Annotated in this window: 58 protein-coding genes and 2 tRNA genes (2 of these 60 only partly in view); 48 read left to right on the forward strand and 12 right to left on the reverse strand. The window is 58.3% G+C overall.

Annotated features, from left to right (window positions below; translation table 11 throughout):
- From A6M21_RS05155 to A6M21_RS19075, 14 genes are all read left to right on the forward strand, one after another.
- Nucleotides 1-923, forward strand: the 3' portion of a protein-coding gene (locus A6M21_RS05155) for a PhnD/SsuA/transferrin family substrate-binding protein (protein ID WP_066666810.1). 133 nt of this gene lie to the left of the window's left edge; the window shows 923 of its 1,056 coding nt (coding positions 134-1,056); its start codon lies off the left edge, out of view; the stop codon is at nt 921-923.
- Nucleotides 924-1,118: 195 nt separating this feature from the next.
- Nucleotides 1,119-1,904, forward strand: coding sequence for a phosphonate ABC transporter ATP-binding protein (gene phnC / locus A6M21_RS05160; RefSeq protein ID WP_242868770.1), 786 nt, complete (start codon nt 1,119-1,121; stop codon nt 1,902-1,904).
- Complete coding sequence (locus A6M21_RS05165) at nt 1,894-2,679, forward strand: PhnE/PtxC family ABC transporter permease (RefSeq protein WP_066666812.1); 786 nt, start codon at nt 1,894-1,896, stop codon at nt 2,677-2,679. The genes phnC and A6M21_RS05165 overlap by 11 nt, the downstream gene beginning before the upstream one ends.
- The gene (locus A6M21_RS05170) at nt 2,676-3,560 is read left to right on the forward strand and encodes a PhnE/PtxC family ABC transporter permease (RefSeq protein WP_066666813.1); all 885 of its coding nucleotides are present in this window, start codon (nt 2,676-2,678) and stop codon (nt 3,558-3,560) included. Before A6M21_RS05165 ends, A6M21_RS05170 begins: the two co-directional genes overlap by 4 nt.
- Nucleotides 3,561-3,645: 85 nt before the next feature.
- Complete coding sequence (gene phnG / locus A6M21_RS05175) at nt 3,646-4,065, forward strand: phosphonate C-P lyase system protein PhnG (protein WP_066666814.1); 420 nt, start codon at nt 3,646-3,648, stop codon at nt 4,063-4,065.
- 2 nt (nt 4,066-4,067) lie between these two features.
- The gene (gene phnH, locus A6M21_RS05180) at nt 4,068-4,685 is read left to right on the forward strand and encodes a phosphonate C-P lyase system protein PhnH (RefSeq protein WP_066666815.1); all 618 of its coding nucleotides are present in this window, start codon (nt 4,068-4,070) and stop codon (nt 4,683-4,685) included.
- Nucleotides 4,675-5,787, forward strand: coding sequence for a carbon-phosphorus lyase complex subunit PhnI (locus tag A6M21_RS05185; RefSeq protein WP_066666816.1), 1,113 nt, complete (start codon nt 4,675-4,677; stop codon nt 5,785-5,787). Before phnH ends, A6M21_RS05185 begins: the two co-directional genes overlap by 11 nt.
- On the forward strand, nt 5,765-6,640 hold the full coding sequence (locus A6M21_RS05190) for an alpha-D-ribose 1-methylphosphonate 5-phosphate C-P-lyase PhnJ (protein ID WP_066666817.1): 876 nt from the start codon (nt 5,765-5,767) through the stop codon (nt 6,638-6,640). Before A6M21_RS05185 ends, A6M21_RS05190 begins: the two co-directional genes overlap by 23 nt.
- Complete coding sequence (locus tag A6M21_RS05195) at nt 6,640-7,485, forward strand: ATP-binding cassette domain-containing protein (RefSeq protein ID WP_066666818.1); 846 nt, start codon at nt 6,640-6,642, stop codon at nt 7,483-7,485. Before A6M21_RS05190 ends, A6M21_RS05195 begins: the two co-directional genes overlap by 1 nt.
- A 13-nt stretch (nt 7,486-7,498) precedes the next feature.
- On the forward strand, nt 7,499-8,230 hold the full coding sequence (phnL, locus tag A6M21_RS05200; RefSeq protein WP_066666819.1) for a phosphonate C-P lyase system protein PhnL: 732 nt from the start codon (nt 7,499-7,501) through the stop codon (nt 8,228-8,230).
- A complete protein-coding gene (locus tag A6M21_RS05205) occupies nt 8,227-9,453 on the forward strand; it encodes an alpha-D-ribose 1-methylphosphonate 5-triphosphate diphosphatase (protein ID WP_066666820.1) in 1,227 nt (408 codons plus the stop codon). Before phnL ends, A6M21_RS05205 begins: the two co-directional genes overlap by 4 nt.
- A 112-nt stretch (nt 9,454-9,565) precedes the next feature.
- Complete coding sequence (locus A6M21_RS05210) at nt 9,566-10,489, forward strand: sugar phosphate isomerase/epimerase family protein (RefSeq protein WP_161486007.1); 924 nt, start codon at nt 9,566-9,568, stop codon at nt 10,487-10,489.
- Between the two features lie 173 nt (nt 10,490-10,662).
- Entirely contained in the window at nt 10,663-11,136 is a 474-nt protein-coding gene (locus A6M21_RS05215) for a GNAT family N-acetyltransferase (protein ID WP_078060406.1), read from the forward strand.
- 7 nt (nt 11,137-11,143) lie between these two features.
- Nucleotides 11,144-11,410, forward strand: coding sequence for a type II toxin-antitoxin system RelE/ParE family toxin (locus tag A6M21_RS19075; protein ID WP_066666822.1), 267 nt, complete (start codon nt 11,144-11,146; stop codon nt 11,408-11,410).
- Between the two features lie 13 nt (nt 11,411-11,423).
- Here A6M21_RS19075 and A6M21_RS05225 read toward each other — a convergent pair whose 3' ends face one another.
- Entirely contained in the window at nt 11,424-11,732 is a 309-nt protein-coding gene (locus tag A6M21_RS05225) for a DUF3795 domain-containing protein (protein ID WP_066666823.1), read from the reverse strand.
- Nucleotides 11,733-11,865: 133 nt separating this feature from the next.
- Here A6M21_RS05225 and A6M21_RS05230 point away from each other — a divergent pair.
- A tRNA-Pro gene (locus A6M21_RS05230) sits at nt 11,866-11,943 on the forward strand.
- A gap of 193 nt (nt 11,944-12,136) precedes the next feature.
- Nucleotides 12,137-13,261 (forward strand): LysM peptidoglycan-binding domain-containing protein, encoded by a 1,125-nt coding sequence (locus A6M21_RS05235; RefSeq protein WP_066666824.1) that lies wholly within the window; start codon nt 12,137-12,139, stop codon nt 13,259-13,261.
- A 206-nt stretch (nt 13,262-13,467) separates the two neighbouring features.
- Here the strand turns inward: A6M21_RS05235 and A6M21_RS05240 are convergent, their stop codons facing one another.
- Together A6M21_RS05240 and A6M21_RS05245 are read right to left on the reverse strand one after the other, a co-directional pair.
- Entirely contained in the window at nt 13,468-14,394 is a 927-nt protein-coding gene (locus tag A6M21_RS05240; protein WP_066666825.1) for a beta-keto acid cleavage family enzyme, read from the reverse strand.
- 269 nt (nt 14,395-14,663) lie between these two features.
- Entirely contained in the window at nt 14,664-15,281 is a 618-nt protein-coding gene (locus A6M21_RS05245; RefSeq protein ID WP_242868771.1) for a cyclase family protein, read from the reverse strand.
- 195 nt (nt 15,282-15,476) lie between these two features.
- On the opposite strand from A6M21_RS05245, the gene A6M21_RS05250 reads away from it, so the two are divergent.
- The gene (locus A6M21_RS05250; protein ID WP_066666826.1) at nt 15,477-15,830 is read left to right on the forward strand and encodes a cupin domain-containing protein; all 354 of its coding nucleotides are present in this window, start codon (nt 15,477-15,479) and stop codon (nt 15,828-15,830) included.
- 46 nt (nt 15,831-15,876) lie between these two features.
- Here A6M21_RS05250 and A6M21_RS05255 read toward each other — a convergent pair whose 3' ends face one another.
- Nucleotides 15,877-16,422 carry a hypothetical protein gene (locus A6M21_RS05255; protein ID WP_066666827.1) on the reverse strand — a complete coding sequence of 182 codons (546 nt, stop codon included), beginning with the start codon at nt 16,420-16,422 and terminating at the stop codon, nt 15,877-15,879.
- Between the two features lie 212 nt (nt 16,423-16,634).
- Between A6M21_RS05255 and A6M21_RS05260 the strand changes: the two genes are divergently transcribed.
- The 15 genes from A6M21_RS05260 (at nt 16,635) to selB (ending at nt 35,137) form a co-directional block, all read left to right on the forward strand.
- Nucleotides 16,635-16,823 (forward strand): ferredoxin, encoded by a 189-nt coding sequence (locus A6M21_RS05260; RefSeq protein ID WP_066666828.1) that lies wholly within the window; start codon nt 16,635-16,637, stop codon nt 16,821-16,823.
- Between the two features lie 293 nt (nt 16,824-17,116).
- Nucleotides 17,117-18,322, forward strand: coding sequence for a glycosyltransferase family 4 protein (locus A6M21_RS05265; RefSeq protein WP_242868772.1), 1,206 nt, complete (start codon nt 17,117-17,119; stop codon nt 18,320-18,322).
- A gap of 27 nt (nt 18,323-18,349) precedes the next feature.
- Complete coding sequence (locus A6M21_RS05270) at nt 18,350-20,650, forward strand: hypothetical protein (protein ID WP_066666830.1); 2,301 nt, start codon at nt 18,350-18,352, stop codon at nt 20,648-20,650.
- Nucleotides 20,651-20,882: 232 nt separating this feature from the next.
- Nucleotides 20,883-21,626 (forward strand): fumarylacetoacetate hydrolase family protein, encoded by a 744-nt coding sequence (locus A6M21_RS05280; RefSeq protein WP_066666832.1) that lies wholly within the window; start codon nt 20,883-20,885, stop codon nt 21,624-21,626.
- A gap of 153 nt (nt 21,627-21,779) precedes the next feature.
- Nucleotides 21,780-22,157 (forward strand): adenosylmethionine decarboxylase, encoded by a 378-nt coding sequence (gene speD / locus A6M21_RS05285; RefSeq protein ID WP_066666833.1) that lies wholly within the window; start codon nt 21,780-21,782, stop codon nt 22,155-22,157.
- A 161-nt stretch (nt 22,158-22,318) separates the two neighbouring features.
- Complete coding sequence (locus A6M21_RS05290; protein WP_066666834.1) at nt 22,319-23,092, forward strand: polyprenyl synthetase family protein; 774 nt, start codon at nt 22,319-22,321, stop codon at nt 23,090-23,092.
- 19 nt (nt 23,093-23,111) lie between these two features.
- Nucleotides 23,112-23,837 (forward strand): demethylmenaquinone methyltransferase, encoded by a 726-nt coding sequence (locus tag A6M21_RS05295; RefSeq protein WP_066666835.1) that lies wholly within the window; start codon nt 23,112-23,114, stop codon nt 23,835-23,837.
- A gap of 16 nt (nt 23,838-23,853) precedes the next feature.
- The gene (locus tag A6M21_RS05300; protein WP_066666890.1) at nt 23,854-25,290 is read left to right on the forward strand and encodes a menaquinone biosynthesis decarboxylase; all 1,437 of its coding nucleotides are present in this window, start codon (nt 23,854-23,856) and stop codon (nt 25,288-25,290) included.
- Complete coding sequence (locus A6M21_RS05305) at nt 25,280-26,149, forward strand: UbiA-like polyprenyltransferase (protein ID WP_066666836.1); 870 nt, start codon at nt 25,280-25,282, stop codon at nt 26,147-26,149. Before A6M21_RS05300 ends, A6M21_RS05305 begins: the two co-directional genes overlap by 11 nt.
- 30 nt (nt 26,150-26,179) lie before the next feature.
- The gene (gene mqnE / locus A6M21_RS05310; protein ID WP_066666837.1) at nt 26,180-27,283 is read left to right on the forward strand and encodes an aminofutalosine synthase MqnE; all 1,104 of its coding nucleotides are present in this window, start codon (nt 26,180-26,182) and stop codon (nt 27,281-27,283) included.
- Entirely contained in the window at nt 27,283-28,125 is an 843-nt protein-coding gene (locus A6M21_RS05315) for a menaquinone biosynthetic enzyme MqnA/MqnD family protein (protein WP_066666838.1), read from the forward strand. The genes mqnE and A6M21_RS05315 overlap by 1 nt, the downstream gene beginning before the upstream one ends.
- A 107-nt stretch (nt 28,126-28,232) precedes the next feature.
- The gene (gene mqnC / locus A6M21_RS05320) at nt 28,233-29,327 is read left to right on the forward strand and encodes a cyclic dehypoxanthinyl futalosine synthase (protein WP_066666839.1); all 1,095 of its coding nucleotides are present in this window, start codon (nt 28,233-28,235) and stop codon (nt 29,325-29,327) included.
- 196 nt (nt 29,328-29,523) lie between these two features.
- Nucleotides 29,524-31,650 (forward strand): acetate--CoA ligase family protein, encoded by a 2,127-nt coding sequence (locus tag A6M21_RS05325; protein ID WP_066666840.1) that lies wholly within the window; start codon nt 29,524-29,526, stop codon nt 31,648-31,650.
- Nucleotides 31,651-31,802: 152 nt separating this feature from the next.
- A complete protein-coding gene (gene selA / locus A6M21_RS05330) occupies nt 31,803-33,227 on the forward strand; it encodes an L-seryl-tRNA(Sec) selenium transferase (RefSeq protein ID WP_066666891.1) in 1,425 nt (474 codons plus the stop codon).
- Entirely contained in the window at nt 33,224-35,137 is a 1,914-nt protein-coding gene (gene selB, locus A6M21_RS05335; protein WP_066666841.1) for a selenocysteine-specific translation elongation factor, read from the forward strand. Before selA ends, selB begins: the two co-directional genes overlap by 4 nt.
- Nucleotides 35,138-35,349: 212 nt before the next feature.
- Here selB and A6M21_RS05340 read toward each other — a convergent pair whose 3' ends face one another.
- Together A6M21_RS05340 and A6M21_RS05345 are read right to left on the reverse strand one after the other, a co-directional pair.
- Nucleotides 35,350-35,799 (reverse strand): PPC domain-containing DNA-binding protein, encoded by a 450-nt coding sequence (locus A6M21_RS05340; RefSeq protein WP_066666842.1) that lies wholly within the window; start codon nt 35,797-35,799, stop codon nt 35,350-35,352.
- Nucleotides 35,800-35,879: 80 nt separating this feature from the next.
- A complete protein-coding gene (locus A6M21_RS05345; protein ID WP_066666843.1) occupies nt 35,880-36,104 on the reverse strand; it encodes a DUF1657 domain-containing protein in 225 nt (74 codons plus the stop codon).
- Nucleotides 36,105-36,219: 115 nt separating this feature from the next.
- On the opposite strand from A6M21_RS05345, the gene A6M21_RS05350 reads away from it, so the two are divergent.
- From A6M21_RS05350 to A6M21_RS05370, 6 genes are all read left to right on the forward strand, one after another.
- Nucleotides 36,220-37,383: a class I SAM-dependent methyltransferase gene (locus tag A6M21_RS05350; RefSeq protein WP_066666892.1), complete on the forward strand. Its 1,164-nt coding sequence runs from the start codon at nt 36,220-36,222 to the stop codon at nt 37,381-37,383.
- Nucleotides 37,384-37,403: 20 nt separating this feature from the next.
- Nucleotides 37,404-37,790 (forward strand): prenylated flavin chaperone LpdD, encoded by a 387-nt coding sequence (gene lpdD / locus A6M21_RS05355; RefSeq protein WP_066666844.1) that lies wholly within the window; start codon nt 37,404-37,406, stop codon nt 37,788-37,790.
- A gap of 101 nt (nt 37,791-37,891) precedes the next feature.
- Entirely contained in the window at nt 37,892-38,047 is a 156-nt protein-coding gene (locus A6M21_RS18645) for a hypothetical protein (RefSeq protein ID WP_161486008.1), read from the forward strand.
- Between the two features lie 168 nt (nt 38,048-38,215).
- The gene (locus A6M21_RS05360; protein WP_066666845.1) at nt 38,216-38,644 is read left to right on the forward strand and encodes a FeoA family protein; all 429 of its coding nucleotides are present in this window, start codon (nt 38,216-38,218) and stop codon (nt 38,642-38,644) included.
- Between the two features lie 13 nt (nt 38,645-38,657).
- Nucleotides 38,658-40,634: a ferrous iron transport protein B gene (gene feoB / locus A6M21_RS05365; protein ID WP_066666846.1), complete on the forward strand. Its 1,977-nt coding sequence runs from the start codon at nt 38,658-38,660 to the stop codon at nt 40,632-40,634.
- 153 nt (nt 40,635-40,787) lie between these two features.
- Nucleotides 40,788-41,264, forward strand: coding sequence for a DUF456 domain-containing protein (locus A6M21_RS05370; RefSeq protein ID WP_066666847.1), 477 nt, complete (start codon nt 40,788-40,790; stop codon nt 41,262-41,264).
- Here A6M21_RS05370 and A6M21_RS05375 read toward each other — a convergent pair.
- Nucleotides 41,261-41,446: a hypothetical protein gene (locus tag A6M21_RS05375; protein ID WP_066666848.1), complete on the reverse strand. Its 186-nt coding sequence runs from the start codon at nt 41,444-41,446 to the stop codon at nt 41,261-41,263. The genes A6M21_RS05370 and A6M21_RS05375 overlap by 4 nt on opposite strands.
- A gap of 140 nt (nt 41,447-41,586) precedes the next feature.
- Nucleotides 41,587-42,072, reverse strand: coding sequence for a ribonuclease HI (gene rnhA / locus A6M21_RS05380; RefSeq protein WP_066666849.1), 486 nt, complete (start codon nt 42,070-42,072; stop codon nt 41,587-41,589).
- 161 nt (nt 42,073-42,233) lie between these two features.
- Here rnhA and A6M21_RS05385 point away from each other — a divergent pair, with 161 nt between their 5' ends.
- From A6M21_RS05385 to A6M21_RS05420, 6 genes are all read left to right on the forward strand, one after another.
- Nucleotides 42,234-42,662, forward strand: a complete 429-nt coding sequence (locus A6M21_RS05385) for a universal stress protein (protein WP_066666850.1) — start codon at nt 42,234-42,236, stop codon at nt 42,660-42,662.
- A gap of 52 nt (nt 42,663-42,714) precedes the next feature.
- Nucleotides 42,715-43,152, forward strand: a complete 438-nt coding sequence (locus A6M21_RS05390; RefSeq protein WP_066666851.1) for a universal stress protein — start codon at nt 42,715-42,717, stop codon at nt 43,150-43,152.
- 342 nt (nt 43,153-43,494) lie between these two features.
- A complete protein-coding gene (purL, locus tag A6M21_RS05395; RefSeq protein ID WP_066666852.1) occupies nt 43,495-46,356 on the forward strand; it encodes a phosphoribosylformylglycinamidine synthase subunit PurL in 2,862 nt (953 codons plus the stop codon).
- Nucleotides 46,356-47,135: a phosphoribosylformylglycinamidine synthase I gene (gene purQ, locus A6M21_RS05400; protein WP_066666853.1), complete on the forward strand. Its 780-nt coding sequence runs from the start codon at nt 46,356-46,358 to the stop codon at nt 47,133-47,135. The genes purL and purQ overlap by 1 nt, the downstream gene beginning before the upstream one ends.
- 353 nt (nt 47,136-47,488) lie before the next feature.
- Nucleotides 47,489-47,824 carry a DsrE family protein gene (locus tag A6M21_RS05410; protein ID WP_066666855.1) on the forward strand — a complete coding sequence of 112 codons (336 nt, stop codon included), beginning with the start codon at nt 47,489-47,491 and terminating at the stop codon, nt 47,822-47,824.
- A gap of 231 nt (nt 47,825-48,055) precedes the next feature.
- The gene (locus A6M21_RS05420; protein ID WP_066666857.1) at nt 48,056-48,940 is read left to right on the forward strand and encodes a nitrilase-related carbon-nitrogen hydrolase; all 885 of its coding nucleotides are present in this window, start codon (nt 48,056-48,058) and stop codon (nt 48,938-48,940) included.
- 171 nt (nt 48,941-49,111) lie between these two features.
- On the opposite strand, the gene A6M21_RS05425 is transcribed toward A6M21_RS05420, so the two are convergent.
- The 3 genes from A6M21_RS05425 to A6M21_RS05435 form a co-directional block, all read right to left on the reverse strand.
- Nucleotides 49,112-49,879 (reverse strand): YkgJ family cysteine cluster protein, encoded by a 768-nt coding sequence (locus A6M21_RS05425; RefSeq protein ID WP_066666858.1) that lies wholly within the window; start codon nt 49,877-49,879, stop codon nt 49,112-49,114.
- 225 nt (nt 49,880-50,104) lie between these two features.
- On the reverse strand, nt 50,105-51,979 hold the full coding sequence (gene nuoF / locus A6M21_RS05430; RefSeq protein WP_078060409.1) for an NADH-quinone oxidoreductase subunit NuoF: 1,875 nt from the start codon (nt 51,977-51,979) through the stop codon (nt 50,105-50,107).
- Complete coding sequence (locus A6M21_RS05435; protein WP_066666859.1) at nt 51,921-52,478, reverse strand: NADH-quinone oxidoreductase subunit NuoE family protein; 558 nt, start codon at nt 52,476-52,478, stop codon at nt 51,921-51,923. The genes nuoF and A6M21_RS05435 overlap by 59 nt, the downstream gene beginning before the upstream one ends.
- A 154-nt stretch (nt 52,479-52,632) precedes the next feature.
- Here A6M21_RS05435 and A6M21_RS05440 point away from each other — a divergent pair, with 154 nt between their 5' ends.
- Both A6M21_RS05440 and A6M21_RS05445 read left to right on the forward strand, forming a co-directional pair.
- A complete protein-coding gene (locus tag A6M21_RS05440) occupies nt 52,633-53,634 on the forward strand; it encodes a restriction endonuclease (protein WP_066666860.1) in 1,002 nt (333 codons plus the stop codon).
- 499 nt (nt 53,635-54,133) lie between these two features.
- The gene (locus A6M21_RS05445) at nt 54,134-55,201 is read left to right on the forward strand and encodes a GerAB/ArcD/ProY family transporter (RefSeq protein ID WP_161486009.1); all 1,068 of its coding nucleotides are present in this window, start codon (nt 54,134-54,136) and stop codon (nt 55,199-55,201) included.
- 39 nt (nt 55,202-55,240) lie between these two features.
- On the opposite strand, the gene A6M21_RS18280 is transcribed toward A6M21_RS05445, so the two are convergent.
- Nucleotides 55,241-55,338 (reverse strand) — tRNA-Sec (locus A6M21_RS18280).
- A gap of 292 nt (nt 55,339-55,630) precedes the next feature.
- Here A6M21_RS18280 and A6M21_RS05450 point away from each other — a divergent pair.
- Both A6M21_RS05450 and A6M21_RS05455 read left to right on the forward strand, forming a co-directional pair.
- Nucleotides 55,631-56,596, forward strand: a complete 966-nt coding sequence (locus A6M21_RS05450; protein ID WP_066666894.1) for a polyprenyl synthetase family protein — start codon at nt 55,631-55,633, stop codon at nt 56,594-56,596.
- A 14-nt stretch (nt 56,597-56,610) separates the two neighbouring features.
- Nucleotides 56,611-56,635, forward strand: partial view of a precorrin-2 dehydrogenase/sirohydrochlorin ferrochelatase family protein gene (locus A6M21_RS05455; protein ID WP_066666895.1) — the beginning only. It continues 608 nt past the right edge of the window; the window shows 25 of its 633 coding nt (coding positions 1-25); it begins with the start codon at nt 56,611-56,613; the stop codon falls past the right edge of the window.

The raw sequence follows: 56,635 nt of genomic DNA on the forward strand, positions 1-56,635 counted from the left end.
TGCCGAACAACTCGGGGGAAAATGAAAAGGAGTTGCGCGCGGAAATTGACAATGTGATTGCGAAAGCCACAGGTAAAAAAGTGGAAGATAAATTAACCACGGACTACGCCATTGCCATTGCCGCCCTGGAAAACGGCGATGCCCAACTGGGCTGGTTCGGGCCGAACGAATACCTGGTCTCTCACGCCAAAAACCCCAAGATCATTCCCCTGGTGGTGGAGAGCGGTGACTCGGGAACCTTGAAGGACGCCCTTTATCACAGCCGTTTCCTGGTCAAGAAGGGGAACGAAGCGCAGTACAAGTCCGGTGACAGTTATGGCATTGACAACATCACAGGCAAAAGAATATCCTTCGTTTCAACCAGTTCGACATCCGGATTCAACATGCCGGCGGCGGCAATCATGAGCTATTTCTCCAAGCAGGACAAATGGAAGCACCTGACCAAGGACGATCTGGCCCAGGGCGGCAGCGGCAAGTTTTTCAGTCAGGTCATTTTTGCCGGTTCCCATCAGTTGTCCCTGGTCAGCCTGCTGACGGACAAGGTTGACGTCGCGGCGGTGGACGATATAGATGTATCCCAGTATGTGGAACTTGCGCAGGGAAGCGACAACGCGCCGGGAGCCGTCTATACCGTAAAGAAGGATGCCGCCGCACCGTTTAACAACCTGGCGGGCAAGCAATTCGTGGTCATTAAATCAATACCGGTACTTAACACGCCGATCGAAGCCAACAGCGCGGTGCTTAGCCAGAAAACCCTTGATGCCATTACACAAGCGCTTACTTCCGATCAGGTAACCAATGATCCCAAAATATTCGCCCCCAAGGGTGCCAAGGGTGCCGTATTCGTACAGCCGCACCGTTTTGTCAAGGTGGACGATGCCTGGTATGATCCGATGAGAAAGGTTCTCGGTATTGGAGCTTGAATTGTTAATCACTATCTGTTTTTAATACCAAAAATTTTAAGTGGCATGCATAATTTATCCTAAATAGCTGCCCTGACATTACCTGGTGCAGAAGTTGAGTATGACGGGCGTTGGAAATCAATCATATCATGATGCAAACAAAAAATGGTTGCTTCCACGCCCCTTACTCACTTGTACCGGCGGGAGGTGGAATTATTGGCCTTGTTGGAATTGAAAAATGTCACCAAATATTATGCCGGTCCCACACCGGCTCTTGCCGGCGTCAGTTTTACCGTCAAGGAAGGCGAGTTTGTTTCCGTAATCGGTCCTTCCGGAGCGGGAAAATCGACACTTTTGCGCTGCATTAACCGGATGATTGAGGTGACCGGCGGTGAAATTTTATTCGGTGATCTTGCCGTATCAAAGTTAAAGCGCAGGGATTTACGAAAACTAAGAACAGGAATCGGGATGATCTTTCAGCATTACAATCTGGTCGACCGCCTGACTGTTATTGAGAATGTCCTTCACGGCAGGCTCGGCTACAAGTCGACACTGGCCGGTGTGCTGGGGCTGTACAGCCGGGAAGAAAAAATGCAGGCTTTCAATATAATCAAGATCCTGGGTTTGGGAGAGCAGGTTTATCAACGTTGCGATCAATTAAGCGGAGGACAAAAACAGCGTGTCGGGATCGCCAGGGCGCTGGTGCAGAATCCTAAAATGATTTTATGTGACGAACCGATTGCTTCGTTGGACCCCAACGCTTCCAAAATTATCATGGATTACCTGAAAAAAATCGCCAACGGTATGGGCATAACCTTGATTTGTAATTTGCATCAGGTAAACGTTGCCTTAGCTTACTCGGATAGAATTATCGGCATCAATAAAGGGAAAGTGGTTTATGACGGCCCGCCGGGCAAACTTACTGCTGATCTGACCTCGGAAATCTACGGTACGGAGTCCGGGGAGCTGATTGTTGATTGGGGAGAGCGGTATGCAAGCTGATATCTTTACCAGACGCAGAAATGGCGGCCTGTTGTTCTTCACGCTGTTAACTGTTTTAACAACGGGCTCGATCGTCATTACCCGGTATGATGTGCTGAAGGGATTCACCAGTATTTTCAGGGCTTTTGCCTGGGGAGCGGCCAATTTTTATCCGGATGCCGGGGCGATGACAAAACTGCCTGATATCTTGCTCAAATTAAAAGAAACTGTGCTGATGTCCGTTGCTTCAACCACTGTGGCTGCCATTTTTGCCATGTTTCTGGCCCTGGCCGGTTCCAGCACGACCGGGCTGTGCAGTTTGTCCGGCATAATCACCCGGGGGGTGGCCTCAATCTTCCGGAACATTCCGCTGGTGGCCTGGGCCATGGTTTTGATGCTGGCCTTCAGTCAAAGTGAGCTGACCGGTTACCTGGCCCTGTTTTTTGGTTCGCTCGGGTTTCTTACCCGGGCATTCATAGAAACAATAGACGAGGTGAGCAACAAGCCGGTTGAGGCACTGCAGGCTACTGGTGCCAGTTATTTCCAGGTTGTATTCCAGGCGGTTTTGCCCGCCGGTATGCCTCAACTGAGCAGTTGGCTGCTGTTTATGGTTGACACCAATATCCGCGACGCCACCCTGGTTGGCCTGCTGACCGGTACGGGGATCGGATTTTCCTTTGATTTGTACTATAAAAGTATGAATTTCCATGCCGCCAGCCTGGTGGTAATCCTGATCGTAATCACGGTTATTGTGGTTGAAATGATTTCAAATTACGTCAGGCGGGTGATTATGTGATCAAGTTCGAGGAACCAATCGATATATGGGGTCAAATCAGTCCGGAGCACGGGTACACTGTACACGGAGCAGCAGGTGCGCTCCCGTTCAAGCCCCTGAACAGGCAGGCCCTGGCCATGCGCATATTTTTACTGGTTATCTCGTTACTGACCATCTATGCCCTGCTCACAATCGACTACCGGAGCGTCGATGTGGCCAAAGCGGCGGCCGACACCTTGAACAATTTAAAGATCATCTTTTTGCAGCCGGATACGCACCGTCTCAGCTTGCGGGACGCTTTCTACGAAGTTGTCATCACAATGGGTCTGGCCTTTTTGACCACCCTGTTCGGTGGCGTGATAGCCTTCTTTTTGGGTTTGCTGGGCGCCCGGAATCTGGCCCCCAAACAAGTGACCAACATTGTCAAGGGCTTTGTTGCTTTTATCCGGGCTGTTCCGACCATTTTATGGGTCTTGATTTTTGCCGTGGCCGCCGGTTTGGGCAGTGCGGCGGCAGTGATTGGAATGACTTTTCATTCGGTCAGCTATTTGACCAAAGCCTATGCGGAGTCTTTTGAAGAGCTGGACCGGAGCGTTATTGAAGCTTTGTCGGCCAGCGGCGCCAACTGGTGGCAGATAGTTTTCCAGGCGGTTATACCATCGGCAGCGACCAGTATATTGTCCTGGACCTTTTTGAGATACGAAATCAATTTCGCCAATGCGGTCGCCATGGGCGCCGCCGCCGGCGCGGCGGGGATCGGTTTTGATCTGTTCATGGCCGGCGGATATTATTTCGACCTGCGTGAAGTCGGATTGATCACCTATATTATTTTGGCCTTCGCCATGGCCCTTGAGGCGGTTGCCACCGGCCTGAAGGGCCGGATCCGGCAAAACCCCCGGTGAGCCGGCCGGCATAAAGCAGGCCGGCCGCCACCTTGAAAAAACGGCTGTATTTTTGAATTAAATCACAAAGGTGGGACAGGCAAAAATGCAACTGGATGTGCAGGCCATTCTGGCCGAAGGCGATCTGGAGCGCTGGCGGGAAACGGCGGAGCGGGTTGCCGCCGGGCATGACATAGCTGTGCTTCAGGCGCCCGAAACCGGTCTGGTGATGGTGCGGGCCACCGACAGCGTGGAGCAGGTTCCGTTTTGCCTCGGCGAGGTGTTGATTACCGAAGCGGCGGTATCCCTGGCAGGCGTAACCGGCTACGGTTTCGCCCTGGGTGACGAACCGGTGCGGGCGCTGTGTCTGGCCATAATCAACGCCGCTCTGGACGCCCATGTGCCGGAGGAGGAAGGGATCAGGCGGGTCATCGCCGCCGAAGGCAGGCGGCTGCAGGCTTTAAAACAAAGGGAAGACAATCTGGTGGCCGGCACCCGGGTGCGCTTCGCCACCATGGAGGGATGAAAATGCACCAGGCACTGGAACCGTCCTTTGACCGGGTATTCGATACGCAGCGGATTTTCCGCCTGCTGCTGGATGTCATGGCCCGGCCGGGAAAAATCTGCCGCCTGCCGGCGCTGAAACTGCAGCCGCCCGCGGAGTTGAATCTATTCGCCGCCGGTATAGCCCTTACCCTGCTGGACAGTGAAACTTCTTTCGCCGTATTGCCGGAAAACGCTTCCGTGCAAACCTACCTCCACATGAATACCGGCGCGCGGCTGGAAGACGCCTCCCGGGCTGCGTTCGTTCTTTTCAACGGACGGGAGGACCGGCCGGAACTGGCCGGGGTCGAGCGCGGCCACCTGCTGGCGCCGGAAAAGGGAGCCACACTGGTGGCGGCGGTGACCGCCCTGTCCGGAAGCGGCGGCGGGGAAATGGAAATCGCCCTGCGCGGTCCCGGAGTCGGGGGCACAAGCACTATTGCGGTATCCGGCCTGCATCAGGACAATTTGAAACGGATTATCCATCTGAACCGCGAGTTTCCGCTCGGGGTGGACCTCATCCTGGCCGATTGCGGCGGGTCGCTGGCGGCCGTGCCCCGTTCCAGCACCATCAGGCGGGAGGTGAACGGCTGTGGGCTATGAAGCGGTGGCCGGCGGGGAGGAGGCTATCAAGAACGCCGCGGACTTGCTCCGTTACTTCCGCACCCGCGGCGGTTCCCCGCCCCTCACAGTCCGGCAGTTGATGGACCAGCAGCGCCTGGCGGTGGACAGGGTGATGGGCGAAGGTTCCCTGTACGCCCCGGTCATTGCCGCCCTGGCCCTGAAGGAGGCCGAGGGCGACGCCGTGGAAGCCGCATTCATTGTGCGCGCCTACCGGGCCACCCAACCGCGGCGTTACTACTCGCTGCCGGTGGACAGCACGCGCATGCAGATCATCAGACGCATTTCCGGCACCTTTCAGGACATACCGGGCGGGCAGATTCTGGGACCGGCCCGGGACTATACGCAGCGCCTGGTGGATTTCAGTTTGCTGGAGGAGAACGAAAACACGGTCAGAAACTTTTTAGCCGGCCTGGGTGTACAGACGTCCGGACAGGAGGAACTGCCCGCTTCTTTTCCCAAAGTCGTGGACCGGCTGCGCGCGGATGGCCTGCTGGCGGAAGCGGGCGAAACAGACCGCCGACTGTTTGATATCACCCGGAAAAGCATTACCTTTCCCTGTCCCCGCTCGGCCCGGCTGCAAAGCCTGGCCCGGGGCGAAACGGGGGCGATGATGGCTCTGGCCTACAGCTCCATACGTGGTTATGGCGATATACACCCCTTTCTGGCCGAACTGCGGGTGGGCTACATCCCGCTGTATATCAGACACCATGGGCGGACCGGACCGGTCTACATGGGTAAAATCCCGGTTACCGAGGCCGAAATCATCGCCCAATACGCTGAAGGGGAAAAAGGCACCAGGCCGAAACTCACCCTCGGGTACGGGTTGTGTTTCGGTCACAATGAAGTCAAGGCCATCGCCATGGGCATTCTGGACCGGGCCATGCGCAGCAGATCTTCCCGCAAGGCGCCGGCCGAAGATGAGGAATTCGTGCTTTACCACATTGACGGCATCGAATCTTCCGGGTTTGTCGCCCACTGGAAGCTGCCCCATTATGTGACCTTTCAATCCACCCTGGACCGTCTGCGCAAATCGCAGCTGATTCAAGAGGAGGCCGGCCATGCTGGACATAAATACGGTTAAACCGTCCCGGGGGTATAATTTTGCCTTTTTGGACGAGAACACCAAACGGGAAGTGCGCCGTAAAATTTTAAAAGCCGTGGCCATACCGGGTTACCAGGTGCCCTTCGCCTCGCCGGAACTGCCTATTGCCCGCGGCTGGGGCACCGGCGGACTGCAGGTGACCATGTCCATCATCGGTCCGGATGACGTGCTCAAGGTAATCGACCAGGGCTGCGACGGCGGGGTGAACGCCGTCAATATACGCAACCTGCTGGTCAAAACCACCGGAGTGCGGACCACCTTCGACACCCGGGCGGCCAGTATCATCCAGACCCGCCACCGTATTCCGGAGGAAAAAATGCGGGCGGACCAAATTCTCGTCCTGCAGGTACCGATACCGGACCCGCTGCGTTTTGTGGAACCGAGCATGGCCAGAACGGCTGAAATGCACGCCGAAATGGATTACAGCCGGATGCTGGTGTTTTTATACGAGGATATCGTCAAATGGGGGGAAATCACCATCGGCGCGCGCTACCCTTCCCTGGTCAACGACCGTTACCTGATCGACCCGTCGCCCATCCCGCGCTGGGATGTGCCCAAATTGAACCGGGCGGAAACATTGTATCTCTTCGGGGCCGGGCGGGAAAAACGCATTTACGCCGTCCCGCCCCATACACCGGTGCAGCCCCTGGAATTCGAGGACTTCAAATTCCGGGTGGAAGATTTCAGCGGCCGTTCCTGCATCCGCTGCGGGGCGAAGGACACCTATCTGAATGAGCTGTTTGACGCCGTCAGCGGGGCAAAAGTCTACGTTTGCTCGGACAGCGGCTATTGCGACAAGCGCCGGGCGGCGGGGAAAAGGGGGCCGGTTTGATGGATGCGGATGAAAACGTTATTCTCACGGTGCGCAATCTGACCAAACGTTACGGTCCCGGCTGTCCGGATTGCCTCACTCTTACCGGCCTGGCGCCGGGCGGCAACATCTGCCCGAAATGCCAAAGCGTGGTCGCCTGCGGGGAAATCAATCTCACCCTGGAGCAGGGTGAGATCCTGGGCCTGGTCGGGGAAAGCGGTTCCGGCAAAAGCACACTGGTGCGCTGTCTTTACTTTGACGAGACGGTCACGGCGGGGGAGGGCTATCTGGCCGCCTTTGACGGCGGCGGGAGCAACATATTTGCCGCCACCGCCCAGCGCAAGCGCTACATCCGCAACCACCTGATGGGCATGGTATACCAGAACCCGCTGCTGGGTATCAAGCCCCATTTTACCGCCGGCGGTAACGTGGCTGAAAAACTGCTTACCGCCGGGGTATACAACGTGGCCGTGATCCGGAAACGGGCCGCCGCCCTGCTGTCCCGGACGGAGGTGCCGCTTGACCGGATGGACGACTTTCCGGCCCGTTTCAGCGGCGGCATGCAGCAGCGGGTGCAAATCGCCAAGGCGTTGGCCAACAATCCGCCGCTTTTGTTCCTGGACGAGGTGACCACCGGCCTGGATGTTTCCGTACAGGCGCGGGTGCTGGATTTGATCAAGGAAATCCAGCGGGAACTGGGTATCGCCATGCTGGTGGTTTCACACGACCTGGGGGTGGTCCGGATCCTGGCCGACCGGACCATGGTGATGAAAAACGGACGCATCGTGGAATCCGGGCTCACCGATCAGATCCTCGAAGATCCCCGGCATCCCTATACTCAACTGCTGGTTCATTCCATGTTGTAAAAAGGAGAATGTCATGCGCAATATCATCCTGGCGGTCAATGAGTTATCCAAACACTTTGTCCTGCACATCCTGGACGGAAAGGTGATTACCGGCTGCGCAGGGGTCAGCTTCTCCCTGCAGCAGGGGGAATTCCTGGGCATTGCCGGTCCCAGCGGTGCGGGCAAATCCACGGTGATCAAGTGCATTTACCGCACGTACCTGCCTTCGGGGGGAAATGTACTCTACCGCACCGCCGGCGGCCGGGAGGTGGATCTCGCCCGGGCGCCGGAAAGAGAGGTGATCCGGCTGCGGCGTCTGGAAATCGGTTATGCCAGCCAGTTTCTCAAAGTCATGCCGCGGGTGCCGGCCGTGGATGTGCTGGCCGGAGAACTGAGGCGCAAAGGGTGGGATATGGAGCGCGCCCGGGCGAGGGCCAGGGAATACCTGGCGATCATGAACATCGACCGTCCCCTTTGGGACGCCTATCCTTCAACCTTCAGCGGCGGCGAGCAGCAGCGGATCAATCTGGCCCGCGCGCTGATCACCGCGCCGCGGCTGCTCCTGCTGGATGAGCCTACCGCCTCCCTGGATCCGGAAACAAAAAAAATCGTGATCCGCATACTCAGGGATGTCAAAGAGCAGGGGACGGGCATAATCGGAATTTTTCACGATTATGACGTCATGCGGCGCCTGGTGGACCGGGTCTTCACCATGCAGTCGGGCCGGTGCAGCCAGGCCGGCGACAGACGGGAGGGGTTGATGTGAACCGGACGCTGCTGATCACCAACGGCCGGCTGGTTTTGCCGGACCGGGTTTTATCCGGGGGTGAAATCCGGATTGAAAACGGCATCATCAGCCGGGTGGGCAAACAAGGCCAGCACCGGGGAAAGCCGCCGGAAAGCCTTCTGGATGCCGAAGGGGGCTATGTGCTGCCCGGATTGATCGACCTGCATTGCGATGCCATTGAAAAAGAACTGGAACCGCGGCCGGAAGCTTTTTTCGACCCCGTGCTGGCTTTCAGCGAACTGGAAAAAAAGCTGGCCGGACAGGGCATTACCACCATGTATCACTCCTTTTCCTTTGCCGGCGCGGAATGGGGTGTACGCAACGACGCCCGGGCGGCCGCCGCCATCCGCCAATTGGCGGACCTGACCGGATACCGGTCCCTGATCCGCAACCGCGTGCACCTGCGTTTTGAAATCACCAACCGCACCGGCGTGGATACCGCCGTATCCCTGCTGCAGGAGAATTTGGTCCACCTGCTCTCTTTTATGGATCATACCCCGGGGCAGGGTCAATACCCCACGCTGGAAGATTACCGCCGGTATATGGAAAAAACATATCACCTGCCTTTTGATGCAGTTGAAACCATCATTGCCGGCAAAGAAAGGGGACGGCTCAAGGCGGATGAAAGCATCGGCATGCTGAGTGCGGCCGCCCGGACCGCCGGCATTCCCCTGGCTTCGCATGATGACGACAGCATGGAACGGGTGACCTTATACCGCCGGTACGGGGCGACGATCAGCGAGTTCCCGGTCAACCCGGCCGCCGCCCGGGCCGCCAGCCGGTACGGCAACCACGTATGCGTGGGCGCACCCAATATCGTCCGGGGCGGTTCCACGGGCAAGGGCATGCCGGCGGTCGACGCCGTTGCCGCCGGCGATGCGCGGATCATCTGTTCCGACTATTACCCGCCGGCCATGCTCCAGGCCGTTTTCAAGCTGGCGGAAGCGGTGATGTCCCTGCCCGAAGCGGTCCGCCTGGCCACCCTGGAACCCGCCCGGGCGGCGGGCTTGCAACATCTGGGCAGCCTGGCGGAAGGCCGGCGGGGGGATGTCATAGTCGTCAACACCCGGGGACGGGTGCCGGTGGTCACGCATACGGTGGTGGGCGGTGTCCTGGTTTACAGTATCAACTACCGCCACAGTAAAATAGACAATCTGACGCCGGAAGAACAAACCACCGGACTGGCCGGAAACGGAATCTGAACAAAACCGGCTGACCAATGAAAAACACGCAGTAAACCGGCTGCCGGACGGGTGTGTGCTTTCCGTATACGGGCCGGGAATGAGCTTGAAAAATAAAACGGGGGAGTGGAAAATGCACATTGACGGTTTCGCCATCAACGCCGACGCCGCCGGGTTGGACGGCAACCTGACGGTATTGCGGGAGGAACTGGATTATTATGCCGGGCTGGGCTTCACGCACGTGGAAATCGCCCCTCACGGCGCCGGCGTCATGTATCACGGCAGCCTGCACCGGGAGAAACTGGCGGAACTCCTGAAGCTGCTCGCCGGTTATCCCTTTCAATATACCGTGCACGGTCCCAATCCCATGAACCTGATGAACCGGGACGAGTTGGCCGCGGAAGAAGGCATGTTCAAGGCCAGTCTAGAGTTCACCGCCGCTGTGGGGGCGGGTGTGATGGTCTACCACGCCGGCCGTTACCGGCCGGAGGAAAAATTCCTGCTGCCCGGGCAGGAAATACCCGGCCCGGAAGATAAAAAAGAAATGTGGGCGCTGGAAGTTTCCCTGCTGCGGAAAATGGGGGACGCTGCCGCCCGGTACGGGGTGACCGTCGCCGTGGAAAACGCCCGCCCCTACCTGGACGGCAGCCCCTATTGCTACGGGGAGTTTCTCGACCAGCTGGCGGACATGATCCGGACGGTGGATCATCCGTATATCGGTATCACCCTGGATCTGGGACACGCCTATCTGGCCGCCCGCCATCACAACTACGATCTCCTGGCCGGCGTGGAAGCCGTCGCCCCCTATGTCAGGCATATTCACCTGCACGACAACTTCGGACGCAGTTGCGCCTCCTACGAAAAAAAGCAGTGTGAACTGGCCGCCAGCGGACGCGGCGATCTGCACCTGCCCATCGGCTGGGGAGGCGTCCCGGCACGGGATATTCTCGCCCGTCTCGGCAGTTACCGGGGGGTAATCACGCTGGAGATGCGCCCGCGCTACCGCGCCTACTTCGGCCGGGCGCTGGGCAACGCCAGGGCGTTGTTGAATGCTTGAAAAATCCCCTTGTATGTGCCAGTAAAAGACAATTTGACGTGCTCTAAAAGCCCTGTGCTATGTTGCCTGAACATATGTGATGTATGATATTATAAGAACGAATTTGGGCCTGCGCTCCGGGGAAAATGGGTTGTTAACCTGCCGGCTGCAATCAATCGAAAAGGGGATTAACGGTGGATAATGGCATAGTCAGCAACCTGGTAATCAGACCGGCGGTCAAGACGGACATCCCGGCAATCCTGGCGCTTTACCGCGAGCTGGAGGACGCCTATCCGGTTGAAACCGGAACGGCGGACGAAGAAGTAAACCATGATGTCCTCTGGCGGAACGTGGCCGCCGACAGCCGGCAGCAGATCCTGGTGGGCGAACAAAACGGCCGGATTGTGGGCACAGTGACGGTTATCATCGTCCCCAATCTGGGGCACCGGGGCAGTCCCTGGGCGGCAGTGGAAAACGTGGTGGTCGCCCGGGACTGCCGCGGCCGGGGCGCCGGCACGGCACTGATGACCGCAGCCGGGGAAATCGCCCGCCGGCACGGTTGTTACAAAATCGTGCTCTCAAGCAATCTCAGCCGCCGGGAGGCGCACGACTTTTATCACCGCCTGGGCTGGCGGCAGACACACGCCGGTTTTTCACTCATGCTATGAAAGGCTTATGCTGGCGGGCCATGTTCGCTTTCTGGCGCAAAAATGTCCTTCCGCCGCCCGTAAGGTTAAAAATGATTTGATGGACTCTATCCGCTCTCTTTGCCAAATGCCGGAACGTTTTCCGTTTCTGGAGGCCGCATTTATCCCGTCGAATAAATATCATAAAATGTTCGTAGAAAAATGGTATCTTATTCTGTATCAGATCAGGGATCAGACAGTGTATGTTGATTATATCGTGGATTGCCGGCAGGATTATAGCTGGCTGTTGCGCTAACGCGTGTCCCGGTTTAATGATTTAAAGAGGTCTTTTGCCGCGTGCCCCGGCGCCGCCTGTGCATCTGAAGATAGGCCGCGCTCAGCGGGTATGGCCCCCGCTCATAAAGCGGACAGGGAAATTCCGGACAGTCCCGGGAACAGTATTCAATTTCCCTGCCCACGGCACAGGCCAGCACCGGACAGCGGAAACCCAACCGTTCCTGGGCGGCCAGTTTGGCCCGCGCTTCAATACTGGTGCCCGAACCACATGAACTGCATTTACCCCGGTGAAAAAGCCCGCAGGCATGGCAGGAGAGTCCACAAACGCCGGTTCCGGTCATTTTTCGCGCCTCCTTGCAATCTTCGCCTGAAGATACGGTGAGTATTGCTTCTTGCTATTATATTAACTTTAGACAATACCTTGACTTCTCCTGCCCGATGCGGTAAAATTAAGTTTGCCGAAAAGAAAAACGCCGGGGCGTAGCTCAGTTTGGCTAGAGCGCTACCTTGGGGTGGTAGAGGCCGCTGGTTCAAGTCCAGTCGCTCCGACCAGTAAAATCAAGAGGGTTGCTGTTCAGCAACCCTCTTGATTTTCTATTTTCAGGGCGTTTGTACCACAATTGGAGTTCTGTCTAATGCAGCATTACCCGGCTCCGGACGTTCCCGGAGCTTTTTCATGTCACGGTGGTACAGGAGAAATAATTCCCCTCCGGCATAATTTAAAACAAAAACCGGGGGAATGAAAATGTCGAAAAGGAATGCCGCCTGGGAAGGCCGGGTCGATCGTGGTCCGGTGCTAGTGGGCAGCGGCCGGGTAACCGGACCGGAAGATGTGGCGGCAGCAACCGGACGGACGGTTAAAGTTTATGTCCCGCAAGATGCCGCTTACAATCTGTTAACCACCATCAACGCCCCCACAGAAATTCTCAGCCTGACGGTTGGTTTGCATTATGCCACCAACGATCTGATCATTGCCGGAACCGGGGATCAGATTTTAACCTGGTCCGGCCGGCAGGGAGCCATTGTTCCTTTCGGGCAGACACCGCCCGAACCGCAGGCCCGCTTTGTCAGTCTGGCCACCGGCGACCTGGAAATCAGCGGCGGACGGAATATTATCACCGCGGCCGCAGGCAAGCAAGCGCTCTATGTTTATCAAGCGGCAAAAGCGGGCCTCGATCTGGTCGATATCCGCCTGATACCCGGCACTCCGGAAAAGGTGGCCGTGGTGGAAAGACCCCCGGGCACACGTCCGCTGGTGGCCGTGGCCGTGCAGGCCTGGAGCCGCTGGAGCATCCTTACGCTCACCCTGACCGAACGCGGTTTTGAACCCGGCCCCGCGCTGGCAACGCTGCCGGCCGCCCTTACCACCCTGGTGGCGGGCGACTTTACAGCCGCTGCCGGAAAGGAACTTGCCTGGGGCGGAAATGACGGTCATGTGAGCATAGTGGAGGCGGGGGAAACGTTGAAAACGGTGCTTGCCACCGTCAACCTGGGCAGCTCTGTTTCCGCCCTGGCGGCGGGTAAGTGGTCCGGCGGGTCCGCACTGGCGGCCGGCACACCCGAGGGGTACATTTTTATTTATTCCACTCCGGTCACATCGGCCCGGCCGCAACAAGTCCGTTATGCCGGAGCAGGCGTGCACAGCCTGGCCTTTACACCCGGCGGCAGGCTCATAGCCGGTACGGTTGACGGGCTGGTGCAGGCATTCACCGGCACTTCCTTTGTCAGCCACCGGGTCCGTCCCGGAGACACGCTCTGGCTTTTGGCCCGGGAATACAACACCACTGTAACCGCCATCGCCGGAGCCAACGGATTGAATGTATCCGGAGCCATTTACCCCGGCCAGATATTGAAAATACTTAAAGAGTGACCCGTTTCACAAAACCCTTTTTCACCACTGACAACGCTCCGAAGTCCCGTCCGTAAAGCGTAAAAACGTCCTTGGAATGAGGTGTGCCGTTTCCAACACGGTTCCTTGGGCTTTGTCAAACGGCATTGGTAATCCCTCTTCCGGGTTTACCGCGCAAGTTAGGGTGTCCAGCGACTCAACTATCTCCCTGTTGAATGCCCCCTATTTTAAAAGTTTACCTTGTCGATTCCCTTCAACCCCAGGATTTGCCTGGCTTCATCGGGAGTTGCCGGCTCCCGGCCCAGTTCCCTGGCGATGCGCACGATCTTGGCCACCTGTTCGGCGTTGCTCCCGGCCATGACTCCCTTTTCCAGGTAAAGGTTATCTTCCAGTCCCACCCGGACGTTGCCGCCCAGCAGCAAGGAAGCGGTGCACATATTGATCTGGTGGCGGCCGGCTGCGCAGACCGACCAGGTGAAATCACCGAGGGTGTCCCGGGCGGTCCGGTAGAAGAACAGGAGGTTTTCCAGGGTGGCCGGCGCGGCCCCCAGGATTCCCATCACGAACTGGAGGTAGACCGGTTTTTTCAAAAAACCTCTTTTCAGCATGAAAGCCACGTTATTGATCATGCCCAGGTCGTAAATCTCCAGTTCGGGTTTGGTGTCATTTTCATTGAAGTACTGGCAGTATTCCCGCATGGTCTTGAAGGTATTGGGAAAAATGTAATCCTCGGTCATGCCCAGATACTGTTTTTCCCACTCGAATTTAAATTGCAGGTTCTTATTGGCCAGCACATGAAACAGGGCGAAGTTGATGGACCCGAAATTAAACGAAGCCAGTTCCGGTTTAAAAGCGGGTACCACGGCCACCCGTTGGGCAGTGGTGGCGCCCAGGCTGCCCCCGGTGGTCAGGCAGAGAATGATGTTGCAGCGGCTTTTCACCCCGGTGACCACCTCTTTGAACAGTTCCAGGTCAGACACGGGCAGACCGTCTTCCGGGTTGCGGACGTGGATGTGGGCCACTGCCGCACCCTCTTCCCAGGCCCGGACCGCTTCGTCGGCAATCTGTTTGGGCGTGATGGGCAGGTGGGGGCTCATGGACGGCGTGTGGATGGCGCCGGTGATGGCGGCGGTGACAATAACCTTGTCGGACATTATTTCCGAACTCCTTTCGGATTAATTTTTTACTGAACGGTATAACATTAGGCATAGGCAGGCGAGCGATCCGGCTATTTTATGGAAAAGTGGAGCAGGCAATTTTCAGCCCCCTAATCCAGGATCGCTACCGGGCGGACCCAGCCGGCGCTGGCAGACTTGATTTTGACCGGGAAACAGACCACCTTGAACCCGCTGGGGGGCAGTTTTTCTAAGCTGCAAAGTTTCTCCAGGTGGCAGTATCCCTTTTCAATGCTGGCAAAGTGCCCTTACCAGATAATGGAGGAATCACCTGTTTGCTCAAATTCTTTAGCGATCAGGCTAAGCGGCCGGTCCCAACTCCAGGCGTCGGTGCCGGTGATTTTTACTCCCCGGTCTAAAAGCCATAAGGTAGCCTCCCGGCCCATACCGCACCCCTTTAACAGGTATTCCGGCCTGCCCCATGCCTTTGACGCGCCTGTGTAGATTAGAACAATATCCAGGGGCTTTATGTTGTAATTAATTTTTTTAACGGCTTCTTCCATGTCAGCCGCCCGGACCAGGTAACCATCGGGCTTATCGCTCAAATCCAGCATCACCCCGTCACTGTAGCACCATTCCAAAGGAATCTGGTCGATGGTCAGCGCCGGGGTATCGTTTCCGTCCATGGTGGGATGGTAGTGCCACGGCGCATCCAGATGAGTCCCGCTGTGGGTGGAAAGACGCAGGAACTCTACTGCCCACCCCAGTCCCTTGGGCAGGTTTTGCTCCGTTGCCGTGGGGAAAAAGGTGATCATGCTTTCAGCGCCTTTTTTGTGGCCCCAATATTCAATCCGGGGAATCATAAACTCTGGGTCGCTGGGCAAACCATCCTCAATGGTAACCGAAAGATCAATCATTTTAGTCATACTTTTTGCCTCCTGTCTTTAATTTTTTCTTTCATACCTTTGAAAATATGCTAAATCCGAACTGCAGGGGGGCTGACAGCTTGACCATATTTTAACATAACATCCCTCCGGTTGCATATTCAATGTAGACAAGCAGTCGAAGATGGGACATAATAGAATATAATCAAACTATGTAAAAACGAGGGGGATATTGGCATGGAACAAAACAAGGGACATAGCGGCACAAATGTTCCCGCCGCCAAGGTATTGGCACTGCCCGGCCTGCTCAATTACCAGGAAGGCGCCGTGGTCAGCCGGACGGTAATCGATCAGAAAACAGGAACAGTAACCCTGTTCGCTTTTGACGAGGGGCAGGGTTTGAGCGAACATACGGCCCCGTACGACGCCATGGTTTACCTGCTGGACGGGGAGGCGGAAGTGACCATTGCCGGTCAACCCCTGCATTTGAAAACGGGTGAAATGGTAATCATGCCGGCCAACCAGCCCCATGCTTTAAGGGCCATAAGAAAGTTTAAAATGCTCTTGATCATGATCCGTTATGCCATGTGAAACAGGTGACACCCGGGAACGCCGGAATGCTTTCCGGTGCCGGCCGCTAGCCGGTGCGCCAGGTCACCGGCCCCCCGGGGCCGGTGTATTGAATGTAAAAGTATTTTGTTTTTGCATTCACCCTGAACACAAGGTATTTTTCCCCGGAAACCGGTGCCGGGGGTTGCTCCAGCAAGGGGTTGCGGTCAACCGCTTTAAGCGGCCGGAAGACCGTACCCTGCCCGTCAATGAGCCGCCAACCGGCCTGATTGACAGCCGCCCCGGTTGCGCGCACCGCCACCACGGCAAATAATTCGTCAGGACCGGCCATGACTGTATTCACGCCAAAATACAATGTCCGGGCCAGGTATCCGGCGCCGGCCGGACCGGCCTGCAGAGTGGCGTTTCCGGCTTTTACCACCGTGCCGGCGGAATAAAAGTGCCGTGGCGGCGGCACCTGCGGAATCTTGCCCGGGCCGCCGGTCCGGCCGGCAAACCAGTAAAAAATAAAAATTACAGCCGGCGCCAGAAGCATAATCAATGTCCAGCGCCTGATGGCGCCGGCCGGGTTGTCCGCCGGCGCACGCGCCGGCCGGTGTTTTTTTGCGGTCATGGCCCCAATCACTCCTTATCATGTGCACTGAAACGGTTTTTCCCAAATGCCGCCGGCGCTCCCCGGCAAATTTTACCGTATGCTTGCAAAGTATCCAATAATATATTTTAAATCCCTTTCGAGCCTTGTCGAGCATAATTTTGCCGTAGCCGGGCAAAAAATATTATTGCCCGGCCGGCTTTCAAGCCAAATAATTTACGGAGGCGGTTAACATGCGTGTGACGGTGGATCAGGATTTATGCATCAGCTGTGGTTCCTGCGTAGACACCTGTCCCGAAGTATTCGACTGGAACGGGGATGACAAGGCGCAGGCCATTGTGGACGAAGTTCCGGGAGAGTTGGAGGACCAGGCGCATGAAGCGGTTGAAAACTGCCCGGTCAATGCCATTGCGGAAAAATAACCATGAATAAGAAGAAAAAAATAAGTATTAATGCCAACCCGGCCGGGGCGCTGGAGGTAGGCGAGTATTTCAACCGGCTGGCGCAAAATACGAATAAAACGGTTGCGGGAAACAGGGAAAGAACAGGGGAAAAGCGAGGTAAAAAATAACGCACGGTAGCTTGACCGTGCTTGTTATTTTTAGCCGGCAAGCAGGTAAATGACACGGCATCGCGAATAGTATAGGTGCCTGGCATATCTGGTAACAATAAGATCGGCTGCCAGTTAAACCGCCCGTTAAAGGGGATGAGCGGGATGAAATACAATGTACTGCATGTGATCCGTCCGGCGGCGGGAGGCATGAAAAACCACCTCTTATCGCTGCTGGATCACACCAACCGGGAATTGTTCGAGCCTGCCGTGGCCTGCCCGCCGGGCAGTATGGCAGCCGAAATCTGCCGGCGGGGCGTGCCGGTTTTTCCAATTCCCCTGCGGGGTGAGCTTTCCCCCCGGGCAGACCTGGCAGCCGTTTCCCTTTTGACAAAAATCCTGCGCGAGGGCAATTTTACTTTCATGCACGCCCACAGCTCCAAAGCCGGGCTGATCGGGCGCCTGGCCGCCTGCCGGGCCGGCACGCCGGTGATTTTTTTCACCGCTCATAATTCCATTTTTTATGAACAGTGGCCGGCCTGGAAGAAATGGCTCTTTGCTACCGCAGAAAGTATTTTGGGCCGCTATACCCACCGTATTTTCACTGTTTCCGAAGCACTGCGCAAGGAATTGCTGGCCCGGGAGCACCTGGAACCGAAACGGGTGATGACGGTTTACAACGGCATCGACGCAGCGCGCTTCCAGCAGCCGGGCGACCGCCGGGCGATTCTGCGCGCCCTCGGTCTGCCGCAACTGGGGCAGGTGGTGGGCACCGTGGCCCGCCTGGCCCCGCAAAAAGGGGTCTCTTATTTCCTGCAGGCCGCATCCATGCTGATCAAGGACTACCAGGTCAATTTCGTGGTGGTGGGCGACGGACCGTTGCGCCGGGAACTGGAAGCGCAGGCGGCTGAGCTGGGCTTAAAGCAGCGTGTCTTTTTTACCGGTGAACGCCGGGATATTCCAGATGTTCTGGCCGCGCTGGATCTCTTCGTCCTGCCTTCCGTCACCGAAGGCCTCCCCCTGACCATCCTGGAGGCCATGGCGGCCGGCAAGCCGGTGGTGGCCACCACGGCCGGCGGTATTCCGGAAATAGTGATTGACCAGCGCACCGGCCTGCTGGTCCCGCCCCGGGACGCGCAGGCGCTGGCCTGGGCCATCGCCACCCTGCTGGTGGAACGCGGTCAGGCCGCCCAATTCGGCCGGGCTGGACAGCAACGGGTGGCGGAACGCTTTACAATTGAGACGATGGTACGCAAAATTGAAGATGAATACCGTACCCTGCTGGTGGAGCGGGGTATGCTGCCCGGCGAGCCGGCGGCATTTTCCACCGGCAAACCCGACGGAGCCAACCACCGGAAAGCCGGCCAATAGCATTTTCCATGAGGAGATTCAAAAACCATGCACCTGAAATCTGTCAAGGTCCTGATCGTCTTGTTTGTTGCGGCGATACAGGTATTTTCTTTTTTCATTTCCGTTCCGCCCGCCCGGGCCGGCACGGGCCTTCAACCGGCGTTGCAGGCGGCCATGCCGCCGGTGACCGGCAACCGTCCGGCGGACATTCAACCGGCGGCTGAACGCGGCCGGGTGGTCATGGTTATTATCGACCGGCTCAGCATAGGCGATCTCGCCGCCGCGTCCATGCCCCATTACAAGGCGCTGTTGCAACGGGGAGCGCTGGGCTTGATGAACGGCAACACCGCCGGCGGCCAGACGCCGGAAAACACCTGCGCCACCATTGGCGCCGGCGCCCATATTGCTGCTCCGGGCGCGGCCGCCCTGGGGTTTGACGCCGGCGAAACAATGCCGGACGGCCGGACGGCCGCCAAAGCATACCGGGGCTATACGGGCCGTCCGGCTCCGGCCGGTTCCCTGGTTGAGCTGGGCATCGGCCGGATGCTGCATTTCAATCAGAAACTGCCTTACCCCAATCAGCCCGGAGCAACCGGTGCGGCTCTACATGCAGCCGGTCTGAAGACGGCCGCCCTGGGTAATGCGGACACCCCGGCCGGACTGCAGCGCCAGGTGGTGCTGACAGCAATGGATGATAAGGGACTGGTTGACTACGGCGATGTAAGCGCTGATCTGCTTGTCCGGGATCCCGCCTTTCCCGGCGGCATGCGTACGGATTACGACAAGTTGCTGTCCCGCTTCGCGGCACTGCCCCCGGACACGGCTTTAACCGTTATTGAAACAGGTGATTTATCCCGCCTGGAGGATATGCGCCAGGATATCACGGATGCCGTGCTCTCAGCCCGGCGGCAGCAGTCCCTGCAGCGGGTGGACAATTTTTTGGGCCGCCTGTCCGGTCAGCTGGATTTTCACCGCGACCTGCTGCTGGTCTTGGCGCCAACGCCGGGCGGCAATACAATCACCGGAGTCAACTATTTGACCCCGGTGCTGGCCGTGGGGGCGGGGGTGGAACCCGGGCTGCTCACTTCCTCCACCACCAAACGACCGGGGATCATCATGAGTACCGACCTGGCCCCCACAATATTCCGTTTTTTCGGACTGCCGGTAAATATCAACCTGACCGGCCAGCCCCTGCAGGTCTTTCCGTCCGCCCACCGGATACAGGCGCTGCAGGCCATGCAGAATCAACTGGCCATAACCTATACCGCGCGACCGGTGCTGCAGAAGGGGTATATATTTTACCAGTTCATCCTGCTGCTTTTCTCGCTCTACTGCATCTTCTGGCGGCGCGCACACGCCGGCCAGGTGCTGGCGCCCTTTCTGCTGTCGGTTATGGTGGTGCCGCTGGTTTACCTGCTGCTGCCCTTGCTGCCGCAACCCGGTGCTGTTGCCACCGGTCTGGAATTGCTGCTGTTGACTGTAATGATCACGGTGCTGACTGTTTATGCACAGCGGTTCTGGCGCCTGGATCCATTCATCCTGCTCTGCTTTGCCAACGCGTTCTTGATCCTTGGTGACGCCCTGTGCGGTTCACCTTTACAAAAAAACGCCATCCTGGGTTACGATCCAATCGTGGGCGCCCGATTTTACGGCATTGGCAATGAGTATATGGGCATTTTGATCGGTTCGATTTTGATTGGCACCACGGCGCTGCTCACCCGCCTGCCCCACCGGCGCCGGGTGCTGCTGCCCCTTACCGGCCTGTTTTATCTGATCAGCATCTACATCCTGTCCGCTCCTTTTCTGGGCACCAAGGTCGGCGGCGCCATCGTCATGACCGGCGCTTTTCTGACCACCTTTCTACTCCTGCTGGGCGTACGTTTCAACTGGCGTACCGTTTTGCTGATCGCCGGCGGCGTTATCGTAGTACTGGGCGGCTTTATGCTCTATGATTTGCACCGCCCGCTGCAATTGCAGTCGCATATCGGACGCAATACGGCACTGGTATTGCAGGGCGGCTGGCCGGTAATCCTGGATATCATCCGGCGCAAGTCGGAAATGAACATCCGGCTGGTGCGTTACACTATTTGGAGCCGCATCTTGCTGGCCAGCATAGGCAGCCTGGCCATATTATTCTACCGCCCGGTGGGGGTGATGGCCGCCATCCGGAACAAGTATCCGGATTTGTACAAGGGTTTTATCGGTGTCACCCTGGGCAGTATCCTGGCCTTTATTTTCAATGACTCCGGCGTGGTGGCGGCCGCCACGACCATGGTTTTCGGCGCCCCGCCGATGGTTTACCTGGTGCTGCAGGAACAGCGGGCGGCAAACGGGAAAGCACGCTCCTGACGGCGGATGCATTTTTTCAGTCCAAACCGGGCAAGGCTGTTCATTATTGTCACCCGGGTGCCGCCGGACGGAATATTATGGATGTGGAAAGCATTGACCGCCGGAAGAAATGGCGCCTCCCGCGGAGCCGCCCGGCCGGTGTTGAAGCGGAAAAACGGGCCGCTTTTGCGGGTTGCTTCAAAATAAATGCCGTTTAAAGCAGCAAACCACCTTGAGCACGGGAGGGAAGAACATGAAAATCTGCCGTTTTACGCCGGGAGGGGTGATCCCCCGTTGGGGGGTGGTGGAGGGGGAGACGGTTTACGAAGTTTCCTACAACCACGGGGGTCCTCTGATCGCCCACGACCTGTCCGAAATCAACCTGCTGCCCCCGGTTATGCCGGGCAAGGTGATCTGCGTGGGTTTGAACTACCGGGATCACGCGGAGGAAATGCGGCAGGACCTGCCGGAGGAGCCGGTTCTGTTCCTGAAACCGCCCAGTGCGGTGATTGGTCCCGGCAAGCCGGTAATTTGCCCGCAAACAAGCCGCCGGGTGGATTACGAAGCCGAACTGGCCGTGGTTATGAGCAAAACAGCCCGCTGTATTCCGGCTGCCGACGCCTGCCGGTACATTCTGGGTTACACCTGCGCCAACGATATCACCGCGCGCGATTTGCAGGCCAAAGACGGCCAGTGGACACGCGCCAAGTCCTTCGACACCTTTTTGCCCCTCGGGCCTTATCTGGTCAGCGGACTGGATCCGGATAATCTGGACATTTCTCTTTATTTGAACGGGGAACGGAAACAACATTCGAATACGTCCCGGCTCATTTTCACCGTTCCCCGACTGATCAACTTTATATCCAGCGTAATGACCCTGGAACCGGGGGACGTTATTCTCACCGGTACTCCCGCCGGGGTGGGGCGGCTCAATCGCGGGGACACCGTGGAGGTGGTCATCGAGGGGGTGGGCCGCCTGATCAATCCGGTAAAATAGCGCCACGACGGGAACAATTAAAATTTTATTTGACAACCGGCTAACTTATGCTAAAATGTAATTTGATTGGAATTGGCCAATCCTGACAAATGTCGCGTTTGTGGGGTTGATTGATTCCAATACTTCTTTGTTATAAGGGGGAAGATAGCTAAGATGAAACATCTGGGCCGCCATGTTCTGGCTGAAATTTATGGTTGCGGGTTTGACATTCTCAATGACATCCGGAAGGTAGAAGAAATCATGGTCAACGCTGCATTGGAAGCGGGGGCCGAGGTAAGAGAATGTGTCTTCCATAAATTCAGCCCACAGGGGGTCAGCGGCGTCGTGGTTATCTCCGAGTCCCACCTGGCCATTCATACCTGGCCGGAACTGGGTTATGCAGCGGTGGATGTTTTTACCTGCGGTGAACGAGTGGATCCATGGGATGCCTGCAACTACCTGACCAGCCATTTCTGTGCACAGCACATGACCGCCAGGGAAACCAAACGGGGCATAATACCCTTTGCCGGCCAGGTAGCCGTAAATCAATAGGGGGGATTTTTATTAGTACCCGCTTGAATAAAGGTTAGTGAGCCTTGCGATTCGAACGAATGGCAGGGCTCACTGCTTTTTAGCGGCAAATTTCAATGCCGGGAAGGAAAAATCAGCGCGGCCGCGAATAAACAATAAGTTAGGGCAAAAGGAGGTCAGTCATGCTAAGCAGGATTTTATCCCCGATTCAAAACGAGTTGTTCCAGGTAGAGGGCATCCTGGAAAAATCCTTTCAGATTAAAACCGGCCATTTAAGTTCATTTGCCCATCTGCAGGCCGGAACGGTCAATGCAGTGATCAGACCGGCGCTGGTACTGCTTTCCGCCGGCATGTACGGCCCGCTCACCTCCCCGGTGATTGCCCTGGCGGCGGTGGTGCAGTTCATTTACCTGGCTGCCATGATACACGGCCGGATCAACGAGGAAGATCCCCGGCACGCAACGGCGGACCGGCGGGACGGTTACCAGTTTCCCGTCCTGGTGGGGGACTATCTTTACGGCCGCTTTTTCACCTCCCTTTGTGACGCCGGCATCGTCCGCTATCTTGAACCGCTTTCCGAAACCATCTGCCGGATGAACGAAGGCAGTATTTTACGGCTCAAAAACAGCGTTTCCGGCAAAAATAATCCCGGCCTGTGGTTGAAAATAATCCGGCTTGAAACGGCCTCCCTGACTGCCGCAGCCTGCTCCCTGGGCTGCCGCCTGACCGGGGCGCCACCAGAAGAAGCGGAAATCTGGAACCGTTTCGGACGGCATTTCGGGACGGCGCTCGCCCTGCTGGAGGACCAGGCGCCGGGCCTGAACGGCGGGGATTATCTCGCCCTGGCGGCGGAAGAATTGTCCCTGTTACCGCCGGGGGAAACGCAGAACATATGCAAGCTTTTACTGAACTATTTTCAGGATGAGGCGGCTGCTTTGTCGCGCCAGGTGGTTTGATCCGGAAAGGGGCAAACAGATGGTCCAAATTCCCGCACGCTACCGGAATAAAGAAGAATACGTACACGATATATTCTCCACCATCGCCCGCCGTTACGATCTGTTGAATACCACCTTGAGCTTCAACCAGGACAAGTACTGGCGCCGTTTCGCCGTTACCTGCACCGGCTTGCAGCCGGGCGGGCGCGGTCTGGACGTCTGCTGCGGCACGGCCATGCTCACCATTGAACAGGCCAGGGCGGCCGGCCCGGCCGGACGGATCACCGGACTGGATTTCTGCGCCAATATGCTGGCGAAAGCGCGGGAAAATATCGCCCGGACTCCTTACCAGGGAAATATCGAGCTGGTGCAGGGCAATGCCATGGCGCTGCCCTTTGCCGACAATAGTTTTGACTGTGCCACCATCGGTTTCGCCCTGCGCAACGTGCCGGACATCCGACGGGTAATCCGCGAAATGGCCCGGGTAGTGCGTCCGGGCGGTAAAGTGGTTTCCCTGGAATTATCCAAACCGGGCGCACCGTTTTTCAAGCAGGCTTATTACCTTTACTTCAACCATTTGGTGCCCGTTTTGGGCCGCCTGGGCATCGGCATGAACGGTCCGTACAGTTATCTGCCCAATTCGCTGAAGGATTTTCCCCACCAAAGTAAGATCCGGGATCTTTTCACCGAACAGGGTCTGACCGGCGCCTGTTATCATGAATTGACCGGCGGCATTGTTTCGGTGCATGTGGGCACCGTGGTTTGACAGCGAGGTGTTGATCATGGCATATCAAGATTTACGCGCCTTCATCACGGCGCTGGAACAGCGGGGCTGGCTGAAGCGGATTACCACCGGAGTGGATGCCCGGTTGGAAATTGCCGAAATCACCGACCGGGTATGCAAGGCCGGCGGGCCGGCGCTGCTTTTTGAAAATGTGCGTGGATACAATATACCGGTGCTTACCAACGCCTTCGGCTCTCCCGAACGCATGCAGCTGGCACTGGAAACGGCGGATTTGGACCATATCGGTGAAGAATTAATCAATATTTTACAACCGCCGGAATTGCCGGTCACTTTGTTTGAAAAGCTGAAAACACTGCCCAAGCTGGCCCGGTTGTCCTCATTTATTCCCCGGAACGTAAAAAGCGGGCCATGCCAGGAGGTGGTGGTCAAGGACAATCCTTCCCTGGACGTTTTCCCCGTGCTAACGTGCTGGCCGGGGGACGGCGGACCGTTTATCACCCTGCCCCTGGTGTTCACCCGGGATCCGCAAACCGGACGGCGCAACGTGGGCATGTACCGGATGCAGGTGTACGACAGCCGGACCACGGGCATGCACTGGCACATCCACAAGGATGCCGCGGCGCATTACCGCCGGGTGCGCGAACCCCTGCCGGTGGCCGTGGCCATCGGCGCCGATCCGGCGGTGATCTACGCCGCCACCGCCCCGCTGCCCGCCGGCATCGACGAAATGTTGTTCGCCGGTTTTTTGCGCAAGGAGCCGGTGGAACTGGTGCGCTGCGTGACAGTGGATCTGGAAGTGCCGGCCCGGGCGGAAATTGTGCTCGAAGGATATGTAGATCCGGAGGAGACGCGGCTGGAAGGTCCCTTCGGGGATCATACCGGCTATTATTCGCTGGCCGATCAGTATCCGGTTTTCCACCTGACCTGCGTCACACACCGGAAAGATCCCGTTTACCCGGCCACCATCGTCGGCCGGCCACCGATGGAGGACGCCTACCTGGGCAAAGCCACCGAACGCATCTTTTTACCGCTGATGCGCCTGCAACTGCCGGAAATTGTAGACATGAACATGCCTTTTGAAGGAGTCTTCCACAACTGCGTCATCGTGTCGATCAAAAAAAGCTATCCCGGCCAGGCCAAAAAGGTCATGTGCGCCCTGTGGGGAATGGGGCTGATGATGCTGGCCAAACTGATCATTGTGGTCGATGCGGAAGTTGACGTGCAGAATGTGTCTGAAGTGATGTGGCGGGTTTTCAATAACATCGATGCACGCCGGGATGCATTGATCGTGGACGGCCCCCTGGACGCCCTCGATCATTCCTCTCCGCTGCCCCACTACGGCGGCAAACTGGGTCTGGACGCCACCCGCAAATGGCCGGAGGAGGGGCATAACCGGGAATGGCCGGCCGACATAAAAATGAGCACGGACATCAAGGAGCTTGTTGACAGGAAGTGGCAGAGCTATGGTTTTTAAGAAGTTTAAAGTCTTTCTGGAAATGATCAAATTTGAACACACCCTGTTCGCCCTGCCCTTTGCTTATGTCGGCGCATTGCTGGTACAGAAAGACATTCCCCCCGTTCATACCCTGCTCTGGATCACCCTGGCCATGGTGGGCGCCCGCACGGCGGCAATGTCATTAAACCGTATCATCGACCGGCATATTGATGCCAGAAACCCGCGCACGGCCGGCCGGGCGCTGCCCCGCGGACTGTTGTCCGTGGGCGAGGTCTGGGTTTACGTGTTTCTTTCCTTTGCCCTGCTGCTGGTTTCCGCCGCCCAACTCAGCCCCCTGGCCTTCAAACTGTCCCCGGTGGCGGTGTTTGTGCTTTCATTTTATTCATTCATCAAACGTTTTTCCTGGACCTGCCACTTTTTTCTCGGGCTGGCGCTGGGCCTGGCCCCTTTGGGCGCCTGGATCGCCATCGCCGGCCGGTTTGCCCTTGCCCCCGTCCTGCTCGCCCTGGGGGTGCTTTTCTGGGTGGCCGGCTTTGACATTATTTACGCCTGTGACGACTATCACTTTGATGTGGGAGAAGGCATCTATTCCATCCCGGCCTGTTTCGGCCTGCCGCGCGCGCTCACCATTTCCGCGCTGCTGCACATAATCGCTCCGGCGCTGTTCATTGCCGCCGGCATAATCCTGCACCTGGGCGTTTTTTACCTGGCCGGGGTGATTATCGCCGTGGTCTTGCTTTTCAAGCAGCACCGCCTGGTGTCGCCCGGGGATCTTTCCCGGGCCGGGGTGGCCTTTTTCAACCTGAACGGCACATTAAGCGTGCTGATGCTGGTTTTCACCCTGCTGGACATTGTTTTCCCCCTGCATGTCTTTTAACAGACTGAGCAAAGAGAGAGGTAATTTAAAATGGACAAGCTTTTTGCCGGCAGTGAACTGGCGGACATTGCCGCCCGGGTGGAAGCGGGCGAAAGACTGAGTTTCGAGGACGGACTGCGCCTGTATCAATCAACGGACCTGCTGACCGTCGGCCACCTGGCCGATCTGGTGCGCCGGCGCAAGAACGGAGACCGGGTTTACTTTATTGTCAACCGCCACATCAACCACACCAATATCTGTATAAACCGCTGCAAGTTATGCGCTTTCGGCCGGGAGAAAGATGATCCGGGCGCCTACCGGCTTTCTCTGGACGAGGTGGAGGCCAAGGCGCGGCAGTGCCGGGGCAATACCATTTCGGAAATCCACATTGTGGGCGGACTCAACCCCGAATTGAAACTGGACTATTACCTGGAAATGCTGCAGCGGGTGCGTAAGGCGGCTCCGGGAGTGATCATCCAGTCCTTTACGGCGGTGGAAGTGGATTACCTGGCCCGCATTCACGATCTGCCGGTTCAGGAAGTGCTGCGGCGCCTGCAGGAAGCGGGCCTGGATTCTTTACCCGGCGGCGGAGCGGAAATCTTCGCCCGGCGGGTACGGGACCGTATTTGCGAGCAAAAAATCAGCGGCGAACGCTGGCTGGAAGTGCACGAGGCCGCCCACCGCATCGGCATGCGCACCAATGCCACCATGCTTTACGGGCATATTGAGACCATAGAGGAACGGCTGGAACACCTGATCCAGTTGCGCGAACTGCAAGATCGCACCGGCGGTTTCCTCACTTTCATCACTTTCCCGTTCCTGCCCAAGAACACGGGGATGGAGGACTGGCCGCTTTCCCGCACCACCGGTTACGACGATTTGAAGACGCTGGCCATTTCCCGGCTGATGCTGGATAATTTCGATCATATCAAGGCCTTCTGGATTATGCTCACCCCCAAGATTGCCCAAATTTCCCTCTCCTTCGGCGTGGACGATCTGGACGGCACGGTGGTGGAGGAGCAGATCATGCACGACGCCGGGGCTGAAACGGACCAGTACATGCCGGTGGCGCAAATGGTCCGTCTGATCAAGGATGCCGGACGGATTCCCGTCCAGCGGGACACACTGTATAACGTGGTCAGGGAGGGATTCTGATGACCAGGTTGCGCCTGGGCCAGGTGGAATATTTAAACTGTCTGCCGGTCTACCATGCGCTGGAAGAGGGGTTGCTGCCCCTGGACGCCGAACTGATCAAAGGCCCGCCGACCCGCTTGAACCGCATGTTTCTGGAAGGCGGGCTGGACATCACGCCGATCTCGTCCATTGAGTACGCCCGGCACACTGGACAGTGCCTGATTCTGCCCGGGCTGTCCATCGCCGCCGACGGCCGGGTGGCCAGCATACTTTTTTTCAGCCGCCGGCCGGTAACCGAACTGGAAGGCAAAAAGGTGCTGGTCACCACCTCGTCGGCTACTTCCGTGGTTTTATTGCGGGTGCTGATGGAACACTATTTTCACGTGGATGTGGAATTCTGCCCCTGCGCCCCCGACCTGAACGGCATGATGTCCCGGGGCGACGGCGCATTATTGATCGGCGACGATGCCATGCTGGCCCACCGGCAGGTGATCGAGCAGGAGCTGCCGTTGATTGTCACCGATCTGGGCCAGGCCTGGAAGGACTTTACCGGGGAAAAGATGGTTTACGCCCTGTGGGTGATCCGGCGGGAATTCGCCGCCGCCCATCCCGGGGAAACCGCCGCCATCGCCGCCTTGTTTCAGCGTTCCCGGGAAATGGGCATGGCCGACGTACCCGCGCTGATTAAAAAGGCCTTCCGGCGCACCGGCCTGCCCCGGCCGGTACTGGATGACTATTTCACCATCATCCGCCATGATTTTGATCAAGATTACCGCCATGCCCTGCTTACCTATTATGATTACGCCTATAAAAGCGGGCTGCTGGAAGAAAGAGTGAAGCTGCAGGTCTGGGGAGAGGAGTAGCGGAAGCAACGGAGCCGGCTGCATCCCGTCTCTCAATACCCCGCTCCGGTGAAACTCCGGCGGGGAGTTACTGGGCATGTTGTATCCTAAAAATCACGGTTTCCGGAGTGAAAAAATTGGAACATACCAAAGCCATACTCGAAAAATCAGTGGCCGGGGAAAGGCTGTCCCTGGAGGAAGGGGTAAAACTGCTTGCCGGCGCCGACTTGCTGCACCTGGGACGGGCCGCCGGATTAATTTGCCGGCGTTTGCATCCGGAAGGCCGGGTTACTTTCATCATTGACCGGAATATCAATTACACCAACGTTTGTCAGTGCGGCTGCCGTTTCTGCGCCTTTTACCGCCGTCCCGGCGACCCGGACGCCTATGTGCTGGAACAGGAGGAACTTTTCCGCAAAATTGAGGAAACGGTGGCCGCCGGCGGCACCGAACTGCTCATCCAGGGCGGCCTGCACCCCGGCCTGGGGCTGGACTACTGCCTGGACATGCTCCGCTCCATCAAGGAGCGTTTTAATTTGCACATTCATTCCTTTTCACCGCCGGAGATCGTGCATTTCACCCGCCTTTCCGGCCTGACGGTGCGTGCGGTGCTGACCCGTCTACGCGACGCCGGGCTGGATTCGCTGCCCGGCGGCGGGGCGGAGATTCTGGTCAACCGGGTGCGCCGCCTGATCAGTCCGCACAAGATCACCTGGCAGGAGTGGATGGAAGTAATGCGCCAGGCGCACCAACTGGGCATGAAAACCACCGCCACCATGATGTTCGGCCACCTGGAAACGCAGGCGGAACGGGTGCTGCACATGGTCCGGGTGCGGGAACTGCAGGACGAAACGGGCGGATTCACCGCCTTCATCCCCTGGAGCTTTCAGCCGAAAAACACCGCCCTGGGCGGCCGGACCGCCGGCGCGCTGGACTACCTGCGCACACTGGCGGTGTCCCGGCTGATGCTGGACAACGTGCCCAATATCCAGGCTTCCTGGGTCACCCAGGGGGCGAAGGTGGCCCAGATCACCCTTTCCTTCGGCGCCAACGATTTCGGCAGCACCATGCTGGAGGAAAACGTGGTCCGGGCGGCCGGTGTGACCTACCGGGTCCCCCTGGCGGAAATCATCCGCTGCATCAAAAACGCCGGCTTCATACCGGCGCAGCGCACCACCGGTTATGAAATCATCCGGGAATTTACCGGCGGGGACGCCGCTTGAACAAGTGCAGCCGCATACCGTCACCGTGCCTGATGCAACGTCACCGGCATGCTTTCCGGAAGCATGCCTTTTTTCTGCCGGCGGAAAATTGAAGAATCGTAGCGGACGGGAAAAAACAACATATACATAGCAGGAGCAGGGCAGGCGCACGTCGAAAATAAATGAATGCTCATTCATGATAACGGGAGGCTCAAATATGACCAACATATCATTTACGGCCGATCTGGAACCGCTCTTCAATCCCCGTTCGATTGCCATCATCGGCGCCTCGTCGGACGCCGCCAAGCCCGGCGGTCAGCCTTTGATGTCGCTGCTCAAGAACAAGTATCAGGGACTGGTATTTCCAGTCAACCCCAAGTACGGGCAGCTGTTCGGGGTAAAATGCTACCCGGATCTGGCCGCTGTGCCCGGCGACGTGGACATGGCCATCATCGCCGTGCCGGCGGCGCATGTACTGGATGCATTGAAACAGTGTACGGACAAGGGCGTCCGGGTGGCCGTCATTTTCACTTCCGGTTTTGCCGAAGTGGGCGGCCGGGGGGCTGAAATGCAGGCCGCCATGACCGGCCTGGCCCGGCAAAGCGGCATGCGTATCTGCGGCCCCAATTGCATGGGCGTTTTCAGCGCCCGTAATGCGCTTTTCGCCAACTTTTTCATCACCGACCTGCCCGAAAACGTCCTGCTGCCCGATTTTTTGGGTTTCATCAGCCAAAGCGGCGGTTTGGGCTCATCCATTTTCGAGATGATCAAGGATCAGGGTATCGGTTTCACTTACTTTGTAAGCACAGGCAACGAGGCCGATCTGGATTTCGCCGACTACATGGCTTACATGGCCGCGGACGAGCGTACCAAAGTGATCGGCGGTTATATGGAAGGAGTGAGAGACGGCGCCAGGCTGGCCCGGGCGGCCGGACTGGCGCGTGAAAAGGGCAAGCCGGTGCTTCTGCTCAAAACCGGCCGTCATGCCGCCGCGGCCAAAGCGGCCGCTTCCCATACCGGCGCACTGGCCGGTTCGGACCGGGTGTTCGACGCCTTCTTCCGGCAGCACAATATTATCCGGGCGGACAGTGTGGAGCACATGATGGCCGTATTGACCATTCTGGCTGGCGGCAAGCTGCCGCCGGGCAATCGTCTGTGCATTCTGGCCGGCTCCGGCGGCACCGGCGTGCTGATGGCCGATATTTGCGCCTCGCACGGTTTGGAGATGGTGCCCCTGGCCGGCGAAACCAGTACTGCGCTGAGCCGGCTGCTGCCTTCTTTTGCTTCCGCCGCCAATCCGGTGGATCTGACCTCCCAGGTGATCACCCATCCGGCGCTCCTGCTGGAAAGCGGCCGGCTGGTCCTGGCCGATTCCAATGTGGATATGCTGCTGATCTGCTACTGGTCCGAGCAAAAATACGATCCGCTGCTGGATCAACTGGTGGCAATCGCCCGCAGTACTGAAAAAACGGTGCTTGTGCTGGTATTGGGGGCGGAAGAGGATGCCCGCCGGGCGGCCCACTACCTGTACCGTCACCGGGTGCCGGCCGTGCTGAACAGTGAACTGGCCGCCCGGGCGCTGGCCGCTGTGGCCCGTTACACCGCCCGTCAGCACCGGCCGGCGCCGGCAACACCGCCTGTGTTGCCGGCGGGAGCGCAGGAAGAAGTAAAGAAACTCCTGGCCGGTTGCAAACCGGGAGCCGCCCTGGACGAGCACCGCTCCAAACTGGTGCTGCGGGCGTACGGCATCCCGGTGACAGCGGAAGAAGCCGCCGCCACCCCGGAACAGGCCGTGGCGGCAGCGGCGCGTCTGGGCTATCCGGTGGCGCTGAAAATTCTCTCACCGGATATAACCCACAAAACCGAGGCCGGCGGGGTTAGGCTGAACTTGAAAGAGCCCGGCCAGGTAAGAAGGGCTTTCGAGGAAATAGTCGGCGCCGCCGGCCGTTATAAACCGGATGCCCGGATCGATGGTGTGCTGGTGCAGGAAATGCTGCCGGAGGGGGTGGAGATGATCGCCGGCACCGGCCGGGACGCTGTTTTCGGCCCGACGGTGCTTTTCGGCCTGGGCGGCATTTTTGTGGAGGCATTGCAGGATATTGCCCTGCGGGTGGCACCTCTTTCCCCCGCCGATGCCCGGGAAATGCTGGATGAGATCCAGGGCCGGCGGGTGCTGGACGGATTGCGGGGGAAACCGCCGGTGGACAAGGGGGCGGTTGCGGACGTATTGCTGCGCCTTTCCCGGCTGGCTCTGGATTTTCCCCAAATTGCCGAACTGGACATCAACCCGCTGCTCTGCCATCCGGGGGGAATAAAGGCCGCCGACGCATTGATCGTGCTCTAAAGTCCGCTGATCAGCAAACAACCCGCCCGGCGTAAAAAATGCCGTCCGTAAGGGCTGTGCAAGGGCGCCTGCACTCCGCCGTGCAATTTCCTTGCTTTCAGCAGGCTTGATCACCTATAATGTTTTTGACAGAACATAAAGGATGGATCAAGATGGAGGAAAAATCAGTCCTGCTCAGGCAACTGCCCTCTGTGGACGAAGTTTTGCATTCCCCCGGGCTGGCCGGCCACCTGGCCGGCCAGCCGCGCAGCCTGGTGGTGGATGCTGTGCGGGGGGTGCTTGAGCGCCGGCGGCAATCAATACTGACCGGGGCGAATACGGCGTTGCCCTCCCGGGAAGACTTGCTGGCGTCGGTGGTGGCCGAAACCGGCAAAACACTTGACCGTCAGTCCAGGCCGAACCTGCGCCGGGTGATCAACGCCACCGGCGTGGTGCTGCATACCAACCTGGGCCGGGCGCTACTCGGACCGGAGGCGCAGCAGGCCATCCAGATGGCCGCCGCCGGCTACACCAACCTGGAACTGGATTTGGACAGCGGCCGGCGCGGTTCCCGTTACGCCCCGCTGGAAGGGCTGCTCACCCGCCTGACCGGGGCGGAAGCGGCTCTGGTGGTGAACAACAATGCGGCGGCGGTACTGCTCGCACTGAGCACACTGGCCCGGGACCGGGAAGTAATCGTCTCCCGCGGCCAGTTGGTGGAAATCGGCGGCTCCTTCCGCATTCCCGAGGTAATGGCCCAGAGCGGAGCTCTATTGAGGGAAGTGGGGGCCACCAACAAAACCCACCCGGAAGACTACCGGCGGGCTGTCAATGAAAAAACGGCCCTGCTGTTGCATGTACATACCAGCAATTACCGCATCATCGGCTTCACCCGGGAAACCAGCGTGGCCGAACTGGCCGCTCTGGGCCGGGAATACCACCTGCCGGTGATGAGCGACCTGGGCAGCGGCTTCCTGGTGGATCTGCGCCCCTACGGCCTGCCCGCAGAACCGACGGTACAGCAGGTGGTGGCGGCCGGCGCGGATGTGGTCACCTTTTCCGGGGACAAGCTTCTGGGCGGTCCTCAGGCGGGAATTATTGCCGGACGGCGGGAGTTACTGGACAAAATGAAGAAAAACCCCCTCACCCGGGCGGTGCGCATCGATAAGCTGACTGTATCCGCCCTGGAGGCCACGCTGCGATGCTATCTGGATCCGGAGGAAGCGACCGGACGCATTCCCACCCTGAAAATGCTCACCCTGAACCGTGACCGGCTGGAGGGGAAAGCCGGCGCCCTGGCGGAGGACCTGCGCCGCCGGGCCGGCGCGCTGGCGGAAATAGCCGTTGAATCCGTCTTTTCCCGGGTCGGGGGGGGAGCCATGCCCGACGCGGACATGCCTTCCCTGGCCGTGTGTGTAAAACCGCGGCCCTTCACGGCCGAACGGCTGGCGGCCGCTTTGCGGGCCGGCGATCCGGCGGTGATCGGCCGGGTACAGGAAGACCGGCTGCTTCTGGACGTACGCACGGTCCAGGACGGCGAGCGGGAAATACTGGCCGGCGCCGTGACGGCCGCCCTGCAGGAAGGGGTGACGTCATGAACCACTTGATCATCGGTACCGCCGGGCACGTGGATCACGGCAAGACCATGCTGGTCAAGGCACTGACCGGGGTGGACACGGATCGCCTGAAAGAGGAAAAGGACCGGGGCATTTCCATCGAGCTTGGTTTTGCCTCCTTGAAGCTGCCCGGCGGCAGGCTGGCCGGGATCGTGGATGTACCCGGCCACGAGCGTTTCATCAAAAATATGCTGGCCGGCGCCGGCGGCATGGATCTGGTCTTGCTGGTCATCGCCGCTGATGAAGGTGTGATGCCGCAAACCAGGGAACATATGGATATCATCCAGCTGCTCCAGATCAACCGGGGCGTGGTGGTGCTGACCAAAGTGGATCTGGTGGATGAGGAATGGCTGGCCATGGTACGCGACGACGTAAAGAGCTTCCTGCAGGGGACCGTTTTGGAAAACGCCCCGCTGGTGGAAGTATCGGCCGCCACCGGGCAGGGAATTGGCGAACTGCTGCGGGTAATTGACGAGCAGGCCGGCCGGGTGATGGAAAGGCCGGCCGCCGGCCGGGTACGCCTGCCGGTGGACCGGGCGTTCTCCGTCACCGGTTTCGGCACGGTGGTCACCGGCACCCTGTGGAGCGGCGAGCTTCACCTGGGGGATACCATGGAACTCATGCCGCGGGGGTTGACCACCCGGGTACGCTCGCTGCAGGTGCACGGCAAAAAAGTGGACACCGCCCGGGCCGGTCAGCGGGTAGCAGCCAACCTGACCGGCCTGGAAGTGGAACAGGTGTCCCGGGGCAGCGTGCTGGCCGCTCCGGGCAGCCTGACCCCCTCCTACCGGCTGGACGTGCGCCTGCTGCTGCTTAAGAGCGCAGCCAAAGCGCTGAAAAACCGGGCGCGCATCCGCCTGTACCTGGGTACGGCGGAAACGCTGGGCCGGGTGATCCTGCTGGACCGGGAGGAAATGGCACCGGGGGAAACGGCCCTGGCCCAGCTGGAATTGGAAGAAGTGGCGGTGGCGCAGCGGGGCGACCGTTTTGTGATCCGCTCCTATTCGCCCATGCGTACCATCGGCGGCGGAGCGGTAATCGACCCCGTCCCGCACAAACATAAACGCCTGCGGGAGGAGGTTTTAAATGGCCTGGCCACCCGGGAACGGGGCACCCCGGCGGAACTGGTGGAACAACAGCTCCCGGACCGCCCGGCCCTGCCGACCGGCGACGAAATAGCCGCTGCGGCCGGACTGACGGCGGAGGAAGCCGGTACGGCCCTGAACCGGTTGATTGAAGAGGGCCGGGCGGTCCGGATTCCGGCCGAGACATCGGATTACTATGCCGCCCGGGACGCTTATGCCCGCTGGGCAAAGGAATTACAGGCCACCCTGTCCGCCTACCACCGCGGGCACCCCCTGCGGGACGGCTACCCGCGGGAAGAACTGCGCTCCCGCCAATTTCCCGGCTTGAACAGCAAACAACTGCAGTTCCTGCTTCAGTGCATGGAAAAAGACGGCCTGGTGCAGCTGAACGCGCAAAGTGTCGCCCGATCCGGTTTCACTCCGCATCTGGAACCGGCGCTGCAGAAAACAAGCGACCAGCTGGAAAAAACCTTCCGGGACGCCGGTTTCCAACCGCCCGCCTGGACCGGGGAGGCCCGCCGGGCCGGGCTTGACGCTGATCAGGCGCGGGAACTGCTGGCCTACCTGTTGCGCCGGGGAATATTGATCAAGGTGGCTGATGATCTTTACTTCCACCGGGCGGACCTGGAACGGGCCAAAGAGCTGCTGCTGGCCCACCTGGCTGCCAAAGGCAATATCACCGTCGGTGAGGCCAGGGATTTGTGGCAGACTACCCGTAAATACGCCCTGCCCCTGCTGGAATACTTTGACCGGGAACGGATTACGCGGCGGGTGGGGGACAACCGGGTGGCCGGCAGGGCGCAGTAAGCCGGCAAAGTGACAGCCGGGCGGTCCGGGAAGCGAACCGCCGCCGGGATATGCCCGGCGGCTTCCTGGTACAGGTTTTTCATGTCATCGGAATGCGTCACGTTGAAGGGCGGGTCTTGCGCTTTCCGCGTGAGGCGGATTTTCCACAGGCGGCCCGGTAAAAAACCGGCCGGGTGGCCGGCGCGGCGCATAGGAAGCATGGGAGCACAAGCTTACTTTTTATTGTGATCCGGCCAGAGGTAAAGTCCGGTCGGTTGATCCAAAACACGTTCAAAGATGCCACCGTGCCCCTGGATATATTCGGTAATCACATATTCGCAGGCAAAAACAATGGTTTTTTCCGCCAGATGGCCGCCCACCAGACGGCCATCCGCACCCATCAGGGCCACGTGGGCGTGCACGAAGGGCCGGCCGTCTTTGAGGGAGACATTGCCCTGCAAGGCGATAATTTCATGAGGGGCGGGAAAATCAAGGTAGGTGTAGGTCATCTCCGCCTGCCGGTAGTAGCCCACCCGGGCGCTGCTCACGGCGCCGATGGCCTGGATGGCCGCGAGTTCAATATTTTCATGCCGGCAAATCTGCTCCAGCGCCGGCAAAAGATCGACCCCTTTTTCCAGGCGCCCAGTGAGTACCCGTCCCCGGTTGACCGTTTGAGAAACCATTATGTAGCTCACTCCTTTTTTGTTTTTAAACGCAAAACAAGGAGGACGCGGGAAACCCGTGTCCTCCAGCGGCGGTGCGGTTACTTCAGTTGCTGCTGCTGAAAAACCTTGTACTGGGGTTCCTGCTGCTCAATGTAGTTGACCCGCCCCTTCAACCCCTGGCTGATGCTTTCCAGCTGGTTGGCATAATTGGAAAACATCTGCTTGGCCGTTTTGTCCTGGGTATCAAGGGCAAAGCTTTTCAGGTTTGCCGACGCGCTTTCCAGAGTGGTCAGTGTCTGATGCATTTTTTCGCCGATGGTCATGGCAAAACCTCCTTTTTGCTATCGCTTTTTGCGACAATTTTATTTTGGACTTTTGGCGGCAGGTTTACACAAGATCTTTATGGCAGATGGCAATACTTTTTCCGGGGTGAACAGAATGTCTGAAAAAGTGAATAAACTTGCCGAAATTATTATGAATGAAATTAAAATAAACGGGCCGTTGACATTTGCCCGCTTTATGGAAATGGCCCTGTATTATCCCGGACTTGGCTATTACACCGCACCCGGCGAAAAAATAGGCACCGCCGGCGATTATTACACCAGTTCCGACGTACACCCCGTTTTCGGCGCCATGCTGGCCCGGCAGTTCACCCAAATGTGGCCGTTTCTGCCCGTACACCCGGCGGACCGCTTGCTGGTGGAATATGGCGCCGGTAAGGGCCTGCTGGCCAGGGACATCCTGACCGCGCTGCGGGAACAAAGCCCGGAAATTTGCCCGTCGCTCACCTACTGGATCATTGAGCGCAGCCCGGTGCTGGCCGCCCGTCAGCGGGAAACATTGTCCGGCACGGATCTTGCCGGTGCCAGGGTGCGCTGGGCCGAAAACCTGTCCGCAACCGGCGGCCGGATAACGGGGTGCATTTTTTCCAACGAGGTGGTGGATGCCTTCCCGGTGCACCGGATACGGCAAACCGCGGCCGGCTTGAAAGAAATTTACGTCACCTGCCGGGACGGACGGCTGCAGGAAATAGAAAGCGATCCGTCCACCCCCCTGCTGGCCGCCTGCCTGCAGGCCCAGGGCACGTCCCTGGAAACCGGCCAAACCGCCGAGATCAACCTGGCCGCGCGGCACTGGCTGGCTGAAATCGCCTCCCGGCTGGCCTGCGGTTTCCTGCTGACCATCGATTATGGACAGGAGGCGCGGGAATTATATCATCCTTCCCGTTTTGACGGCACAATGCGCTGTTATCACCGGCACAAACTGATTGCCAACCCGTATGAGCATGTGGGCGAGCAGGATATTACCGCCAATGTCAACTTTACCCAGCTGCGTCAGTGGGGTGAAGAGATGGGCCTGCGCACAGCCGGGTTCACCACGCAAATGAATTTCCTGCTCAACCTGGGAATCCTGGAAACAGTGAAACCAGCCGTCAGCTATGTTTTTGACCCGGAAATCTTGCGCGCCACCATGGCTATAAAAAAACTGATCATGCCCGAAGGGATGGGCCGGGACTTCAAGATACTGTGCCAGTACAAGGGACTGACACAGTTTCCGGAACTGGCCGGTTTTAACGGAAAATTCGGCCGATCCGGCCGGTGAAGGCATTAAGGAGGGCGGTTATGCCGGATATGCTGTCTTTTCAAGCCGGGGAGGGAAAATACCGGGTACAGCTGACCGTGACACTGACCGGTGACGGCATTATATTGCAGTTACTAGGCGGCGAGAAGCCCCACCTGGGCGCGGTGGTCCTCAGCGTCCCCCGGCCGAGTCTGGCCGTTCATGCGGGGATCAGCTGCAACTCCACGGTGGTCCCCCGGCTGGGCCACAAGGACGATGAAGTAGCCAAACCGGTGGCGGAAATGGTGGCCGTGGCCACCGGACAACCGGTGTCCGTAAGCGCCGGGCTGCATATCGAAAAGGCCACGGAGCGGGAAATCAACCTTTTGCGGGAAAATTGCCGGCGTGTTGCGGCACAGTTGCTTGAATTTTTACGCCGGACGGAATAATGTAAATCCAGAATACAGCACTGCGACCATTGATTTTTATCCGGCGCCGGTTTTTTTTCCGTCCTGCGGCGGACACAATAAAACCAGGAGGTGATCAGCGAGTGGCCAAGGATAAGACAAAACGTCCGGCCAAGGACCAAACCACCCGCACCGCCGATACCAGCCTGGTATCCGGCGCCTGCGACGGCACAGCGGCCGGTGACGCTTGCAGCAGCGACAGCAGCTGCGCCACCTGTCCGGCGAATGATGAATGTTAGGTAACCGGGTGAGCGAAACCGGGACGGGGAAGTTCCCCGTCCCTTTTAAAATCATGTTGACAATCTTTATCATTCCATTGTAAAATACTTCTGGAATGATAATCGTTCTCATAGTTGTGACCAGATGTTGATAATGAATTTCATAATCATTTGGGGGGGATGAGGCTTATGCCCGCCAGTCCGCGTAAATGCATAGACAATCCGCAGAAATCCTGGCCACGCCGGATACTCGGTCTTTTATTCCAGACGGACAGCTGCCGTTGCGGCGAAGGGAACGCCGGACCAGGCAAGGAATGTTCCTGCACCTGCAACAAAAATCATCTGTGCGCCACCCGGGAATGGATGGTGGAACAAAGCAGTGCCGGAGTGCCGGACGGCCTCACCTTGAACACCCTGCCGGCGGGGGGTAAGGCACGTATCGAACAGTTATACCTGCCGCCGGCGCTGAAAAAACGCCTGCTTTCCATGGGCCTGACCGGCGGCACGGAAATCGCGGTGATCAACAAAGAGGGCGGACGCATGATCATCGCCGTGCGGGACAGCCGGTTGGGCTTGAGCCCGGAAATGGCGGCCAGGATTACATGCAAACCGGCGTAAGGAGGTGTTTGTCATGGCGGTGATTGCTTTAACCGGACAGCCTAATGTGGGAAAGTCTTCCGTGTTCAACGCATTGACCAAATTGCGTCAGCACGTGGGCAACTGGCCTGGTAAAACAGTGGAAAAAAAGGAGGGCGTTTTCACACTGCCCGACGGTCGGCAAGTCAGCCTGATTGATCTGCCGGGCACCTACAGCCTTACTTCCCATACTATTGAAGAGATTGTAACCCGTGACTTTGTATTGGAAAACAAACCCGATGCCATTATCAACGTGGTGGACGCCTCCAACCTGGAGCGCAATCTGTACCTGACCACGGAAATTCTGGAACTGGGCCGGCCGGTGGTGGTGGTTCTGAACATGATGGACCTGGCCGGGCAAAAAGGCTACCGGATCGATTTGCAGGCACTGGCCGGGGCGCTGGGACTGCCGGTGGTGCCGGTGGTGGCCACCCGGAAAACGGGTTTGGAAGAACTTTATAAATTAATTGAGCAATCAATCGACGGTAAAAACCAAAACCGGGGGAATTTTCATTTTTCACCGCCGGTGGAAGAGTTAATCCGGAAAATCACCGCCCGGCTGCAGGGCTATTATTTTCACAACTATCCGTACCGCTGGCTGGCCATCAAATTGCTCGAAGATGATCCGCAGGCACGAGAACTGGTTGCCGCTACTGTCAGCGCCGCCGACCTGACTGCATTGCAGGAGGAAGCCGGTCAGTTGCCGGACCGGGCCACCCGCCTGGCCGAAGAGCGCTACCGCTGGATCAACGGCGTGCTGGACAGCGCCGTGCGCCGGGAAAGGCTGGGCGAACTGTCCCCCAGCGACCGGGTGGATCTGGTGCTGACCAGCCGTTGGCTGGGCGTGCCCATTCTGCTGGCTATACTGGCCGGCGCCTTTTCTTTGATTTTCAAACTGTCGCCGCCACTGGAAAACCTTATCGGCAACGGCTTTGCCTGGTTGAGCAGGTTGCTGGAAAGCAGCCTGGGGCCGGTGCTGCCGGGTTGGCCGGTCCACCTGCTCACCGACGGCGTACTGGCCGGGGTGGGTACGGCGATGAGTTTTGTCCCCCTGATCTTTATTACTTTTACTGTCTTCGGCCTGCTGGAAGACGTGGGCTACTTCGCCCGGGCCGCTTTTGTCATGGACCGCCTGCTCGGGCCGCTGGGCCTGCCCGGCAAGTCTTTCATCAGCCTGCTAATGGGTTACGGGTGCAACGTACCGGCGATCATGGCCGCGCGCACCGCCGATAACAGCCGGGACCGCCTGTTGACGATCATGGTCACCCCCTTGACCATCTGTTCGGCCCGGCAGGTGGTGGCGGTAGCCTTGATCGGCGCCTTCTTCCAGCCGCGGGTGGCTCCCTGGGTCATGCTGGGGCTCTACCTGCTCGGTTTTGTGTTAATCAGCCTGGTCAGCATTATATTAAAAACTACGGTGTTGAAAACAGAGAAGAACCCTTTCTTCATCGAGCTGCCTATGTACCGGTGGCCCAACTGGTCCAACATCGTCACCTACGCCTGGCACAAGACCAAGAGCTATTTCCGGCGGGCGGCCACCTACATTGCGGTGGTCAGCGCCCTGCTCTGGATATTGGCCAACTTTCCGGGCGGTTCGATCAATCACAGCATTCTGGGTGTCCTGGGACAGTGGATGCAGCCCCTGGGGCATCCCTTCGGTTTTGACTGGCGTCTGATTGTCGCCCTGATGGCCGGCTTTGCCGCCAAGGAGACAACCCTGGCCACCCTGGGCGTGCTTTACCACGCCAACGAAGCCAACATCGGCGCGGTATTGACGGCCAGCATCCCCTTCGCTTCCGGGCTATCGTTCTTTGTCTTTTCCATGTTTTATATCCCCTGCCTGGTCACCACCCTGACCATCCGCAATGAAAGCGGTTCATGGAAATGGACGCTTTTTTCCGTGGTCTACACCTTGCTGCTGGCGGCACTGCTTTCCCTGGCCGCCTACCACCTGGCGCTTGCCCTGGCTTAAAAATGCGCCGGGAAACAGGCCGCGGGGAAAACCCGGGCCGGGCCTGGTATATATTACCTGGCCCGGCCCGGGTTTTTTCGTGACCGGTCCGGTAAATTAGCAGGCGGCAAAAGCATAGATTTCGTTAAGAGGGCCGGGGGGAGGGCGGACGGAATGGCCTGCTTGTTGATTTCCTGTTTCTTCTTCGCCGCCGGACTGGCCGCCACCATGACACCGGTACTACCCGGCGTGCCCTTGATCTGGTTGGGAATGGCGGTTTATGGCCTGTCCAACGGCTTCACCGTACCGGGACGCTTTTTTTATCTGACGGTGACCGTGGCGGCATTCTGTTTTACGCTGCCGGCCATTGGCGGCCGCCGGAGGGCATTCCGGCGCGACCTGTCCGGGGAGGCGGTTTGGGGCGGTATGCTGGGCGTACTGGCCGGCGTGCTGTCCCTCGGAGCGGCGGGCATGTTCTGGGGACCGCCGGTCGGGGCGGTCTTCGCCGAACTGCTTGCCGGCAAACCATTGAACCGTGCCGTGCCCCTGGCTTTCGGCACACTGGCCGGCCTGGCCGGAAACAAACCGCTGAAAATGTTGTTGCAACTGACGTTGATCGGCTGGTTTTTTTACCGTACCGGTATGCGTTAATCTTCCGGAACGCTTTTTTCCAGAAACTCCTCGTCCAGCGGACCGCCGGCGGAGTTCAGCTGAAATTGCGCCACCCGTGCCGCCGGTCCTGGCACGGCGGCCGCGGTTTCTTCGCCGGTGTTTTCTCCACTAACCTGCATATTGACCTGACTGATGTTCTTTTTCTTTTTCACCCGGTGCAAAGTAGGACCCCCTTTTTACACTTGTTCTCCACCGTCTTGTTAAGGACCATGTCTTTTGAACATAAAAGCCGGCGGCCGCACCTCGCCGCTGCAATGCACCAGTCCTTCCCCAAAATCAAGCATGTTTATGCTTCAAGATCTTAACCGCCGCTACGCACATACGCTTCATCTTCAGCCAGCGACCGCCCCCGGCCTGCTTCCACCGCCAACCGGTCGCAGCGGTTGTTGTACTCATTGGCGGCATGTCCTTTTACCCAGATCCAGTTGATCCGGTGGACGGCCGCCAGCTCAAGAATGCGCCGCCACAAATCGGGGTTTTTGGCCGGTTCCCCGCTGGAGCGCCGCCAGCCGTTGGTCTGCCAGTTCCGCGCCCAGCCTTTGGTCATGGCGTCGACGATATACCGGCTGTCAGTATAAAGGTTAACCCGGCAGGGCCTTTTTAATGCTTCCAAAGCTTTGATCACCGCCATCAATTCCATACGGTTGTTGGTGGTGCAGCGGTAACCGCCGGACAATTCCTTCACGTGATCACCATACCGGAGCATCGCCCCGAAGCCGCCCGGACCGGGATTGCCGCTGCAGGCGCCGTCGGTATACACGTCCACCACATTCATTTTTTCGCTCATCGCATATCCTCCGTCCAGGGCAGGTTACCAATAATTTTACCATAATTTCAGGCTGCTAAAATTTTAAATTAAGTCTGAAAAAGGTATTGACTTCCTTTGTGAAAAGTGTATCATTTAATTAAAGAATTGTGAATGTAAGCACATAAAAAGGAGGGTTGCTTATGTATCATAAGATTCTTGTCCCGGTGGACGGCTCATACCGGGCGGTTGAAGCGGCGGAATACGGCATTGAGCTGGCGACGCAGGTGAAGGGACAGGTCACCCTTTGCCATGTCATTCCGGCCACCACTCCCTTTGTAAGCAAAAAGAACGGGGGGCGGATCACGGAAAATTTCAAACAAATTCAGTCGGAACTGCATAAGAACGGCCGCAGTCTGCTGGAAAGAATGCATGACGTATTGCTCAGGGACGGTATCAATCTGGACACCGTACTCCTGCAGGGCAACGAGGCCTATGAAATCTGCCGGCAGGCCAGGGAGGGAAAGTACGATCTGGTGATCATGGTCGGACAGGCGAGCGGATATCTTGCCGGCGCACTGACCAACCGGGTCACCCAGAACGCCCCCTGCCCGGTACTGGTAGTGCGTTAAATTTAAATAACAATATGTGAAAGCGAATACTATTACCTTGGGAGGTCGCGTCATGGCTTATAAAAAAATTCTTGTCCCGGTGGACGGCTCCAGCCGGGCAGACACAGCCGCCCGGCACGCCGCCGAACTGGCGAGCAAAATGGATGCCGCGCTGGTTTTGTTTCACGTTGTTCCGATCATGCCTGTTTATACCGGCCGGTACGGACAAGTCAGCGATGCCTACAGCCTGATCAATGATCAGCTGGAAGAAAGCGGCAAGGAAATTCTGGAGCGCACGGAAAAAGGAATCGCACCTTATCAGATCAAAGTGGAAACCAAAATGGTACGCGGCATTCCGGCTCAGGAAATCTGCCAGGAAGCCGGCGACGGCGGTTATGATTTGCTGGTCATGGGCAGCCGGGGGCTGAGCGATATCAAGGGCTACCTGATGGGCAGCGTAAGCAACCGGGTCAGCCGGCACGCCCCTTGTCCGGTGCTGATTGTACGTTAGAAGGCCGGTTCCCCGTATACCAAACCGTCATTATTTTTATACCAGGATTCCGGCCGGGCAGCCCGAAATAAGAATTCGCCGTGATTTCCTTTTCTCCTGCCGCCCGGCCGGACCGTCACCGGTCCGGAAAACACCGGCGGCGATGTGCCGCTGTTTTGTCCGCGTATTTTTACGGGTATTTGCCGGCATGCCCGGACTCTATTGAATTCATTCAGGACAGTTGTATTTTTCGCCCGGATATACTACAATCTGTTTTGGAGTGCTACTCCTGGCGGCGACAGCCGGCCGGGATATTTTCTTTTTCCGGTTGTAATGATTGCACGGGAGGTGTGTGATTGTTTCATGGGCATAACCACAGTCAGGGTGACCAACCGTCCCGGGCTGCGCGACCCGGCCGGGGAAGACGTGCTGTACGAAATCCGGCACGCCCTGGGCATTGCGCCGGTGGAGCACGTGCGCACCGCACGCGTCTACCGTTTTGAAGGGATCAGCGAAAAGGACGCCCGCCTGCTGGCGGAAAAACTGCTGGCCGAAGACGTTTTTGAGGTTTATACCATAAACAAACCGGTGATTACTGATGCCGCGTCGGTGGTCGAGGTGGCCTACCGGCCGGGGGTGATGAACCCGGAAGCCGCCTCCTTAAGCAAGTCGGCCCGTGATCTGGGCGTCACCGGCCTTGCGGCCGCCGCCTCGAGCCGCGAATACGCCTTTTACGGAGGCGGCGTGACAGCCGCGGATATTGAAACCATCCTCGACCGGCTGCTGGTCAACCCGACGGTGGAAACAGTAATGCGGGCGGAGCCGGACACGCTTTTAATATCCGGCCGGCCGGGGGAAACAAAAATCATCCCGATCCGCCAGATGGACGACGCCGCGCTGATGGATCTGAGCCGGGACAAGCTTTTTCTCAACCTGGAGGAAATGCGCCTGATCCGGGACTATTTCATTTCCCGCCGGCGCGACGCCACCGACTGTGAAATTGAAACCCTGGCCCAGACATGGTCTGAACACTGCGGACACAAAACATTCAAGGCCGAACTGGTGGTCAACGGGCGAAAAAAGGAGCCCCTGCTGAAAAGGCTGCAGCAGGCCACCGCCCGGGCCGGTCACCCGCTGGTGCTTTCCGCTTTCGTGGATAACTCCGGCGTGATGGAGTTTTACCACGGATGGGCGGTTTGCGGCAAGGTGGAAACCCATAACTCGCCCTCGGCCATCGAACCTTACGGCGGCGCCATGACCGGCAGCGGCGGCGTGTTCCGGGATATCATGGGCACCGGACAGGGGGCCAAAGTGATCGCCTCCACGGACATGTTTTGTTTTGCCCCGCCGGACATCAAACCGGAAGCAATCCCCCCCGGATGCCTGCACCCGCACTACCTGCTGCGCCGGGTGGTGGCCGGGGTGCGGGATTACGGCAACCGCATGGGCATCCCGACCAACAACGGCTCCGTGCATTTTCACCGTGATTTCCGGGCCAAACCGACGGTAATCGTGGGCGCCTACGGCCTGTTACCCGTTTCCCGCGCTCAAAAAGGCCGGGCGCAGCCGGGGGATCTGGTGGTGGTCATTGGCGGCCGCACCGGCCGGGACGGCATCCACGGGGCTACCTTCTCCAGCGGGGAAATGACTCACCGCACTACGGAAGTGAACGCCAGCGCGGTGCAGATCGGCCACCCGATTGAAGAAAAACGTACGCTCGATGCTTTGCTCGCGGCGGCGGAAGAAGGGTTGATCCGCGCCGTCACCGACTGTGGCGCCGGCGGCTTCGCCTCGGCCGTCGGGGAAATGGGAGCGGAGACCGGGGTTGAAGTCCGTTTGGAACAGGCGCCCTTGAAATACCAGGGCTTGAGTCCCTGGGAAATCTGGCTGTCGGAAAGTCAGGAACGGATGGTGCTGGCCGTGGCGCCGGAGAACCTGGACCGGGTGCTGGCCATCTGCCGCGGGCTGAACGTGGAGGCCACCGTGCTCGGTGCATTCGCCGCACACAGGCGCCTGCTGGTAACCTGGCACGGGACGGTGGTGTGTGATCTGGAAATGGAATTCCTGCACCACGGCCTGCCCCGGCGGCGGATGGAAGCATGCTGGCAGCCGCCGGAAGAAGCTGCCGCGCCGCTGACAACGCTCCCGGCGAACTGGACGGAAGCATACGGCCGGGTAATGGCGCACTTGAATGTCTGTTCAAAGGAACCGATCGTGCGCATGTACGACCACGGCGTGCAGGGAACGAACGGGCTGCCGCCATTTTCCGGCCTGCACGGGGATGGACCGAACGACGCCGTGCTGCTCACACCGCTGCCGGGACGGCCGGAGGCGGTGGTGATCAGCCACGGACTGAACCCGGTGCTGAACCGGAGCGACCCCTATTACGGCGGCCTCTGGGCGGCCGCGGAGGCCGTGTCAAACGCCGTGGCCGCCGGGGCCAACCCGGAGGAAATGGTCCTGATTGACAATTTCATCTGGCCCTTCCCCGATCCGGAGTCACTGGGCGCCCTGGACCGGGCGGTGGACGCCTGCGTGGATTTTGTGGACACCACGGGCATGCCCTTCATTTCCGGCAAGGACAGCCTGTCCAGCACCTACCGGGGTGCGGACGGCACAGTGATTAAAATCCCGCCGGTACTGTGTGTTTCCGCCTTCGGCCGGGTACCCGACATCAACCGAACCGTTTCCGCCGATTTCAAAGGGGCGGGCAACAAGATCACCCTGGTCGGCAAGCGCACCGTCAGTGAAATGGGCGGCTCGGTATACTGCGATTTGTACGGGCAACCGGGCGGCAGCCCGCCGCGTATCGATCTGTCCGTGCTGACCGGGGTGCTGACGGCCGTGCACCGGGCGATCGCCGCGGGCAAAGTATTGGCCTGTCACGACATCAGCGAGGGTGGCCTGGCGGCCGCGCTGGCCGAAATGTGCTTCGGCGGCGGACTGGGGGCGGCAATCAGCATACCGGCGGCGGAAAACCCGGTCCATTTCCTGTTCAACGAAACAGCCGGCTGTTTTCTGGTGGAAACCGCTCCGGATACTGATCCGGCGGCATTGTTCGCCGGGGTACCCCATCAGATGCTGGGGACCACCGTGGCCGGGGACCGAATCTCGGCGGCCGGTTTGTTCTCCGTCTCATTAACCGCCTTGAAACGGGCCTGGCAGGAACCGATGGCCCGGATCTTCGGCAGCATGCGGGCCGGAAACGAAGGGAGGGGCGAATGATGAAAAAGCCCCGCGTTTGCGTTCTGCGCACCGACGGCACCAACTGTGACCGGGAAACCGCCCGCGCTTTCGACCTGGCCGGCGGCGCGCCGCAGATGGTGCATGTCAACCAGCTGCGCACCGGGGAGGAAAAACTGGCCGCTTATCAGATCATGGTCATCCCGGGCGGGTTTTCCTACGGTGACGATGTCCACTCGGGCAAGGTGCTGGCTGTGGAGCTGACCTCCTTTTTAAAAGAACAGCTGCAGGAATTTGTGACCGCCGGCAAGCCGCTGCTCGGTATTTGCAACGGCTTCCAGGTGCTGGTGCGCACCGGCCTTCTGCCGGGCGGGCGGACGGATGAAATCAGCGCGGCATTGATGGCCAACGACAGCGGCCGTTTTGAATGCCGCTGGATTGAATTGCTGGTGGAAAACAACCACTGCCTTTTCACCCGCGGTCTGGCCGGGCGGGTATTGAGTTTTCAAGCCGCCCACGGTGAGGGCAAATTTTTTGCCCGGGAAGACACCCTGGCGGCCATCGAGCAGGCCGGCCAGGTGGTTTTCCGGTATGCCGGCGCCGGCGGCGGGCCGGCCGGAAATTACCCGGACAATCCCAACGGTTCGCTGCATGCCATCGCCGGCATCTGTAACCCCGGCGGCACGGTGCTCGGCCTGATGCCCCACCCGGAACGCTTTGTCGAACGCACCCAGCACCCGAACTGGCGCCGCGGAGAAACAGGGGAGCCGCACGGCCTGGCCATTTTCCGCAATGCGGTGCACTATGCCCGTGAAATCTAGTTACCGGCTTTTTCCGGCTGCGTGGTTGCTTTTTACCGTGAAATACAACGCACCCTCCGGCCGCCGGAACTGGAAGCGGCCGCAGAAAAGCACTATAAACTATAACCGTGAAAACACCTGGTCCTCTCTTTTGCGGGGTGCGCGTTGCCGGTGCGCGGTCGCCGGCAGGCTTGAAACATTAAGATTGTTTATCCGCAAGATAATCAATCTTAATGTCCACCGCTGGGAAAAACGGGTTATAATAATAATTGCGAAGCAACCGGGAATGTCCACGATGGATTTACAGGTGCAATCCGGACTAAAAAGTTTTTACCGGGAGGTGGCGGGTCCGGAAGCAGGCGGACCCACAGGACATGAAAGCATTGTTTCACATTGATGAAGATGAACGCTGGCCACGGGTGCTGTTGAACGTTAAAAATTTCATCAAGGACACCGGGCCGGGCGGGGCGGTGATCGAAGTGGTGGCCAACGGCGCCGGCGTGCTGGCCTACGCCGGCGGAGGCACGGAAATACTGGCGCAAATGGCGGAACTGGCCCGTGCGGGAGTATTTTTCGCCGCCTGCCGCAATGCCTTGAATATGAACAATATTGCCGAAAACAGGCTGCCCGGGTTCGTCACCGTGGTGCCGGCCGGGATCACTGAAATCGTCAAAAAGCAGGGCGAAGGATACGCCTATATCAAACCCTGACCAGGATATCCACGCCCACGGCCGGTGGCAGGCCGCCGGCCGTACCCGCATCACACCATGACCGGCCGGGGTAAAGTTTGGGGAAACCGCCGGCATCGCAAGTTTGGATGAACTGCCGGCATCTTGATGTTCGCCTGATGCCGGCATATATTTCAAGCCCGGTAAAAACCGGGCTTTCACATTCCACAGGGCGGGTTTATAATGAAAAGAAAAGCTGCCGGGAGTTGAACAATGCAAAACACACGCCTGGCCCTGGTGCAAATGCGGGCCAAGACCGGTCTGGTCAAGGAAAACCTGGATAAAATCGAACATTTTGTTGCGCTGGCGGCCCGGGAGAAGGCGGATTTGATCTGTTTCCCCGAGTTATGTGTGCCCGGTTACCACCGGGAACTGGCCCGGCAGTATACGGAAGTTATACCCGGTCCCGGTGCGGACCGGCTTTCCCGTCTGGCCCGGGATACTGGTGTAACCGTGCTGGCCGGCCTGGCCGAACAATCGGAGTGCGACCGCCCCTACATCACCCACCTGGTCGCCCATCCCGACGGGCGGGTGCAAAAATACCGCAAGACCCACCTGGGTAAAAGTGAATGCCCGCATTTTACCGCCGGAAACGAACTGCCGGTTTTTCAAACGGAAAAAACTGTTTTCGGCGTGGAAATATGCTGGGACCTGCACTTTCCGGAGGTCACCACCGTGCTTTCCCTGCGCGGGGCGGAGATTATTTTCGCCCCCCATGCCTCGCCGGTAATTGTAGGGGACCGGCGGGCGATCTGGCTGAAATACCTGGCCGCACGCGCCTATGACAACGCGGTTTTTGTGGCGGCCTGCAACCTGGTCGGACGGGCTTCGGAAAAGCAGGAATTTTGCGGCGGGGCGATGGTGCTCGACCCGCGCGGGGATGTGCTGGCCGAGGACTTCAGCCGGCGGGAGGGCATGCTCCTGGCCGACCTGGATGCCACGCTGATCAACACCATCCGCCGCAACCGCGCCCGCTCCATGCGTTATCACTTTTATTTGAATTTCCGCCGGCCGGAACTTTACCGGGAACTGCTGCGCGGCGCGCCGGACCCCCCGCCGGCCGAAGAAAACAAAACCGCCGGCGGTGAGCAAGGCTGACCCCCGGCAGGCAAAAGAACGCAAAAAGGCCGGGCCATGTTTCTACCCGGCTTTTTTAACATCATGATAACGATAAGTCTTTGCACACTTTTGCTCATAAAAGCCCGCCGGGCAAGCGGAGTTGAGCAACCCGGCTTGATGACCGGGCACCGGCCTGTGAAATGTGCCCGGCTAATTCTTGAGCTGCCCGGCCAATTCCGCCTGTTTGGCCCGGAAGGCTTCTTCCCGGATCAACAGGCTGTCCCCTTGGGCCAGGCCGAAACGCAGCCATTTCAGGGCAAACTTCATCAATTCCACATCATCTTCCTTGATCCGCTCCACCAGTTCCGGATGCACGACAAACTTGTCCAAAAAACTGCTTTCGAAGACAAAGCGCCGGAATTTATCCAGGTTGTAGCAGCTCATGTAAAACATGTCCACCAGCTGCCGGTTTTTTACCGGACCTTCCAGTCTGATGCCGCTGGTCACATCCTGGAAGTAGCGTTCCATTTCCTCGTACAGGTAGATGCCCTGGTCCTCCTTGTAGTCATCCACGGTCAATTCCACATCCTCATTGAACCCCAGGCAGCGGGGGGGCGAGGCGATAAACCGGTATTCCTCCTCTTCCCGGTTGTCGCTGCGGTCCAGCGGAAAAATGCGGCAGGCCCAGGGCCGGTCCTGGTAGATCTGACATCCGTTGGCGGTAACAAAGGGGCAGCGCTTGCTTCCGTCTTCCGTCATCTTCAGCACCAGTACCGGCAGCCCGGTTTTTTCCGGAATCAGACAGACAGTGTATTGAGCCAGGAATTCCTCCGAGGAAATGCCCAGCGCCTTCTTCATGCGCAGCACGTCATACGGGGTAAGGAAAATGTTCACATCCCGGCAGCACCGGCCAAAGCATTCCAGACCGGGACGGCAGGAAAATTTGAATTTGCTGTCGATGGTCAGGTTTTCGTCCATTTTTATCCCTCTTCCCTAATCAATTATCCACTCAAACGACTTCATTATAAACGTTATTACGGTCAGAAGCAAGGTAAAAGGGCGGCAGGAAAGGGAAAAGCTGCATACCGCCCCCAACGGCCATGATTTATTGAACACAACCCACAAATGAAAAAGGTGATGGTCGCAACTCTGGCACGACCATCACCTTGAGAAAACGACTTTTTCACATTAGAGTACGTATATTTAGGCGGTGTAAATGGCCTCCTGGGGACAATGAGCCGCACAAACACCGCATTTTAAACACTTCTGCCGGTCGATGAAATAGGGCCGTCCTTTTTTCTCGCCGTTGATCGCCCGGGCCACGCAGTTTTTGGCGCACAGGCCGCAGGAAACGCATTTTTCCTCATCAATGACATAATCGAGCAGGGCGCGGCAGACTCCGGCCGGACAGCGCTTGTCCCGGATATGGGCTTCATATTCGTCGCGAAAATATTGCAACGTGGAAAGCACCGGGTTGGGAGCGGTCTGGCCCAGTCCGCACAGGGAGGCGTCCTTCACCTCCCGGGCCAGGTCCGCCAGTTCGTCCAGGTCGGACATCTCCCCTTTGCCTTCCGTAATCCGTTCCAGGATTTCCGTCATCCGCTTGACGCCCACCCGGCAGGGGGTGCACTGGCCGCAGGATTCGTCCTGGCTGAACTGCAGATAGAATTTGGCGATATCCACCATGCAGTCGCTCTCGTCCATCACGATCAATCCGCCGGAACCCATCATGGAGCCAATCCGGCGCAGGGAATCATAGTCCACCGGTGTATCCAGACCGGCTTCGGGGATGCACCCGCCGGAAGGCCCGCCGGTCTGCACGGCTTTAAATTTGCGTCCATGCGGAATGCCGCCGCCGATATTGAAAACTATGGTCCGCAAAGTGGTGCCCATGGGCACCTCAATCAAACCGGTATTCATGATTTTGCCGGCCAGGGAAAAAACCTTCGTCCCCTTGCTGTTTTCCGTACCCATGGAAGCAAACCAGTCCGCGCCCCGGCTGATGATTGCCGGCACATTGGCGTAAGTTTCCACATTGTTCAGCAGGGTCGGCTTGCCCCACAGGCCGCACTGGGCGGGATAGGGCGGGCGGGGGCGGGGTTCGCCCCGTTGACCGGTGGCCGAACGCAGCAGCGCCGTCTCCTCGCCGCAGACAAAGGCACCCGCTCCCAGGCGCAGATCGATGTCGAAGTCAAACCCGGTATTGAACAGGCGCCGGCCCAGCAAGCCCTGCTCCCGGGCCTGGCGGATGGCGCGTTCCAGCCGCTCCACGGCAATCGGGTATTCGGCGCGTACATAAATATAGCCCTCGGCAGCCCCGATAGCATAGCCGGCGATGGCCATGGCCTCCAGCACGCTGTGCGGATCGCCTTCCAGGATGCTGCGGTCCATGAAGGCGCCGGGATCTCCCTCGTCGGCGTTGCAAACCACATATTTTTCAGCTCCGGGCGCGGCGGCCGCCATCTCCCATTTTTTGCCGGTAGGGAAACCACCTCCGCCACGGCCGCGCAGGCCAGATTTTTTAACCGTTTCAATCACCTGCGCCGGCGTCTGGTGCAGCAACACATCGGCCAATGCGAAATAACCGCCGCAGGCGATGTATTCGGTAACATCCTCCGGATTGATCAAGCCGCAGTGGCGCAGGGCCACCCTCTGCTGCGCCTGGAAGAAATGCACATCGTGCAGGCGCAGTTTCTTTTCCCCGGTGGCCGGTTCCCGGTAGAGCAGGCGTTCCACCACTTTGCCGCCGGCAAAGTGCCGCTCCACCATCTCCCGTACATCCGGCACGCCCACCCGGCAGTACAGGATCTGTCCCGGATAAACCACCACCAGCGGTCCCAGTTTGCAAAAACCGAAACAGCCGGTTTTAAACACGCGCACCCGGGAAGACAACCCGCGGGCTTTGATTTCACGTCTTAAGGCTTCGCGCAGCTGATGGCTGGCGGAAGATGTGCATCCCGTACCACCGCAGACCAGCACCTGCAGGCACGGGGCGGCGCCGTCCTTACCCAGGCGGGCGTTAAGGTCCGGGAGGCGCTCCCGCTTGATCTGCTGCAGGTCGCTCCACTGGTTGATCATCCCTTTTCACCTCCGTCCGCCGCCGGCAGGCACGCAGCAGTTTGCCCACGTCCTGACGCTTGAATTCCCCGTGTACTTCCTGGTTGACGGTCAACACCGGCGACAGTCCGCAGGCGCCCAGGCAGCGGGTGCTTTTCACCGTAAACAGTCCGTCGGCGCTGGTATCGCTCTCATTCAGACCAAGCTGGTGGCGGAACTCGGCCAGAATATCCCGGGAACCCTGCACATAACAGGCCGTGCCCAGACAGACATTGATTTTGTATTTGCCCTGCGGTTCGGTGTGAAACAGGCTGTAAAAGGTGACCACGCCGTTGACCTCGCTCACCGGCATATCCAGCCTGCCGGCGATGTATGTCTGCACTTCTTCGGGCAAATAACCGAAAATTTCCTGCGCCTGCTGCAGGATGCGGATCAACTGCCCCGGCTGCTGTCCGTAGTGCTCGATTACTTCATTCAGCTGCCGGTATTTTTCCGTCAGTTCCTTTTCTTGTTCATTCAGGGCTGCATCGCCTCCCCCACGCCGGCCCGTTTCTTTTTTAGTTTGTCATGGGGAAATGAATAAAATTCTTTTTGCTTAGTGACATAATACGGACCAGTAATGGTAATAATTACATATGGAAATATTCCGTACGCAAACGGGGAGTGAACGTAATATGTCAGTTGTACAGTTTCCGGGCAGGCTTTTGAAACTGGCCCTGGCGTCATGGCAAAAACGCCGCCGGGCTGGTGAATTGAAGCGCTATTATGTCAAACCGCGGGCGGATCAGCGCAACATCATGGCCCGCCGGCTGGACTTCTACGGTACATTGTTGTTGCTATGGCTGATTCTGCTCGTTTTCCTGGCGGCCATCCGGCCACTGCCCACAGCCCTGGCCGCCGCCTCGGCGATCAGCTTGTTTGCCGGTTGGCTGGCCGGCAAAATGCAGAAAAAGCGGCTGTTGCTGGAAAGGCATTACCAGCAGGTTTGGACGGCGGCCAGCCGGTTCCGGGAAAAGTTGAAACAGGCCGGCAGCCGGGAGGAGCTGGCCGCCCTGGTGTTTCCCCTGCTCAAAACCCTGCCGCGTTTCGAGGAAGTAACAGACAAGAAAAAAGGAGCGGCGTCCCCCTTTTCCCGGGCCAGGTACCTGGGAATACCGGTCAGCGTACATTATCTGCCGGCCGGTGAAACCCCCGCCGGCAGCGCGGCCGTGCAGTCCCTGCTGGCAACGCTGCCAGCGGGAAAAACCAATAACGCCATTTTCGCAGCTGCCGGCGAATTCACCCCGGACGCCGTCCGGCTGGTCAATAGTGTCAAAAGCCGCTTCAATATCGCCCTGCTGGATGAGCGCCAACTGGTCGCTCTGGCCGGACGGGCCAGGCAATTGGAAGGGCGGGCGAAAGCGGAAACGCAGGTCGCAACACCGGACGGAACGGAGTATACGGGCCAGGCATTTGCCGGCTGGAAGCAGGTTTTTTTCAGACCGCGCAAGTCACGCGGCTACCTGTTCACAGGCGCCCTGCTGCTGGCCGCCTATGCCTGGCTGGCGCGCTTCACGCCTTACGCCGGTCTTTATCTGGCTTTCGGCCTGGTCAACCTGGTCCTGGCCGTGGCCTGCCTGGCCGTGGGCAGGATGGAAACAGCGCCCGGATTGGACGACTGGCAGCCCCGGGTCTGAAAAAGAATTGTGAGACCACCCGGCCCGAATCGGAAAAGACAGACCCGGACTGGAAAAATAACTCCGGGTACCATGCCGGGCACACCCGGGCTAAACGGTCTCCGGTTATAACCATGGCTTTCCCGGCTTTGCAAAGAACCACCCGCACTATTGGCTGGTGGTTCTTTGTGATCCGGGGGAAAAAATATTATCGCCATTGTTGATGATGAACCGGAGAGCGTAGCAGTTTACAATATTTTGATGGTATGGAGCCGGAATTGTCAGCCGCTGATTCCAGGCCAGAGCCTTCGAGCCGGCAAGGTGACAACAGCTATTAAAGCGCAAGCCACGCACCGGTACCCGGCAACCGACGACTATACCCGGCGGGTGAGAACCGGACGGATGTATATTTAAAACGGACGAACTTAAAATATATGCTGGTATCAATTTGCCTTCAGCCATTTCAAGCCGGACCGTCGAGGTATCCGCCGTGTATGAAGAACAGGGGAGAATTTCAGATTTGCAGGCCATATTCCTGCTTATCGGCACAGTGGCCGCCACCGCCATTGTCTTCCTGCCCGGGCTCACCGCCGCTACCACCGGACGGGATTCATGGCTGACCGCCCTTCTGGCCGCCATACCGGGACTTTATGTGGCTTTTCTGGTGAGTGCCCTGGGACGCCTGTTTCCCGGACAGACCCTCGTCCAGTACCTGGAACAGATCCTGGGCGGTCCGGCCGGAAAGGCCGCCGGTCTGTATTATTTATTCTTTTTTTTACAAACCAACGCCATCATCGTACGTGAACTGGGTGAATTGATTGCCACGGCGATCATGCCCCGCACCCCCCAGGTGGTTTTTGCCATCCTCATGGTCGCCGTCTGCGCCTACGGCGTCAGTCAGGGACTGGAAGTGATCGCCCGGGTGATGGAATTAACCTATCCGTTGATCCTCGCCCTTTTCGGCCTTATGCTCATCCTGGTGTCCGGACACATGCAGTTTTCCCGCCTGCTCCCCGTCCTGGAGCACGGCATCAGGCCGGTACTGCTGGCCAGCCTGGACCCTTTTGCCTGGCGGGGGGAAATCATCGTCCTGGCCATGTTCCTGCCCTATCTGGCCCGTCCCGCCCGGGGGCGGCGCAATGCCATCATCGCCGTCTTGCTCACCAGTCTCCTGCTTGTACTAGACGCCCTGGCCAGCACCACCGTATTCGGTGTGACCACGGCCCGGCTCAATTATCCCACTTTTGAACTGGTCCGCCTGGCCGGAATCGGCCAGTTTTTAACCCGTCTGGACGCCGTCTGGATCGTCATCTGGCTTTTCGGCATGTTCGGCAAGGTGGGTATCTTTCTTTATGCCACCGTGATGGCCGCCACCCATTTATTCAAGCTGCGGGAAGCACGGCCGCTGATTGCCCCGCTGAGCATCCTGACCATTGCCCTGTCTCTAAGCCAGTTCGCAAACAACCCGCAGATGATCGCCTTTTTAACCGGTCCTTTTGTTGCCTATTCCTTTAGCGTGGAATGGTTCATTCCCACCATCCTGCTGCTCACCGCCCGGCTCAGGGGGATAAGCACCCCCAAAAAATAATCCGGCCGGAATGGATTTCCGGTCCGGATTGGCTGTTGCTGGCGGGAGTGTGTGAGAATCGAACTCACCCGGGACGGGTTTGCCGCCCCACGACTGGTTTTGAAGACCAGGAGAGCCACCAGGCCCCATCCACCCCCGTATTGAAGCCGCGGTAACGCCGGCCAAAAACATATGCATTATGTATTATAGCATAACCGGAATAAAAGACAAGCTATTTTCCCCGGCACCAGACACTCCCATTGATTTTTTCGCCAAAATATAATACCCTAGAAAGAGGATTGTCCGCAATAGCGGCAAGGTATGATTTACCACCCCGGATGATTGAACTTTCAGGCGGGCCAACTTTTGGGGGAGGATTTTTCCAGCCGGCTGTTGAATAGGTTAAGCCGGGCAAAAAGCTTGATCAAAACGGGCGGGTGGGCAGGTAAAATGCTGCGATTTTTTGATGAAATAAAAGATGAGCTTGACACTGTAGAACGGGAATTGCACAAAGCCGTTAAAACACCTGATCCACTGATGACCGAGTCATCCACGCACCTGCTCAAGGCGGGGGGGAAACGGCTGCGCCCCGCCTTGAGCTTGCTGGGCGGAAAATGCGATCCGCATTTCGAGCTGGAAAAAGTACTGCCCCTGGCTGTGGCGCTGGAAATGATCCACATGGCCACGCTGGTGCATGACGATGTGGTGGACGCCTCGTTAACCAGGCGGGGGAAACCAACCGTGAAGGCAAGGTGGGGAAACCGCCTGTCTACACATCTGGGCGACTATCTTTTCGCCCGCGCGCTCATTTTGGTTTCCACCTGCGGACAGCCGCTGGTTCCCCGTGTGCTGGCCGATACCAGCGTAAAAATGTGCGAGGGGGAAATCGAACAAATTTCCACCTGCTTTGATACCGGGCAGACGGTGAAGGATTATTTTTACCGTATCAACCGCAAAACCGCATTGTTGATCGCGGCCAGTTGCCAGTTGGGGGCGGCGGCCTGCGGCGCCCCGGCGAAGGTTCACCAGGCGCTGCGCCGTTTCGGGCATTATATCGGTATGGCTTTCCAAATCACCGACGACGTACTGGATCTGGTGGCCGACCAGCAGCAACTGGGCAAGCCCGTGGGCAGCGACCTGCGTCAGGGCATCATCACCCTGCCGGTGATTTATGCTCTGGAAAACAGCCCCCGGCAGGACTGTTTAAGGCAGCTGGTATTCGCCCCGGTAAAGGATGAAGACCTGGTTTACCGGACTATTGGCTTGATCGGCGAATGCGGCGGCATAGCATATTCCGTGCGCATTGCGCAACAATATATTCATAAGGCCAAGCGGGAACTTCAGTTTCTGCCCGACCGCCCGGCCAGAAAAACCCTGTCTTTGATTGCCGATTTCGTCAGCCGGAGAAACTTTTAAAAGGGTTGATTGACGTGAGTGGATGCTATCCCATTTCTT

It is taken from the genome of Desulfotomaculum copahuensis (genome assembly GCF_001655685.1).
GTDB lineage: Bacteria > Bacillota > Desulfotomaculia > Desulfotomaculales > Desulfovirgulaceae > Desulfotomaculum_G > Desulfotomaculum_G copahuensis.

Excerpts from the sequence above, each read along its gene's own strand:
- A6M21_RS05165 (WP_066666812.1), top strand. The coding sequence starts at position 1,894 with ATGCAAGCTGATATCTTTACCAGACGCAGAAATGGCGGCCTGTTGTTC.
- phnG (WP_066666814.1), top strand. The coding sequence starts at position 3,646 with ATGCAACTGGATGTGCAGGCCATTCTGGCCGAAGGCGATCTGGAGCGC.
- phnH (WP_066666815.1), top strand. The coding sequence starts at position 4,068 with ATGCACCAGGCACTGGAACCGTCCTTTGACCGGGTATTCGATACGCAG.
- A6M21_RS05190 (WP_066666817.1), top strand. The coding sequence starts at position 5,765 with ATGCTGGACATAAATACGGTTAAACCGTCCCGGGGGTATAATTTTGCC.
- A6M21_RS05195 (WP_066666818.1), top strand. The coding sequence starts at position 6,640 with ATGGATGCGGATGAAAACGTTATTCTCACGGTGCGCAATCTGACCAAA.
- phnL (WP_066666819.1), top strand. The coding sequence starts at position 7,499 with ATGCGCAATATCATCCTGGCGGTCAATGAGTTATCCAAACACTTTGTC.
- A6M21_RS05210 (WP_161486007.1), top strand. The coding sequence starts at position 9,566 with ATGCACATTGACGGTTTCGCCATCAACGCCGACGCCGCCGGGTTGGAC.
- A6M21_RS19075 (WP_066666822.1), top strand. The coding sequence starts at position 11,144 with ATGCTGGCGGGCCATGTTCGCTTTCTGGCGCAAAAATGTCCTTCCGCC.
- A6M21_RS05225 (WP_066666823.1), bottom strand. The coding sequence starts at position 11,732 with ATGACCGGAACCGGCGTTTGTGGACTCTCCTGCCATGCCTGCGGGCTT.
- A6M21_RS05235 (WP_066666824.1), top strand. The coding sequence starts at position 12,137 with ATGTCGAAAAGGAATGCCGCCTGGGAAGGCCGGGTCGATCGTGGTCCG.
- A6M21_RS05240 (WP_066666825.1), bottom strand. The coding sequence starts at position 14,394 with ATGTCCGACAAGGTTATTGTCACCGCCGCCATCACCGGCGCCATCCAC.
- A6M21_RS05245 (WP_242868771.1), bottom strand. The coding sequence starts at position 15,281 with ATGACTAAAATGATTGATCTTTCGGTTACCATTGAGGATGGTTTGCCC.
- A6M21_RS05250 (WP_066666826.1), top strand. The coding sequence starts at position 15,477 with ATGGAACAAAACAAGGGACATAGCGGCACAAATGTTCCCGCCGCCAAG.
- A6M21_RS05255 (WP_066666827.1), bottom strand. The coding sequence starts at position 16,422 with ATGACCGCAAAAAAACACCGGCCGGCGCGTGCGCCGGCGGACAACCCG.
- A6M21_RS05260 (WP_066666828.1), top strand. The coding sequence starts at position 16,635 with ATGCGTGTGACGGTGGATCAGGATTTATGCATCAGCTGTGGTTCCTGC.
- A6M21_RS05265 (WP_242868772.1), top strand. The coding sequence starts at position 17,117 with ATGAAATACAATGTACTGCATGTGATCCGTCCGGCGGCGGGAGGCATG.
- A6M21_RS05270 (WP_066666830.1), top strand. The coding sequence starts at position 18,350 with ATGCACCTGAAATCTGTCAAGGTCCTGATCGTCTTGTTTGTTGCGGCG.
- A6M21_RS05280 (WP_066666832.1), top strand. The coding sequence starts at position 20,883 with ATGAAAATCTGCCGTTTTACGCCGGGAGGGGTGATCCCCCGTTGGGGG.
- speD (WP_066666833.1), top strand. The coding sequence starts at position 21,780 with ATGAAACATCTGGGCCGCCATGTTCTGGCTGAAATTTATGGTTGCGGG.
- A6M21_RS05290 (WP_066666834.1), top strand. The coding sequence starts at position 22,319 with ATGCTAAGCAGGATTTTATCCCCGATTCAAAACGAGTTGTTCCAGGTA.
- A6M21_RS05295 (WP_066666835.1), top strand. The coding sequence starts at position 23,112 with ATGGTCCAAATTCCCGCACGCTACCGGAATAAAGAAGAATACGTACAC.
- A6M21_RS05300 (WP_066666890.1), top strand. The coding sequence starts at position 23,854 with ATGGCATATCAAGATTTACGCGCCTTCATCACGGCGCTGGAACAGCGG.
- A6M21_RS05305 (WP_066666836.1), top strand. The coding sequence starts at position 25,280 with ATGGTTTTTAAGAAGTTTAAAGTCTTTCTGGAAATGATCAAATTTGAA.
- mqnE (WP_066666837.1), top strand. The coding sequence starts at position 26,180 with ATGGACAAGCTTTTTGCCGGCAGTGAACTGGCGGACATTGCCGCCCGG.
- A6M21_RS05315 (WP_066666838.1), top strand. The coding sequence starts at position 27,283 with ATGACCAGGTTGCGCCTGGGCCAGGTGGAATATTTAAACTGTCTGCCG.
- A6M21_RS05325 (WP_066666840.1), top strand. The coding sequence starts at position 29,524 with ATGACCAACATATCATTTACGGCCGATCTGGAACCGCTCTTCAATCCC.
- selA (WP_066666891.1), top strand. The coding sequence starts at position 31,803 with ATGGAGGAAAAATCAGTCCTGCTCAGGCAACTGCCCTCTGTGGACGAA.
- selB (WP_066666841.1), top strand. The coding sequence starts at position 33,224 with ATGAACCACTTGATCATCGGTACCGCCGGGCACGTGGATCACGGCAAG.
- A6M21_RS05340 (WP_066666842.1), bottom strand. The coding sequence starts at position 35,799 with ATGGTTTCTCAAACGGTCAACCGGGGACGGGTACTCACTGGGCGCCTG.
- A6M21_RS05345 (WP_066666843.1), bottom strand. The coding sequence starts at position 36,104 with ATGACCATCGGCGAAAAAATGCATCAGACACTGACCACTCTGGAAAGC.
- A6M21_RS05350 (WP_066666892.1), top strand. The coding sequence starts at position 36,220 with ATGTCTGAAAAAGTGAATAAACTTGCCGAAATTATTATGAATGAAATT.
- lpdD (WP_066666844.1), top strand. The coding sequence starts at position 37,404 with ATGCCGGATATGCTGTCTTTTCAAGCCGGGGAGGGAAAATACCGGGTA.
- A6M21_RS05360 (WP_066666845.1), top strand. The coding sequence starts at position 38,216 with ATGCCCGCCAGTCCGCGTAAATGCATAGACAATCCGCAGAAATCCTGG.
- feoB (WP_066666846.1), top strand. The coding sequence starts at position 38,658 with ATGGCGGTGATTGCTTTAACCGGACAGCCTAATGTGGGAAAGTCTTCC.
- A6M21_RS05370 (WP_066666847.1), top strand. The coding sequence starts at position 40,788 with ATGGCCTGCTTGTTGATTTCCTGTTTCTTCTTCGCCGCCGGACTGGCC.
- rnhA (WP_066666849.1), bottom strand. The coding sequence starts at position 42,072 with ATGAGCGAAAAAATGAATGTGGTGGACGTGTATACCGACGGCGCCTGC.
- A6M21_RS05385 (WP_066666850.1), top strand. The coding sequence starts at position 42,234 with ATGTATCATAAGATTCTTGTCCCGGTGGACGGCTCATACCGGGCGGTT.
- A6M21_RS05390 (WP_066666851.1), top strand. The coding sequence starts at position 42,715 with ATGGCTTATAAAAAAATTCTTGTCCCGGTGGACGGCTCCAGCCGGGCA.
- purL (WP_066666852.1), top strand. The coding sequence starts at position 43,495 with ATGGGCATAACCACAGTCAGGGTGACCAACCGTCCCGGGCTGCGCGAC.
- purQ (WP_066666853.1), top strand. The coding sequence starts at position 46,356 with ATGAAAAAGCCCCGCGTTTGCGTTCTGCGCACCGACGGCACCAACTGT.
- A6M21_RS05410 (WP_066666855.1), top strand. The coding sequence starts at position 47,489 with ATGAAAGCATTGTTTCACATTGATGAAGATGAACGCTGGCCACGGGTG.
- A6M21_RS05420 (WP_066666857.1), top strand. The coding sequence starts at position 48,056 with ATGCAAAACACACGCCTGGCCCTGGTGCAAATGCGGGCCAAGACCGGT.
- A6M21_RS05425 (WP_066666858.1), bottom strand. The coding sequence starts at position 49,879 with ATGGACGAAAACCTGACCATCGACAGCAAATTCAAATTTTCCTGCCGT.
- nuoF (WP_078060409.1), bottom strand. The coding sequence starts at position 51,979 with ATGATCAACCAGTGGAGCGACCTGCAGCAGATCAAGCGGGAGCGCCTC.
- A6M21_RS05440 (WP_066666860.1), top strand. The coding sequence starts at position 52,633 with ATGTCAGTTGTACAGTTTCCGGGCAGGCTTTTGAAACTGGCCCTGGCG.
- A6M21_RS05450 (WP_066666894.1), top strand. The coding sequence starts at position 55,631 with ATGCTGCGATTTTTTGATGAAATAAAAGATGAGCTTGACACTGTAGAA.